Below are 56,601 nucleotides of genomic sequence, written 5' to 3'. Positions count from 1 at the left end.
GCGGGTGGGCTCAATGTGTGGGTGCCGGTGCGGGACGAGTCGGCGGTGGTCAACGGGCTGCGGACGCGCGGGTGGTGGGTGGCGGCCGGGGCGCGGTTCCGGATCGCGTCACCGACGGCTGTGCGGATCACTACGGCGACGCTGGAGGGGGCGGAGGGGCGGCGGTTGGCGGGGGACTTCGCGGACGTGCTGGGTGAGGCGGAGGCGACGTACGGGGGGTAGGGGTTTCTCCCCCACCCCGCCCCTTCCCGAAACTCTGACGAGACCGGGGGCTGCCGCCCCGAACCCCCGCGACGCGGCAGCTTCGCGCGGGCTGGGCAGGGCGCGGCAGCTTCGCGCCGCGGGGCGGGTGGGGCGGCTGGGGGCGCCAGCCTTCGCGCCGCCGGGGGTAGGTGGGGTGGGGGGGGAGCCGGAGGTTCGGGCCGCCGAGTGGGAGCCGGGAAGGCCTCGGGAAGTACTGGCTGCCCGGGGGTCAGTGCAGCGGGAGGCGGCAGCTTCGCGCCGCCGGGGGTGGAGTGGAGGGGGCCGGAGGTTCGGGCCGCCGAGGTGGGAGCCGGGAAGGCCTCGGGAAGTACTGGCTGCCGGGGGTCAGTGCAGCCGGGGGGCAGCTTCGCGCCGTCGGGGAGCTTGCGTGCGGGCGGGGCACGGCGGAGGGGTGCGGGAGTTTGGGTTGCCGGGGTACTGCGGGTGAATACGCGACAGCCCCACGCCGCCGGGGAGCGGGTGGGGCGCGGCAGGATTTCGCGGGCCTGGGGTGGGGGGTTCGCCTGCCCTGGTGGGTGGCGCGGGGCGGGCGGGTCAGTGCACGAGATGCCAGGTGTTGGAGTGGAGTGCGCTTCCTCGCCGGGGGCCGGAGTCCGGGCCCCCGGCCAGCGGGTGGTGGGGTTAGTTGTTGCGCTTTTGGGCCAGGGATTCGTAGAAGGGGAGGAGGTCCAGGTTGTCTACCGAGCCTGGGTTGACGGCCTTGGCGAGGGGGGTGCCCTGGAGGAGGCGTTTGATGGGGACTTCGATGCGCTTGCCCGTGAGGGTGTGGGGGACGGCGGGGATCTCGATGATCTCGTCCGGGACGTGGCGCGGGGAGAGTTCGGTGCGGATCGTCTGCTTGATGCGGGCGATCAGCGCCTCGTCCAGGGTCGCGCCGTCCGCGAGGTGGACGAAGAGCGGCATCCAGTAGCCGCCGTCCGGCTCCTCGAGGCCGATGACGAGGGACTCGCGGATCTCCGGGAGGCGTTCGACGGCCTCGTAGATGTCCGCGCTGCCCATCCGGACGCCCTGACGGTTCAGGGTGGAGTCGGAGCGGCCGTGGATGACGACCGAGCCGTGGTCGGTGATCGTGATCCAGTCGCCGTGGCGCCAGACGCCCGGGAACATCTCGAAGTAGCTGTCGCGGTAGCGGCTGCCGTCGGGGTCGTTCCAGAAGCGGATCGGCATGGACGGCATCGGGTTGGTGACGACCAGTTCGCCGACCTCGCCGATGAGCGGCTTGCCGGACGGATCCCAGGACTGGAGGTCCGTGCCGAGGCCGGCCGCCTGCAGTTCGCCGATGTGGACGGGGAGCGTGGGGACGGCTCCCGCGAAGCAGGAGCAGACGTCCGTGCCGCCGCTGACCGAGGCGATCCAGAGGTCGGCCCGTACCTCGTCGTGAAGCCATCGGAAGCCGTCGGGCGGGAGCGGGGAGCCCGTGGTCGCGACGCACTTGATCGCCGAGAGGTCGAAGTCCCTGCCCGGGTGGACGTCCGCCTTCGCGCAGGCCATGACGTACGCGGCGGAGGTCCCGTACAGGGTGGCCCCGGTGCGTTCGGCGACGCGCCACTGGGCGCCCGTGTCGGGGTAGCCGGGGCTGCCGTCGTAGAGGACGACCGTGGTGCCCGTGAGGAGGCCGGAGACGAGGAAGTTCCACATCATCCAGCCCGTGGAGGTGTACCAGAAGAACACGTCCTCGGGGCCCAGGTCGCAGTGGAGGCCGAGCTGCTTCAGGTGCTCGATCAGGATGCCGCCCTGCGACTGCACGATCGCCTTGGGCAGGCCCGTCGTGCCGGAGGAGTACAGGACCCAGAGGGGGTGCTCGAACGGCACCTGCTCGAAGATCGGTTCGGTGTCGGCCGCCGTGAGGGCCGACCACGCGAGCGCTCCCTCCGGGGGCTCCGTGCCCAGGACCGGGATGTGGACGACGGCGCGGAGGGTGGGGAGTTCGGCGCGGAGTTCGGCGACCGTGTCGCGGCGGTCGTGTTCCTTGCCGCCGTAGCGGTAGCCGTCCACGGTGAACAGGACGACGGGTTCGACCTGTTGGAAGCGGTCGAGGACGCTGCGCGCCCCGAAGTCGGGTGCGCAGGAGGTCCATACGGCGCCGACGGCGGCGGTGGCGAGGAGGGCGACGACGGCCTCGGGGATGTTGGGCAGGTAGCCGCTGACGCGGTCGCCGGGGCGCACGCCGAGCGCGCGGAGTTCGGCGGAGAGCGAGCCGACCTGGCGGCGCAGCTCGGCCCAGGTGATCGGACGCGGCTCATGTGTCTCGTCCACATGGAGCAGTGCCGTGTCATGGGGGCGCTCGGTGGCGGCGCGCAGGGCGTGCTCGGCGTAGTTGAGGGTGGCTCCCGGGAACCACTCGGCGCCGGGCATCGTACGGTCGCCGAGGACGCGCTCGTACGGGGTGGAGAAGCGGACGTCGAACCACTCGGCGACGGCCCGCCAGAACGACTCCAGGTCCTCGACCGACCAGCGGTGCAGGGCCGGGTATCCGCCCTCGGCCGGGGCTCCGTGGCGCTCGGCGGCCCAGGCCTGGAAGCGGGTGACCGCGGCGGCGGCGATGTGTGCCTCGTCCGGCTGCCAGAGCGGGTCGGTGTGGGCTGATGTCATGTGCGGTGGCTCCCTGGGCGTACACGGGGGTCTGCGTGTGTCCCGCGCACGTGCTGGGGTGTGCGCGTGACGCGGCTGACAGGGACGATGCCATGGGAGCGGCGTTCGCACCAGGGTTCCCCGCCCATGGTCGGGGTGCTGAATATGTGCTCCCACCACGGGTGAACGGCAGTTGAACGAACCCCTCCCGGCCTGTGCCGAATGGCAGGCTGAGCAGCATGGACGGTCGTGAGCTGGTGCGTTCGGTGAGGGTGTTCGGTTCGGTGCGGGGATTGCGGGCGGTGCGTTCGGCGTGGCGGCAGCGGCGGACGGATGCGTGGGGGTTGCCGCCGAGGGGTGCGGAGCGGGCGCGGGTGCCGGGTCCTGTGGGCGAGGCGGAGCCGCGGCCGGGCGGCGGGATCGTCCGGTTCGCCCGCTCGGAGCTGCGGATCAGTGTGTCGGCCGGGGGCACGGTGTTCTGGGGCTGGGACGGGGCCGAGCAGCTGCCGTCGTACGCGTTGGCCGGAGAGGCGCCGGAGCCGGATCCCCGGGCCCGGCTCGAGCCGGACACCGACGGCGGCTGGCGGGTGGTCTCCGAACGGGTGACGGTCGCGGTCTCCCGGCACGGGGCGGTGGAGATCCGTACACCCGGTGGGGTGGTCCTGCGCCGGGATCTGCCGCCGCGCTGGTGGGAGCCGGTCGCGGGCGGTCCGGCGCGGTGGGTGCAGCGCAGCGAGGTGCCCGCGGACGCGCGGTTCTTCGGGCTCGGCGGGCGGGCGTCGGGGCCGCGTCTGCGTGACGGCACGTACCGGCTGTGGAACACCGACCCCAAGGGGAGCTTCTCCCCCGGTGACGATCCGCTGTACATCACGATGCCGGTGCAGTTCGTCGTCGCGGACGCGGGGACCCATCTGGCGTTCCACGACAACTCCTGGGACGGGCAGGTCACCCTCGCGGAGGGTGAGGAGGGGGCGGGCTCGGGGCACGACCGGCCGGGGACCAGCGAGGTCCGGGTGGGCGGGGGGCCGCTGCGCTGCTGGGTGGTGGTCGGCACCCCCGCGCGCGTGCTCCATGGCTGGGCGGCCCTGACGGGGGCGCCGGCGCTGCCGCCGTCCTGGGCCCTGGGTCCGCAGCACGCGCGCTGGGGGTTCGGCAGCGAGCGGGAGGTACGGCGGGTGGTGGACGGCTACCGCGAGCGGGGCCTCCCGCTGTCCGTGCTCCATCTGGACATCGACCACTACGACGCCCACCAGGTGTTCACGGTGGACCGCGCGTCCTTCCCCGATCTGCCGGGGCTCGCGGCCGAGCTGCGGGAGCAGGGCGTACGGCTGGTGTCGATCGTCGACCCGGCGGTGAAGGCGGAGCCGGGGAACGCCGTGTACGACTCCGGGAGGGCGGCCGGGGCCTTCGTCCGCGACGGGCGGGGCAACGAGGTCCAGGGGGTGGTGTGGCCGGGCGAGTGCGCCTATCCGGACTTCACGGACCCGGCGGTACGGGAGTGGTGGGGCGGTCTGTACGAGGAGCGGCTCGCGCAGGGTTTCTCCGGGGTCTGGCACGACATGAACGAGCCGGTCTCCTTCTCCCCGTTCGGCGACCAGACGCTGCCGCGCTCGGCCCGGCACGCCCTCGAGGGGCGCGGCGGGGACCATCGCGAGGGGCACAACGTGTACGGCCTGGCGATGGCACGGGCCGGCTACGAGGGGCTGCGCCGCCTGCGGCCTGACGAACGGCCGTTCCTCTTCTCCCGCTCGGGGTGGGCGGGCATGCAGCGGTACGGAGGGACCTGGTCGGGCGATGTGTCGACGGGGTGGCCGGGGCTGCGGGCTTCCCTGTCGCTGGTCCTGGGGCTCGGGCTGTGCGGGGTGCCGTACTCGGGGCCCGACGTCGGCGGGTTCGACGGGAGTCCCTCGCCGGAGCTGTTCCTGCGCTGGTACCAGCTCGGGGCGTGGATGCCGCTGTTCCGTACGCACGCGGCGATCGACGCCGGGCGCCGCGAGCCGTGGGAGTTCGGCCCCGAGGTCCTGGAGCACGCGCGCGTGGCGATCGCCGAACGGGAGCGCATGCGGCCCTACTTCGTGACCCTCTCCCAACTCGCGCGGCTGACCGGGGCGCCGTACATCCGGCCGGTGTGGTGGGGCTCGCCGGAGGACCGGGCCCTGCGGGACTGCGACGACGCGTTCCTCGTGGGCGACGCGCTGCTCGTGGCCCCGGTGCTCACCCGGGGCACCGACCGGCGGGCGGTGCGGTTGCCGCGCGGGCGCTGGTACGACACCGCGACGGGGCAGGCGTACGACGGGCCGGGGCAGGTTCTGCTCGACGCGCCCTGGTCCCGTATCCCGGTGCTCGCGCGGGCGGGGGCGGTCGTTCCGGTCCGGGGTGAGGACGGGGGGCTCGAACTGGAGGTGTGGGCCCCGGCCGCCGGGCGGACCGGCGGTGGACTCGTCGTACGGGACACCGGTGACGGGTGGGAGTCCGGCGAGATCGAGCGGTACGCGTCGCGGCTCGTGGACGGCCGGGTGGTGGTCGAGCGGGTGACGGACGAGGGAGCGGTCGAGGTGGAGCTGCCGGTGCGGGTGCGCGGGGGTGGAGGGGCGGAGGGGTAGGGGGTGGTGGGTGGTGGGTCGCGGGTCGCGGGCGGCTGATCGGAGATCGGAGATCGGGGTCCGCGAGGGGAGATCGGATATTGGATGTTGGATGTTGGATGTTGGATCCAACATCCAACATCCGGGCTCCTTCCCTCAGGCGTACCTCCCCGCGAACCAGCGCCGTACCGCCTCCGTGTGGAGCGGGAAGGCCAGTTCCGTCGGGGCGCGGAGCAGGTGGTGGCCGGTGGTCTCGTCCGTCGGCGCGGAGGGCGGTAGTTCGTCCGCCGCGCGGGTGGGGAGGAGACCGAAGACGAGGATGTGCCCGCCCGGGGAGCTGAGCGCGTCGGCCAGCCGCACGTCCTCCGCCGCCGCCTCGATCCAGGTCTCCTCGCGCAGTTCGCGGACCACGGCGTCCCGCCAGTCCTCGGCGTGGTCGATGAAGCCGCCGGGGAGGGCGATGCCGCCCAGGGCGGGTTCGATCGTGCGCGTGATGACGACGAGTCCGGTGCCCTCCGCGTCCGTGACGGGGAGCAGGGCGATGGCGACGGGGAGCGGGTTGCGGTAGGCGACCGCGTCACAGGCGGCGCAGGTGCGGGGCCAGCCTGCCGGCTCGGGGTAACGGGTGCCGCAGCTGGAGCAGTAGGAGTCCTTCACGCCAGGACCGTACGCGATCACCCTTTCCCGTGCCCCGTGAACCTGATAGACGGTGGGCATGACGAGACTTGCTTCCGCATTACGTACGCTCGGTGTGCTCGCGGCCGCGGGCCTGCTGGCCGCCACCGCCGCCGTACCGTCCGCGCAGGCCGGACAGGCCGGGCCGGAGCCGAAGGCGCCGAAGGAGTTCGTGGCGCTGAGCTCCGTGGACCGGACGATCCTTCAGGAGATGCGCTACACCACGGTGCACAACTTCGTGGGCGAGCGCGTCGACGGCTACCGGCAGCCGCTCTGCATCCTGACGCGTCCGGCCGCCGAGGCGTTGCACCGCGCCCAGGTGAAGCTCCGCGCGCAGGGCTACACCCTGAAGGTCTACGACTGCTACCGGCCGCAGCGGGCGGTCGACCACTTCGTGCGCTGGGCGGAGGATCTGGCCGACGAGCGGATGAAGAAGGAGTTCTATCCCCTCGTCGACAAGTCGAGACTGTTCGAGGACGGTTACATCGCGGCGAAGTCGGGGCACAGCCGGGGCTCCACGCTCGATGTGACGATCGTACGGCTGCCGGCCGCGCCCACGCGCCCGTACGTGCCGGGCGAGCGGCTGGTGGAGTGTTCCGCCCCGCAGGCCGAGCGCTTCCCGGACAACTCCGTCGACATGGGTACGGGGTTCGACTGCTTCGACACGCTCTCGCACACCGACGACCCGCGGATCCAGGGTACTCAGCGGGCCAACCGGCAGCTCCTGAAGGACACGCTGGCCGCGCAGGGCTTCGTCAACCTGCCGGAGGAGTGGTGGCACTTCACCTTCAAGCCTGAGCCGTTCCCGAGCACCTTCTTCGACTTCCCTGTGGCGCGCCGGTCGGTGGCCGGGCACTGACACCCAGAGACGGTGACGGGCGGCCGGGACCACCCCCGTGGGCCCCGGCCGCCCGTTCCGTAGGTAGGGACGCGATAAAGGCCCGTACGGTTCTCAACGCGCGACATCCGTGCCAGACTTTCTGACGCTTCGTCAGATGAGCGGGATCTCGGGATCGGGGAGGCCGTCGTGACACGGACGCGCAGGCCGGTGGTGGCCGGATGGTTCACGGACGACGGCGGCGGTGACGAGCCCGGCCAGGAGGCCGGGTTCCGGCTCCTCGGCACCCGCTGCACGGCCTGCGCCTCGGTCTTCTTCCCCCGCGAGGACAGCTGGTGCCGCAACCCCGGCTGCCCGGGCGGCGGGACGCTCGTCGAGACGCCGCTCTCGCGCCGGGGCCGTGTGTGGTCGTACACCGACGGCCGCTACCGCCCGCCCGCGCCCTACGTCTCCGACCCGGACGCGCCCTGGGAGCCGTACACCCTCGTCGCCGTCGAGCTGGCGGCCGAGGCGATGGTGGTGCTCGGGCAGGCGGCGCCGGGGGTACGGACCGCAGACCTGGCCGTCGGCATGGAGGTCGAGGTGGTGCCGGGCGTCCTCAACGAGGACGCGGAGCACATCTGGACCACCTGGCACTGGCGGCCGGTGCACGCGCGCGTGGCGCGGGAGTCGGAGGAGCGGTCATGAACGACATCGCCGTCCTCGGTGCCGGGATGCATCCGTGGGGCAAGTGGGGCCGGAGCTTCGTCGAGTACGGGACGGCGGCGGCGCGGGCGGCCCTCGCGGACGCCGGCATCGGCTGGCGGGACGTCGGTTCGGTGGTCGGCGCGGACACGGTGCGGTGCGGGTACCCGGGCTATGTGGCGGGGGCGACGTTCGCCCAGGCGCTCGGCTGGCAGGGTGCGCGCGTCACCAGCGTCTACGCGGCCTGCGCCTCCGGCGCGCAGGCCGTCGGCACGGCGCGGGCCCAGATCCTGGCCGGCCTGGCGGACGTGGTCCTCGTCGTCGGCGCGGACTCGGCGCCCAAGGGCTTCTTCGCCCCGGCGGGCGGGGAGCGGCCCGACGACCCCGACTGGCTCCGGTTCCGGGTGCTCGGGGCGACCAACCCCGCGTACTTCGCGCTCTACGCCCGCCGCCGGATGGCGCTGTACGGGGACACGGTGGACGACTTCGCCCAGGTCAAGGTGAAGAACGCGGCCGCCGGTGCGCTCAACCCGATGGCCCGCTACCGCAAGGCGGTCGGCGCCGAGGAGGTCGCGGCCTCGGCCGTCGTCGCCGATCCGCTGCGGCTCCTCGACATCTGCGCGACCTCGGACGGGGGCGCGGCGCTGGTGCTCTCCAGCATGGAGTTCGCCCGCCGGCACGGGCACCCGGACCCGGTCCGTATCCGGGCGGTCTCGACCGTGACGCCGACGTACCCGAAGGCGGTCCTCGACCTGCCGGACATCGCGACCGACTCGGCCGTCGCCGTCTCCCCCGCCCCGCACACCTTCCGCGCGTCGATCGCCCGCGCCGCGTACGAGGAGGCGGGGCTGGGGCCCGAGGACCTGTCGCTCGCCGAGGTGTACGACCTGTCCACCGCGCTGGAACTGGAGTGGTACGAGGACATCGGTCTGTGCGGAGCCGGTGAGGGCGCCAAGCTGGTACGGGACGGGGTCACGGCCCTCGGCGGCCGTGTCCCGGTCAACACCAGCGGCGGCCTGGGGTCGTTCGGCGAGGCCGTACCCGCCCAGGCCATCGCCCAGGTCTGTGAGCTCACCTGGCAGCTGCGGGGCACGGCAGGTGACCGGCAGGTGCCGGGCGCCCGCGCCGGGATCACCGCGAACCAGGGGCTGTTCGGGCACGGTTCGGCCGTCGTGGCGGTGCGCTGAGCCGTCGTGGCGGTGCGCTGAGCCCGAGGGGCTCCGCAGCTGCCGTCAGGTGGCCACCGGCGCGCCCTGGTCCGCCAGGACGAGGGCGTGCTCGACGACGGCGACGAGGACGTTCTTCACCGACTCGCGGTCGCGCGCGTCGCACATCAGCAGCTCGACCTCCGGGTCGAGGTCGAGCGCGCCCCGGATGGTCTCGGTGGGGAACCGCCGGGCGCCCTCGAAGCAGTTGACCGCGACCGTGAACGGGATGCCACGCCGTTCGAAGTAGTCGATCGCCGCGAAGCTGTCCTCCAGGCGCCGGGTGTCCGCCAGGACGATCGCGCCGAGCGCGCCCTGCGCGAGCTCGTCCCAGAGGAACCAGAACCGGTCCTGGCCCGGCGTGCCGAAGAGATAGAGGACCAGGTCCTCGCGGAGCGTGATCCGGCCGAAGTCCATGGCGACCGTGGTCGTCGACTTGTTCTCCACCCCGTGCAGATCGTCCACGGGCCGGCCGGCCTCGCTGAGGATCTCCTCGGTGCGCAGGGGCCTGATCTCGCTGACGGCGCCGACCAGCGTCGTCTTGCCCACACCGAAACCGCCCGCGACCAGGATCTTGAGGGTCACCGGTTCGACTGGCGGCTTGGTGCGGCTAGAGCGCCCGAAGGCCATTGATCACCTCGCGGAGAATGCTCACGTCCGGCAGCTCGGCCGGCGGAACGGGGCGGGTCACATGGACGAGTTCGTCCTCGACGAGATCACCGACGAGGACCCGGACCACCCCGACGGGGATGTCGAGCCCGGCGGCGAGTTCGGCGATGGACTGGGGCGTGTCCGAGCAGCGTTCGACGATCTCCACGTGTTCCGGGGAGAGCGTCTGGTCCCGGCCGGGGTCGTCGGCGGCGGGTTCGGGCACCACCACGGCGATCAGGTCGAGACGGTGGCGGGTGGCGGCGCTGGTCCGGCCGCGGGTCATCGCGTACGGACGGACCACAGGCCCGGCCTCGTCGTCGAACCAGTGGTGGGCCGGCTGCGGAGCCTCCCACGGCCCCGTGTCATAGGTGCCGTCGGGAGCCACGCGCCCGGCCGTGCTCTCCGTCGTGCCGTCAGTCATGGTGTCCCCCCACTCATCCTCCGGCGGACAGCCCGGAGCGAGGCGCCGTCCCCAGGTGGATGCCGACCCGCTTGACCATCAACGTCATCTCGTACGCGACCTGCCCGACGTCCGAGTCGGCGTCCGCGAGCACGGCGAGGCAGCTGCCGTCGCCCGCCGCCGTGACGAAGAGGAACGCCTCCTCCAGTTCCACCACCGTCTGGCGGACCCGGCCCGCCTCGAAGTGGCGGCCGACGCCCTTGGCGAGGCTGTGGAAACCGGAGGCGACGGCGGCCAGGTGCTCGCCGTCCTCCCGGGTCAGGTCGGCGGAGGCGCCGGTGGGAAGGCCGTCGCCGGAGAGCACCAGTGCCTTGCGGATGGACCCGACCCGCTGGACCAGCTCGTCGAGGAGCCAGTTCAGCTCTCCGTTGCCGTTTCCGGAGGTGTGGGTTGCTGCGGCGTTCGGTGCGGTCATCGACCGTCCCCCTCGGGTGTCGTTCCTGGTGCTGTCGTCTCGGCGTTCTGCCGTCGTCCGCGCTGCCAGCCCCGTTGCATCGAAGCCATGCGGTCGCGTACTTCCTCGGCGTCGCGCTCGAAGTCCGTGGCGGCCGGGGCGGTGGAGCCCGTGGCGGACGTGGAGTCGGTGCGTTCGTCGTTCTCGCGCAGCTGGGGCGCGAGGCTCGCCTGCCGGACCCGGCGGGGCAGCCCGCCGAACGGCGCGGGGCCGTCGGGCGGTACGGGGACCAGCGTGGGCGGCATGCCCGGGGCGCCGGGGCCTGTGCGGGTGCCCGTGGGGGTGCTGTTGCCGCTGCTCGGCGTGACGGTGCCCTGTGTCTCGGAGTCCTGAGCCGCGGAGGTCGGGTGGGCGCGGCCCGGTTCGTCGACGCGGCGGCCCCGGTCCACGACGAGCGTGGGCGGTCGGCGCCGGGGCAGCGGTACGGGGCCGCGGTCCTGGGACCGGTCGGCCGACTGGTCCGGGGCCTGCTGATGCTGCTCGCCGTCAAGCGTGGGGGCGGGGGCGAGGCCGCGGCGGTGGCCCCGGGGCCGGAAGAGGCCGCCGCGCTCGCTCTCGGTGTCCTCCAGGTCCCCCGCTGAGGGGTTGAGCAACTCGTCGAAACCGGAGGTGCCCAGGGGCGCTTCGAGCTCGACGGGCCCGTCGAGCGGCACGCCGAGCCCACCGTCACGACCGCCGTCCCGACCGCCGCCGAGACCGCCGTCGAGCAGCGAGGACGCGCCGGAGCGGGTGGGTCCTGTGATCGGTGAGGCACCGCCCGGGACCTTGGTGAGCGCGGGGCGGCGCCCCGCCTTGTCGGTCCCCACACCGTTGGACCGCCCGTTCGGCCCGCGGTCCAGGGACTTCCGGTCCAGCCGGAAGCCGCTGCCCTCGGTCTCGGGGGCGTCGGTGAGCAGGGCGGCCGGGATGAAGACGACCGCGGTGGTCCCTCCGTACGGCGAGGGCTGCAGCGAGACCCGGACGTTCTGGCGCTGGGCGAGCCGGCTGACCACGAACAGGCCGAGGCGGTCGGTGTCGGAGAGCTCGAACTCGGGTGTCTCGGCGAGGCGGAGGTTGGCGTCGAGCAGGAGGTCGGGGTTCATGCCGAGCCCGCGGTCGTGGATCTCGAGCGTGAAGCCGTTCGCGACCCGTTCGCCGAGGACCTGCACGGCGGTGTGCGGGGGCGAGAACACCGTCGCGTTCTCGAGGAGTTCGGCGATGAGGTGGGTGAGGTCGGCGACGGCGGGGCCGCCGACGCCGAGCCGGGGCAGTCGGCGTACCTCGATCCGCTCGTAGTCCTCGACCTCGGCGACGGCCGCGCGGACCACGTCCATGAGCTGGACGGGCTTGCGCCACTGGCGGGAGGGCGCGGCGCCGGAGAGGATCACCAGGCCTTCGGCGTGGCGGCGCATGCGGGTGGTCATGTGGTCGAGCCGGAACAGGTCCGCGAGCTCCTCGGTGTCCTCGGTGCGCCGTTCCATGGTGTCGAGGAGGGTCAGCTGGCGGTGGAGGAGGACCTGGTTGCGGCGGGCGAGGTTGACGAAGACCTCGGAGACTCCGCGCCGGAGTTCGGCCTGCTTGACGGCTGCTTCGACGGCGGCCCGCTGGAGGGTGTTGAGGGCCTGACCGACCTGGCCGACCTCGTCGTCCTCGTACCGCAGGTGCGGCACCTCGGTCTCGACGTCGACGAGTTCTCCGGCGGCGAGGCGGCGCATCACGCTCGGCAGGCGTACGCCGGAGACCTCCTGGGCCTCCTTGCGGAGCCGCCGCAGGTCGCGGACGAGGTCGCGGCCGACGCGGACGGAGACGACGACGGAGACGAGCAGGGCGAGGAAGCCGAGGACGCCGGCGACTCCGGCCTTGAGCAGCACGCTGTAGGCGGCGGGTTGGACGCGGTCCTGGTAGCGGTCGCCCGCGGCGGTGTTCTCCCGCGCGAGGTCGTCGAGGACCGGGGTCGCCCGTTCCTCCCAGCGCGCCGCGGTGACGGCGCGCGGGTCCTTGGTCGGACCCGCGGCGATCAGGTCCTCCTCGGCGCTGCGCAGCGGCTCGGTGTCGGGGCTGCCCCAGTACCGCTCGAACCTCTCGCGCTCGACGGTGGGCAGGATCTCGAGGTTCACCTCGTACAGCAGCTTGCGCTGGGCGACGAGATCGGTGATCGCGCGGATCTCCTCGGCCGTGACGCGCTCGGACTTGAGCGCCGAGAGGACGAGGGCGTCCTCTCGGGAGAGCATCTCGCGGCCGCGGGTGACGCCGACGAGGGCGCGGCCCTGCTTGTCCATCTCCACGTTCTCGAGGGCGTGAAGGGTGGTGAGGAAGCTGTAACAGGGGTCGACCAGGCGGTTGTAGAACTCGAGCGCCTGGATCCGGCCGATGCTGCGGTTCTCCACGGAGCGGCGCAGCGCGTCCAGACCGTCGAGGGCCGTGAACAGCGAGTCCAGGCGCTGCGAGGCGACGGGTCGCATCTCGTCCCGTACGCCGGACTCGGCGGCGTTCCTTCGGACGAGGGCGATCTGACGGTCGGTGGCCTCGCGCTGCTTGCGCAGGGTGGTGAGGGCGTCGGAGGCGCGCGGGTCGGCGAGGTACACGAGCGACTCGCGGCGTTCCTTCTGGATGACGCGCGCGGTGTCCTCGATCGGGTAGCCGACCTTCTCCACGATGTAGCCCACGTCGAGAAGTTGATCCGCCTCGCGGCCGGTGAGCACGGTCGCGAAGCCCCAGAGGCCGGTGAGGGAGATGAGCGGTACGAGCAGCAACGCCACGATCTTCCGGCGGATGGACTTCCCGCGAAAGCGCATGGCCTCCCCCAGTTCGGCCGGCCTCCGCCCGGCGCGGAGATCCTCCTGTGCGACGCGCGGCGTCAACACACAGCGTCAACACAAGGCGTCAACCATCAGCTTCAACAATCGGCGGCGCGAGCCTACTACTGCATCACAGCCAACTCGAAGGCGCATCCAGGCGATTTTCAGCCTCTTGAGTGAGTGTTGATCAGGAGATGTCCCGCTATCCGAGGAGTTGGGAATCCGCAGTGTGGCGCAGGACACCTGGACAAACCTTGCTGTCGACCGTCGAGCGGATGGCTGGAAGTTTTCGTTCCGGTACGGGCGTGGGCGAAACCTTTTCTCCCTGCTGAGCGTCTTTGTGTACGGGGAGGGGTGTGTCCGAGTAAAGCCACTCAATGCGGGCAGCCACCCCTGAGGACGGTCAGCGGTGGGGAGTGACGACACGATGGAGTACGAGGCGCGGTCCGCGCGGCAGTTGTGGGTGGAGGACGAGAAGGGTCGGCGTCGAATGCCGGACCCGGTGCGTGCCGCCGCCGTACGGGCCGTGATGATCACGTCGGTGACATTGGTACAGGCCGTGGTGGCCTTCTTCTGCGCGGTCACGAATTCGTGGCTGGCGTTTCCGATGCTGCTGTCCACGGTGGGCAGCACGGTCGTGGCGACCTGGAGCGTGCTCGATGTGTGGGTGACGCGTCAGGTGTGGCGACAGCGGAACGGCGTGGTGTCCGAGCCGAGCAGTACGGCGCGGACGTCGCGGCGCGAGCGCCGTCGGGCGCAGAAGGCCGCGCGGGTCGCGGAAGGTGATCCGGGCGGCCATGAGGCCTCGGCCCTACGGCGCACGGACGCACCGGTGCTGTCCGAAGCGGCCTGAAGCGGCCTGAGGAAGTCTCAGGCGCCTTCGGACGGCCCTCGGACGGCTGAGGGCAAGCAGGAAGCGGCCTGAGGCAGGCGAGCGAATGGCGAACGGCCCGGTCCCCTGGGGGGCCGGGCCGTTCGCCGTCCTCACTGCTGGGCGGGCTGCTCCTCCGTCGAGCGGCGGAACATCCGGGTCGCGGTGATCTCGCCGTGCACGGCGCCGTCCTCGACGGTCGGCTGCGGAAGGCCGGGGCGCAGGTGCTCCTCCACGCTGATGTACTTCAGTCCTGCCCGCAGGTCCGCGTCGTTGCGCAACCGGATGACCAGCGGGAACTCCGCGAGCGCGGTCGTGTCGAACAGACCGGTCGTGTACAGCAGCTGGACGCCGAGGGCGTCCGAGACGGCCCGCTGAAGCTCCAGCAGGTACGTGGCGTTGGCGCGGCCGATCGGGTTGTCGAGGAAGAGCGTGCCCGCGTGGCGGTGCTTGTCGCGGCCCCGGTCGTTGGAGCGCAGCGCGGCCATCGTGCAGTAGAGGGCGATGGCGGCGGTGAGGAGCTGGCCGCCGGAGAAGACGTCGCCCATCTGTCCGACCGGTACGCGCTCGGCCCGCAGTACGGCGTCCGGCTTGAGGATCTCGACCGCGATGCCGCGCGGCTCGAGGGCGGCCTGAACACCCCGCAGGAGCAGGGACATGCCGTCGCGGCGGAGGTCGGAGTTCTTCCTGACGGCGGACCTGGTCGCCTCGTCGATGACCTCGCCGAGCCGCTCGGTCAGCGTGGCCTGGTCCGGCTCCTCGAAGCGGATGCGCAGGAACTCCTGCCCCGACCACTCCCCCAGCCCCTCGGGCAGCCGCGACAGCCGCTGTGCGGAGCGGAGCGTGGTCAGCGCGGACTCCACGAGGCCGCGGAGCCGGTCGACGATGGAGTCGCGGTTGCGCTCCAGCTGCTCCAGCTCGTCGGTGAGGACGCGGAGTCGGGGCGCGAAGGCCTCGGCCCACTTCGCGGCGTGCTCGGGGAGCGCGGCGGCGGGCAGTTCGCGGATCTGCTGACGGGCGGGGGTGCGGACCTGCTCGTAGCGGGTCGAGTTGGCGTGCCGGACGAGGATGTCGCTCGCCTCGCGGACGGCCGCGTCGGCCCCGGACAGGTCGGCGGCGCAGCCGCGCAGCGAGCGGCGGGCCTCGGCGGCGGTCTGCCGCGCCTCCTCCAGCGTGCCGGGGTACGGCTCCGGGCCGTCCTCCTCGTCCTCGGTGTGGTCGCGAAGCAGGTCGCGCAGGAGGGCCGCGGTCTCGTCGAAGCCGCCCGCGGCGTCCTCTGCGGCGCGGTGGGACCGCAGGAGGCTCGCGTGTGCGGTGCGGGCGGCTTCCAGGGCGTCGCTGCGGGCGGCGAGTTCGGTCGTCGCGGTACGGAGCAGGGTCTGCGCGTGCTCGGCGTCGGCGGGAACCAGCTCCTCGGGGAGCTCGGTGTGCGACGCGCCGTCGTCGGGGGCCAGGCGCTCGGACTCGCCGCGCAGTCGGCCGAGTTTCTCGCTCGCCTCGGTCGCGCGGCTCTCCAGCATCTGGACGAGGGACTCGGCGCGGGCGGCGGCGGCCTGGCGGGACGGGCCGTCGGCGCCGTCCGTGGACTCCAGGAGCTGTTCGGCGCGGACGCGGACCTTGTTGGTGAGGCGGTCCAGTTCGGCGAGCGCGGCGGACTCGTCGCTCTCTGCGCGGGCCTGTTCGGCGCGGAGGTCGGCGCCGACGCCGACCTTCTCGTACAGCTGGGACGCGGCGCGGTAGGCCTCCCGCAGGGTGGGGAGCGCGGTGCGCGGGGCGTCCGGGTCCTCCTCGGGGAGCTGGTCGGGGGCGCCTGCGATCTCGGCGCGCTCGGCGCGCAGGGCGCGGGCGGTGCGGTGGGCGTCGTCGGCGGCGCGCTGGGTGGCGCGACGGTCCTCGTCGGCGGCCCTGGCACGCTCCAGACAGGTCTGGGCGCGGGCCTCGGACTCGGTGGCGTCGTCGGCCAGTTCACGGAGCTTGGCCTGCCAGGCGGAGCGCTCGCGCAGCCGGAACGCCAGGCCGGCGAGGGCGTCGGCGACGCGGCGGGCCCGCTGGGCGGCCTCCTGCCGTTCGTCGCGTACACCGGCGGCGTCGGCGGCGGCCTCGTCGGCCTCCGCCCGTACCGTACGGGCCTCGGCGAGGGTGGCCGCGGCCGCCTCCGCGGTCTCGCGGGCGGTGGCGGCGACGGCGGCGAGCTCGGCGAGCATGCCGGGCGGGCAGTCGGCGCGCCAGGAGCCGATCCGGGCGGCGAGCGAGCGGTCGCCGGTGAGCCGGGCGGCGAGCGTACGGATCTCCTCGTCGCGCGCGGCGGCGCGGGCGCGCAGGGCGTGCCGCTCCTCGTCGGCGGCGTGCTCGTCGTGCATGGCCGGGTTCGGCGGCACGAGGAAGACGCCCGTGTCGTCACCGGACTCGGGGCTCGGCACGGGCGCCAGGAGCGCGGCGGCGGTGCCGACGGCGACGGTGGAGCGCGGCAGCAGGGCGGCCGTGCTGAGCACCTCGCGGGCGCGGGCGTACGAGACGGGGTCGGTGATCACGACACCGTCGACCAGCTCGGGGCGGGCGGCGAGGACGGCGGCGTGGTCGGCGGGGTCGACGGCCTGCGCGAGGTAGCGCCAGCCGGGGAGGGCCGGGATGCCCTGCTCGCCGAGGTACTCGACGGTGGCGAGCACGTCCGGGCCTGGCGGCAGCAGCCCGCCGTCGCCGAGGGCGCCGAGGATGCGGGAGTCGTCGGCGGCGGCGGTGCGCATGTCGAAGAGCTGGCGCTCGGCGGAGGCGATGGACTGGTCGAGCAGCCGCCGCAGTTCGTCGGCGTACCGGTCGAACTCGGTGACGGTGAGCGGGCCGTGGGGCCCTTCGGGGCTGGTGGTGCCGGTGGGGCCGGTCGTTCCGTCGGGGGCCGCGTCCGTGTCGGGGCCCGGCTCGGCGGGCTCGCCGGACGGCAGGCCCTTTCCTTCGGTCTCGCCCGCGCGCTGGCCCGGGAGCGGGGAGGGGGACTGCGGGGGCAGGCTGAGGAGTTCGGCGAGGCGTTCGTCGGTGGCGAGGGACTCCGCCGCGCGGCGCTCGGCGTCGTAGGCGTTCTCGGCCGCCTCGGCGGCGTCCGTGGCGCGGGCCGCGGCGAGTTCGGCGCGGGACTCGGCCGCGGCGGCCTCGCGGGCGCGGTCCGCCGCCGAGCGGGCGGCGTCGCGGGCCGCGTCCCACGCGGCGACCGTGGTCTTCTCGGCGTCGCTCGCGGCAAGGGCCGCGCGGGCCGGGTCGGCGTCGGGTTCCGAGTCGTCGAGCCAGCCCGCCCGTACCGCCTCCGCCGTCTCCTGCGCGACCTCGGCGAGGCGCTGGCGCAGGTGCCCTGCCTCGCTGCGGGCGCGCTGGGCCTCGGTCGCGGCGACGGTCGCGTCGCGGTGGGCGGTCTCGCCCGCCTCCTGGAGGGCGGCCGAGCGCTCCTCCTCCTCGGCGGCGTGGCGCTCGCCGTCCTCGGCGGCCGCGTGCAGCGCCCGTACGAGATCGGCGGCGGCCTTGGCTCGGGCGGCGAGCGCGGGGGCGGCGTCGCGCTCGGCCTCGCGGATCGCGGCGGCCACGCGCGCGGAGCGGTCGCTCGCGGCCCGGTGGCGGAGCACGGCCTCGGCGGCCTGCCAGGCGGAGTGCAGCGTGCGGGCCTCGATGAGCTCGCGCCGCTGGGAGGCGGCGCCCTTCTCGGCGACGGTCAGGGCCAGGGAGGCGTGCCGGAAGGCGAGTTCGGCCGCGATGAGGGAGCTGCGGCCGCGTGCGGTCTCGGCCTCGGAGACGGCGTGCGCGGCCGAGGTGACCTGCTGGGCGAGCTCGGCCGTACGGCCGCGTTCCTCGGTGGCGCGGGCGGCGAGGCGGCGGGCGAGCGTACGGGTGCGGCGCTCGGCCCCGGCGTGGACGTCACGCGCGCGTGCCCGGGTGTCGGCGGCCTCGACGATGCGGCCGAGGAGGTCGACGGAGCCTGCGGTGAAGTCCCGTTCGGCGGTGAGTTCGGCGCGGCGGCCGAGCTTGTTGCCGAAGCCGCTGACCAGGTCGGCGAGGCCGTCCGTGTCACGGGTGTCGGTGACGGCCCGCAGGAGCAGGTCGGTGAAGTCGGAGTCCTTCTTGACCGCGAAGAGGCCGGCGGCCTCGCCCTCGTCGGCGTTCATCTCCCGCTGGTAGCGGAAGAGTTCGGGGTCGAGTCCCAGGTCGCCGAGGTGTTCGTTCCAGCGGTCGTGGATCTCCTCCCAGTACACCTCCAGGTGCGGGTACGCCTTGCCCGCCTCCGTGAGGGCGTCACGGAAGCCCTTCATGGTGCGGCGGCGGCCCTGCGCGCCGGACGCGCCCTCGACGGGCGGGCGGACGGCCGTGGCCTCCGCGACGGGCAGGTTGTCCAGGCTGAGGCCCGGGCCGGGGCGGAAGGAGTACCAGGCCTCGGCGAACTTCCGGGGGTCGTTGGAGACCTGGCGTCCGCGCCACTCGCTGGCCTTGCCGACGACGACGAGCTCACCGGTGAGGGTGTGCTGCCACTCCAGGGCGACGTGGCCGCAGTCGTCGGCGAGCAGGAACTTGCGCAGCACGCCGGAGCTCGCGCCGCCGAGGGTGTTGCGGTGGCCGGGGAGCATGACCGAGAAGATCAGCTTGAGCAGGACGGACTTGCCGCCGCCGTTCTCCAGGAAGAGCACGCCCGCCGGGGCGGGGCGGCGCGGCGGGCCGACCGGCTCCTCCTCGAAGAACTCCGCCTGGGTGGGGGCGGGGTTGGGCACGGGCGCGCCGACTCCGCGCAAGTCCAGGACGGTGTCGGCGTAGCGCGCACCGGCGGGACCGATGGAGTAGAGGCGGACCCGGGACAACTCGTACATGGCGGCGGGGCTCTCAGTCGTCTTCTGAAGCTTCTGAAGTCTGGCGGTCGGGCGCGGTTACGCGTGGAAGGGCAGGCCGGCGTCGGCGGCGAGCTCCAGGTCGTCGCCCTCGGGCGGCGGGAGGAGCGTCGCGGTGCCGTCGCTGACGGGGACGACTCCGAGGTCGATGAGCTCGGCCATGGCGGCACTGCCGGCCATGTCGCGGACCTGGAGCTGGTAGCGCGCGGTGGTGCGGTACGCGCCGCCCGCGTCGTCGCCGGTGCGCTGGAGGAAGCCGGATTCGGTGAGGAAGGCGACGGCCTTGCCGACGATGCCGGTGGTGGAGCCCGCGAGGCGGCGGGCGTCCTTGGTGGCGCCGGTGGAGCTCCGGCGGGCGTAGATCCGCCAGGCGGCCTCCAGGCCGGGGGCGTCGGAGGCCGGGTCGGTGTTCTCGCCCTGCTCCTCCGCGCGCTCTTCGAGACGGCGGCAGGCCTGGCGTACGAAGGCGTCGACGCCGTTCACGGTGAGACGGCCGATGTAGCCGTCGTCGGCGAGGTCCTCGGGGCGGGGGAAGGCCATGGCGGCGACGGCGAGGTGGGCGAGGCCGTGCAGGAAGCGGTCGGCGGAGTCGGTGTTGGCGCGGCGGGCGTAGTCGCCCATGCGGACGGCGAAGACGGAGTCCTCACCGGCGGTGACGGCCATCCCCGCGCGCGGGGAGACCTCGAGGACGACGAGGCCGAGGCCGGTCGCGACGGCGTCGGCGAGCCGCGCGAAGGCGGGGTCCTCGCGGTAGCGCCGGAGGAGCTCGGTGTACTCGGCGTCGCGGGCGGGCAGCAGCTTGGGCTGCAGCCCGAACGACACGAGCCGCGCGGCGTCGGCCGCGTCGGCGGGGGTGACGGCGGGGGTGTGCGGGGGCTCCGGCTCGCTCCACGCGTCGGCGTGCTCGGCGTGGTGTTCGCTCACGGCTGGGGCTCCTCGGGAGGGGTGGTACGGGTCGTCGTGGGGGTCGTCGGTGCCGTCGGGGGCGTCGGTGGTGCGGTGGGTTCCGGGCGGGGCAGCGGGAGGCGGACCGGGGTCACCCGCACGGCGGGGTGCCGCGGGGCCTGCGCGGGCTCGGCCGGGCGCGTGACGGTCAGCCGCATGGCCCGCACGTACGGCGCGGGACTCCGCCGGACGGGCGCGGGCGGAGGCACGGGCACGACGCCCATGATCATGGAGGGCCGGGGCACCGCGGGGGCGGGCTCGGCGTCCTCGCGCGGGTCCTTGGCCGGAGCCGGGTCCGTGACCGGAGCCGGGGGCAGGTCCGGAGCCGGGGGCAGGTCCGGAGCGGGGGCCGCGTCCGTACGCCCGGGCGGCAGCACGGCCTCGGGCAGGGGCTCGGGAGTCGTGTGGGGGACCGCCTGGTCGGTGGTCATGAGGCCTCCGTGCGGTCCGCCGCCATGCCGAGCGCGTCCAGAAGCGCCGTACCGACTATCAGGTCGGCGCCGCCGAACTCCGGATCGTCGAGCCGCGTCCCGTCGTCCACCGCGAAGAGCAGGCGTTCCTCGCCCTGGCGGTACGCCGTGCCCACCGGGGGGCTCGCGGCGTGGACGGCGAGGAGGGCGACCAGGTACGGGAGGTCGGGGTCGCCGGGGTCGCGGAGGCGGGCCTCGGCGAGCAGGCCGGAGAGGCGGCGCGGGGCGTCGTGCTCCAGGTCGAGCAGCTCCTTCGCGCTCGCCAGCTGCTCCTCGCTGAAGCGGCTGTCGTCGGGCGTGGCGATCAGGTCCGGCTCGGGCATCTCCGCACCCAGGTGCTCGCGCTCGACGGGCGGGGTGAGGAGCATCTCGACGAGGTCGCCGACGCGCACGGACGCGGGGGTCCGCAGTCCGGTGCCCCGGGCGAAGAACGCGTCCGTGACCCTGGTCGCCTGCTCGACGGGGAGCGGCAGGATCGGCGCGACGAGCTGCCCGTACAGGTCTATCCCGGTGTACGAGGTCGGGGCGGCGAAGGCCTGCCGGTCCTGCTCGGCGCGGAAGAGCGGGCCCGCCTCCAGGAGGCGGGACTGGAGCTGGGTGTGCCGGCGGATGCAGTCCTTGACGATGTCGACGAGCTCGGCGGCGCGGCGCTTGTGCTCCTGGTCCTCGGCCTCGTCGCGGGCCTTGCGGATGTTGGTGAGGATCGCGTTCTCGTGGCGGTAGCGGTCGGCCACGTGGTCGAGGGCCTCGGCGATCATGTCCGGGACGGCCTGGAGCCAGTCCACCGCGCGCACGTTCCGGCGGGTCGCCTCCAGGGTCTTGCGGAGGGTCTCGGCGTACTGAACGGTGCGGTACCGCGCCTGCTCGGCGGCGAGCTGGGCGTCGGCGAGCCGGCCCCGGTTGATCAGGACCTCCAGCTTGACCTCGGCGGCGATCTGGGCGCTGGTGACGTCGGTGTCGAGGGCGCCGACGAGGACGTTGACCGCTTCGTCGGTCGTACGGAGGTAGACCCCGCCGCCGTAGCCGGGGACCTCTTCGATCAGCTTGAAGTCGTAGTCGCGGCGGGTGTAGACGCCGTCCGCGCCGAAGGTGCCGTAGACGGCGCGGAAGCCGCGGTCCACGCTGCCGACGTTGATCAGGTTCTCCAGGACCCAGCGGGCGACCCGCTCGTGCTCGGCGGCGGGGCGGGCGGGGGCCTGGGCGGCGACGCGGGGCAGCAGGCGGGCGACGATCTGCTCGTGGTCGGCGCCCGTGTCGAAGTCCATGTTGAGTGTGACGAGGTCGATGGCGGAGAGGGCGACCTCGGCCATGGCGTAGACCGAGTACTCACCGGCCAGGTTCGCCTTGCGCGTGTCCAGGTCGTGCAACGGGGCGGTGCACGCGAGCGCGCGGAGGCGCCGCGCGAGCCCTTCGTCGGCGGCCGGGCCCGGCGCGGGCCGCGGCCCCGCGCTGAGCTGGGGCGGAACGAAGTCCGTCGAGGCAGGCGAAGTCACGGTGCACAGATTAGGTCCTCGAACTGACAACGGTCGAAACGGCGCAGATACGACCCCGTCGGGCAGGAGATCGTGGTAGCGCGGGGCGCCCGCGCCGGGCGCCGGGCAGGGCGCGCGTGACGGCGCCCGGGCGCGGCACCCACCCGCTCGGACCACCGCCTTCCCAGCCCGTCAGGCGACCCGCTCAGGCCACCGTCCGCCCAGCCCCCTCAGGCGCCCCCTTAGGCCACCGCCCCCTCAGGCGTCCGCCCGCTCCGGTTCGTCGACCGCCTTCGCGTACACCTCGACGATCCGAGTGCGGGAGTCCTCGAGGTAGCGGGCCAGGAGGCGTTCCGCGCTCGCCCGCTCTCCGGTGCGCAAGGCTTCCAGAATCTCCCGGTTTCGTACGAGATAGGGCTCGTGCAGCCCGCGCGGGTCGTCCACGATGTGGAAGGCGAGGCGGAGTTCGGCGAGGACGCCCCGCATCAGCTCGTCGGTGCGGGCGCTGCCCGCCAGGGCGACCAGTTCGCGGTGGAAGTGGATGTTGGCGGTGGAGACGCCCTTCCAGTCCTCCGCGCGGGCCGCCGCCTCACCCTCCGCGACCGCCGCGACGAGGCCGTCCACGGCGAACGGCGGCTCCCCCAGGCCGTGGACGACGGCGCACTCGACGAGCCGGCGGGTGCGGTAGATGTCGTCGACGTCCTCGACGGCCAGGACCCGGACGAAGACGCCCCGGTTGAGCTCGTGGACGAGCAGCCGCTCATGGGTGAGGAGGCGGAACGCCTCGCGCAGGGTGTTGCGGGACACCTTGAGCGCGCCGCCGATGCCGTCCTCGGAGAGCCGGGTGCCGGGCGGGAAGAAGCCCTCGGCGATCCGGGTGCGCAGGATGTCCGCCACGCGTTCCGCCGTGCTGGTCCGCCCGAGCAGCGCCCGGTCGTCGGCGAGTTCGCCGAGTTCACCGATTCCGCCGATTCCGCCCACCGCGCCTCATCCCTCTCGTCGTACGCCGCCGAGTCAATCGCAGGTCCTTCCCGGAAACAAGAACGTGACGACACACCTCTTGTCGGATCGTTCAACAATCCCCTACCTTGACGACACCGCACGGTCCTTCAGTACGTCTCTCAGGCACGCTCCTCCCCCTCTGCGAGGTGCAGATGAGCACGACACAGACCCAGCAGCAGACCCAGGGCGAACAGCCCGACGACACGGGCGCGTTCGCCTGGCTGCGCGCCCTCGGGCCGCGCGGCCGCCGCGCCTTCGGCGGCGCGTTCGGCGGATACGCCCTGGATTCCTACGACTTCTTCACCCTGCCGCTCTCGATGGTGGCCATCGCCGCCTACTTCAGCCTCGACAAGGGCCAGACCGGCCTGCTGACCACGGTCACCCTGGTCGTCTCGGCGATCGGCGGCGCGCTCGCCGGCATCCTGGCCGACCGCATCGGCCGCGTGAAAGCGCTGATGATCACGGTCATCACCTACGCGCTCTTCACCGTCCTGTGCGGCTTCGCGCCCAACTACGAGACCCTGATGGTCTTCCGGGCCCTCCAGGGCCTCGGCTTCGGCGGCGAGTGGGCGGTCGGGGCGATCCTGGTCGCCGAGTACGCCTCCGCCAAGCACCGGGGCCGTACGCTCGGCGGCATCCAGAGCGCGTGGGCGGCCGGCTGGGCGCTCGCGGTGATCGTGTACACCCTGGTCTTCGCGTTCGTCGACGCCGACACCGCGTGGCGGGTCATGTTCTGGACGGGCGCCCTGCCCGCGCTCCTGGTCGTGTACGTCCGACGGAACGTCGAGGACGCCCCGCAGGCCGCCGAGATCCGGCGCGGCTCGGCCGAACGCGGTTCGTTCACGGCCATCTTCAAGCCGTCGCTGCTGCGCGTGACGCTCTTCGCGGTGCTGCTCTCGACCGGTGTGCAAGGCGGTTATTACACCCTCGCCACCTGGGTGCCCACCTTCCTGAAGACGGAGCGGGGGCTCACGGTCGTCGGCACCGGCGGCTATCTGGCGTTCCTGATCTCCGGGGCCTTCATCGGCTATCTGACCGGCGGATACCTCACGGACCGGCTCGGGAGGAAGAAGAACATCGCGCTCTTCGCCGCCCTGTCGGCGCTGTCCGTCCTCGCGTACACGAACATCCCGTCCGGGGCGAACACGCTCCTCCTCGTCCTCGGATTCCCGCTCGGCTTCTGCATGTCGGCCATCTTCAGCGGGTTCGGCTCCTTCCTCGCCGAGCTGTACCCGACGGCGGTACGGGGCACGGGTCAGGGCTTCACGTACAACACCGGGCGCGCGGTGGGCGCGGTCTTCCCGACGCTGGTGGGTTTCCTCGCCGAGAGCTGGGGCGTCGGCGGCGCGCTGGTCTTCGGCGCGATCGGCTACGGCCTCGCGGTCCTCGCGCTGCTCGGCCTGCCGGAGACCCGCGGAAAGGAACTCGTATGACGACCGCGGTCACCGATGTGCGCGAGTCCGATCACCGCGTCGCGGCCTGAGCCGCCCGCGCCGCGCCGCACCACCGCACCGCCCGCACCACCGCACCACCGCACCACCGCCCGTGACGGAAGGGAACGACCATGACCTGGGCCTCGATCGACCTCAACGCCGACCTCGGAGAGGGCTTCGGCCGGTGGACGCTCACGGACGACGAGGAGCTGCTCTCCGTCGTCACCAGCGCCAACGTGGCCTGCGGCTTCCATGCCGGGGACGCGGTCACCATGCGCCGCGTCTGCGAGCTGGCGGCCGCGAGAGGCGTGACGATCGGGGCCCAGGTCTCCTACCGGGACCTGGCCGGCTTCGGCCGGCGATCGATGGACGTGCCGGCGGAGGAGCTTGCGGCCGAGATCGCGTACCAGATCGGCGCGCTCGACGTCTTCGCACGGGCGGCCGGGGCGCGGGTCGCGTACGTCAAGCCGCACGGCGCGCTCTACAACCGGGTGGTCCGTGACGAGGTCCAGGCGGCGGCGGTCGTCGACGGGGTGCTGCTCGCGGGTGGTGCGCTGCCGGTGCTCGGGCTGCCCGGCTCGCGGCTCCACGAGGCGGCCGGGAAGGCGGGGCTGCCCGTGGTGGTCGAGGCGTTCGGCGACCGGGCGTACACGGCCGACGGTTCCCTGCTGCCACGGGGGCAGGAGGGGGCCGTCGTCACCGATCCGGCCGAGGTCGTCGAACGGTCGGTGTCCATGGCCCGGTTCGGGGTCGTCACCGCGCACTGCGGCCGGTCCGTCGCCGTGCGGGCGCGCTCGCTGTGCCTGCACGGCGACACCCCGGGCGCGGTCGGTCTCGCCCGGCGGGTGCGCGCGGAACTGGAGGCCACCGGTGTGCGGGTGGAGGCCTTCGCATGAAGGCTCGGCGGGTGTACCGGGTGGGCGAGCGGGCGCTGCTCGTCGAGCTGGGGAGCGGCACGGAGACGGAGGCGTTCCACGCCGAGCTGCTGCGGCGGCGCGCGGGCGGTGCCCTGGCGTCCGTACGGGAGATCGTGCCGGCGGCGCGGACGGTACTGCTCGACGGGGTGGACGCGCCGGACCTGTTGGCGGGGCAGCTGCGGGAGTGGACGATTCCGCCGCTCCACGCGCGCGTGGAGCGGGCGGTCGAGGTGCCGGTCCGCTACGACGGTCCCGATCTGGCCGAGGTCGCCGCGCTCTGGGGGGTGTCCGTGGAGACGGCGGTGCGGATCCACTCGGCCACCGAGTTCCGGGTGGCGTTCTGCGGGTTCGCGCCGGGGTTCGGCTATCTGACCGGGCTCGCCGAGCAGTACCAGGTGCCGCGCCGGGCGACTCCGCGTACGTCCGTCCCGGCCGGATCGGTCGCGCTCGCGGGGCCGTACACGGGGGTGTACCCGCGCTCCTCCCCCGGCGGCTGGCAGTTGATCGGCTCCACCGAGGTGGTGCTGTGGAACGCGGACCGCGAGCCCGCCGCTCTGCTCACGCCCGGCGCCCGGGTGCGCTTCGTGGTGGAAAGCCGGTGACCGATCGTGCTCTCGCGGTGGTTCGGGCCGGAGCGCTCACCACCGTGCAGGACCTGGGGCGGACCGGGTACGCGCACCTGGGCGTGCCCCGCTCCGGGGCGCTGGATCCGGGCGCCGCACGCCTGGTGAACCGTCTGGTGGGCAATCCGGAGGACGCGGCGGTCCTGGAGACCACGGTCAACGGGTGTGCGGTGCGGCCGCGTTGCCCGATCACCGTGGCCGTGGGCGGCGCGCCGTGCCCGGTCACCGTGGACGGCCGGCCGGTCGCCTGGGGCACGACGGTACGGGTGCCGGCGGGGGCGCTCCTCGACGTCGGCGCGGCCACCCGCGGCCTGCGCGCGTACGTCGGGTTCGGCGGCGGGCTCGTCGTCGAACCCGTCCTCGGCAGCCGCTCCACCGACCTGCTGTCCGGGCTCGGCCCGGCGCCCCTGGCGGACGGGGCCGTGCTGCCGCTGGGAGCGGAGTCGGCCCCACGGGGGTGGGTCGACGCTCCCCCCTGGCCGGGTCCGGCGGACGAACTCGTCCTCCGGGTCCGGCTGGGGCCGCGCCACGACCGGTTCACCCCGGCCGCGCTGCGCACCCTGGCCACGCGCGCGTACCGGGTCTCCCCGGCCACCAACCGGATCGGTCTGCGCACCGAGGGGCCGCCCCTCGAACGGGCGGTGACGGCCGAGCTCCCCAGTGAGGGCATGGTCCTGGGCGCGGTCCAGGTGCCCCCGGACGGGCGCCCGGTGGTCTTCCTCGCCGACCACCCCACGACCGGCGGCTATCCGGTGGTCGCGGTCGTACGGGAGGCGGACCTCGCGGCCGCGTCGCAGGCGGCGCCGGGGACGGTGGTGCGGTTCGTTCCGGTCCGCTGAGCGGCGAAGCCGCGTACGGGGCTGTCCTGATCCCCCGTCGAGGCAACGTGCCGCCGTCGTACCGCGTCCTCGTGGGCGTGATCGAACACCTCACCCCGTCCCTGCCCGAGGAAGAACCCGAAGAGCCGCTGCGGCCAGGCCCTTTGTGGCGCCACACGCTGTGGGTGGTCGGCATCACCGCCGGCGGTGTGGCCCTGGGGTGGACGACCGGCCTCTTCCCCATCGGCCTCGACCCGTACGGGCTGCCGTCCACCGCTCCGGGGTCGCCCTGGCCGTACCTGCTCTTCTGGACCGCTGTCGGCCTCGCGTTGGCGGCCGTTCTGCGCGCCACGGCCGCGCGGGTGCCGCTGTACGCCCCGGGGCGGATCGCCGGCGTGCTGACCCTCCTGGGCACGCGCCTCTCCCTGGGCTGGCGGCCGGAGACGCCCGTACTGATCGGGATGGCCGCGGCCGCCCTGGCGACGGTGGCCGTGTGGTGCGTCTTCGCGTTGCGCTCCACCGCCGTCCACCGACGCCGCGTGACGTCACGCACGGCGACGGGGCCCGCGGACGGAACCGCTTCTCCGGACGCGACCTAGGACTCGACCGGAGCGCAGCCGCCGCCCGGGCCGGGAGCGTCGGGGTCCCGGCCGTCGGTGGTGGCGGCAGGGGTGCCGTATCCGCCGCCGCCCGGTGTCCGCAGGACGAGGACGTCGTCCGGGGCGACCTCGGTGGTGTCGACCCCGCCGAGGTGCTCGACCGTGCCGTCGGCGCGTTCGACCAGGTTCTCGCCGAGCTCCCCCGGCTCCCCGCCCGCCATTCCGTACGGCGCGACGCGGCGGTGGCCGGTCAGCAGGGTCACGGTCATCGGTTCCAGGAAGCGGATCCGGCGTTCGACGCCGTCGCCGCCGTGCCACCGGCCGGTCCCGCCGCTGTCCTTCCGTACGGCGAAGGAGTCCACCCGGACCGGGTGGCGCCACTCCAGGATCTCCGGGTCGGTGAGCCGGGAGTTGGTCATGTGGGTCTGGACGGCGTCGGCCCCGTCGAAGCCCTCCCCCGCGCCTGAGCCGCTCGCGACCGTCTCGTAGTACTGCACGCGCGCGTTGCCGAAGGTCAGGTTGTTCATCGTGCCCGAGCCCTCCGCCTGGACGCCGAGGGCCGCGTAGAGGGCGCCGGTGACCGCCTGGGAGGTCTCCACGTTCCCGGCGACGGTCGCGGCCGGGTAGGTGGGCGCGAGCATCGAGCCGGGCGGCACGCGGACGTCCAGGGGCTCCAGACAGCCGCTGTTGAGGGGGATGTCGTCGTCGACGAGGGTCCGGAAGACGTACAGGACGGCGGCCATGACGACGGAGGTGGGGGCGTTGGCGTTGCCGGGCAGCTGCGGCGAGGTGCCGGTGAAGTCGAGGACGGCGGAGCGCCGTTCGCGGTCGACGCGGACCGCGACCTGGACGACCGCGCCGCCGTCCGTCTCGTAGCGGTACGAGCCGTCCCGGAGACCGGCCACGATCCGTCGTACGGACTCCTCGGCGTTGGCGCGGACGTGCCGCATGTAGGCGTGGACGACGTCCAGGCCGAACTGGCCGACCATGGCGCGCAGTTCCTCGATGCCCTTCTCGTTGGCGGCGATCTGGGCGCGGAGGTCGGCGAGGTTGGTGTCCGGGTCGCGGGAGGGGTGCCGGGCCCCGGTGAGCAGGTCCCGCGTCTCGTCCTCGCGCAGTCGACCGTCCCGTACGAGCAGCCAGTTGTCGAAGAGGACGCCCTCCTCGTGGACGGTCCGGCTGAAGGCGGGCATGGAGCCGGGGGTGATGCCGCCGATCTCGGCGTGGTGGCCGCGCGAGGCGACGAGGAAGAGCAGCTCACGGCCCGCCTCGTCGAAGACCGGGGTCACGACGGTGACGTCCGGCAGGTGGGTGCCCCCGTGGTACGGGTCGTTGATGGCGTAGACGTCGCCGGGCCGCAGGGAGTCGCCGCCGCGTCGCAGCACCTCTTTGATGGACTCGCCCATCGAGCCGAGGTGGACGGGGATGTGCGGGGCGTTGGCGATGAGGTTGCCCTCGGGGTCGAACAGGGCGCAGGAGAAGTCGAGTCGCTCCTTGATGTTGACGGAGTGGGCGGTGTTCTCCAGGCGTACGCCCATCTGCTCGGCGATCGCCATGAAGAGGTTGTTGAAGACCTCCAGGAGGACGGGGTCGACGTCCGTACCGACCGCCACGCGCGCGGGGCGGGGCGTGGCGCGGGTGAGGACGAGGTGTCCGCCGTCGCCTGCCTTCGCCTGCCAGCCGGGGTCCACGACGGTGGTGGCGTCGGCCTCGGCGAGGATGGCGGGTCCGGTGACGGTGTCGCCGGGGCGCAGGTCCTCCCGCCGGTACAGCGGGGTTTCGGCGGCCTGGTGACCGCTGTGCATCCGTACGGTCGCCCGGGGCGCGGGGTCCCGGTCCCCTTTCCCGGCGTTCCCGGCGTTCCCGGTGTCCCCTGCGCCCGCGTCGACGAGTACGGGACCGTGAGGTCCCGCGAGCCCCACGGCCTCCACGGAGACGGCCTCCACGACGAGTGGCCGGTCCATGGTGAAGGCGTACCGCGCGCGGTGGACCTCCTCGAAAGCCTCGCGCATCCGCTCGGCGTCGGCGAGGTCGACCTGAAGGCTCGCGTCCGTGCCGGCGTAGCGCAGGAGCACGCGCGCGTGGGTGGTGATCGCGGAGTCGGGCAGTCCGTCGGCGCGCAACTCATCCGTCGTCCGCTCGGCGAGTTCGGCGCACAGCTCCGTCACGCGCGCGTGCGTCCCCTCCGCGTCGAGCTCGGCCTCGACCGACTGCTCCCGCATGGCGGTGGCGTCGGCGAGCCCGATGCCGTACGCGGAGAGGACACCGGCCAGCGGCGGTACGAGGACGGTGTCGACGCCCAGGGCGTCGGCGACGGCGCAGGCGTGCTGGCCGCCGGCGCCGCCGAAGCTGGTGAGGGCGTACCGGGTGATGTCGTGGCCGCGCTGGACGGAGATCTTCTTGACGGCGTTGGCCATGTTGAGGACGGCGATCTCCAGGAAGCCGGCGGCGACCTCCTCGGGCGTGCGGCCGTCGGCGATCTCCCGGGCGAGGGCGGTGAACTTCTCCCGTACGACCGTGTCGTCGAGCGGCTGGTCGCCCTCCGGTCCGAACACGGCGGGGAAGTGGGCGGGCTGGACGCGACCGAGCATCACGTTGGCGTCGGTGACCGTCAACGGCCCGCCCCGGCCGTAGCAGGCGGGGCCGGGGACGGCGCCCGCGGAGTCGGGGCCGACGCGGTAGCGGCTGCCGTCGAAGTGGAGGACCGAGCCGCCGCCCGCCGCGACGGTGTGGATGTTCATCATCGGGGCGCGCATCCGGACGCCCGCGACCTGTGTACCGAGTTCACGCTCGAACTCGCCCGCGTAGTGCGACACATCGGTGGAAGTGCCGCCCATGTCGAAGCCGATGACCCGGTCGAACCCGGCCTGTCCCGAGGTGCGGGCCATGCCGACGACGCCGCCGGCCGGTCCGGACAGGACGGCGTCCTTGCCCCGGAAGTGGGCGGCCTCGCGCAGACCGCCGTTGGACTGCATGAACATGAGTCGGATACCGGCGAGTTCACGGGCCACCTCGTCGACGTACCGGCGCAGGATCGGGGAGAGGTAGGCGTCGACGACGGTGGTGTCGCCGCGGGGGACGAGTTTGATCAGCGGGCTGACCTCGTGGGAGCAGCTGACCTGGGTGAAGCCGAGCGCGCGGGCGAGGGCCGCGACCCGGCTCTCGTGGGCGGGGTTGCGGTAGCCGTGCATGAGGACGACGGCCGCGGAGCGGTAGCCGTCGCGGTGGGCGGCGCGCAGCGCCTGGGCGACGGCGTCCTCGTCGAGGGGGCGGACCGCCCGGCCCTGGGCGTCGACCCGTTCGGGGACCTCGACGACGCGTTCGTATACGGCCTCGGGGAGCACGATGTGGCGGTCGAAGAGCCGGGGCCGGTTCTGGTACGCGATCCGCAGCGCGTCCCGGAAGCCCTCGGTGACGACGAGGACCGTCGGTTCCCCGCGCCGCTCCAGGAGGGCGTTGGTGGCGACGGTCGTACCCATCTTGACGACGGCGACCCGGTCGGCGGGGACGGGATCGTCGGGACCGAGCCCGAGGAGGAGGCGGATCCCGGCGACGGCCGCGTCGCGGGGACGGGCGGGGTCGTGGGAGAGCAGTTTGCGGGTGACGAGCCGTCCGTCGGGCCGCCGGCCCACGATGTCGGTGAACGTGCCGCCTCGGTCGATCCAGAACTCCCAGCGCCCGGTCATTCCCCCATTGTGGCCACCGGAGCGTCCAGCGACACGGCCGCGAGGGCGGCCGCGAGGGCTTGTTCGGCCTTCCGGTCGAGCCGGGCGTCGGTGCCGCGCGCCCGGTGCCGCAGCTCGGCGCCCGCCAGGTGGAGCAGCTGGGGCAGCAGGTCGTGGCAGCGCCGCAGCACCCAGCCGGTGCCGGCGGTGGCGAGCCAGAGGACCGCTTCCGTACGGGTGGGCGGCGGCTGCTGGGGGTCGGGCGAGGGCGGTGTGCCGTGGGCGAGGTCCCGGGCGACCAGGAGGTCGTGGAAGCGCGCGGCGATCGCCCGGTGGCCGCGCTCGCCGGGATGGAGCCGGTCGGCGCTCCACAGGGTCCGGTCGTCGGTCCACGTGCTGTCGGCGAGGTGGAGGTGGACGGCGTCGTAGCGGGCGGAGAGCGCGTGGACCAGGGTGTTGACGGCTTTCTGGCGCCGGGCGAGCGGGCGGGCGAGCGGCGCGGGGAGGGCGAGCATCCGGCCGGGGTCGGGCAGGCAGGCGGTGAGGAGGACGGCCCCGCTCGACGTGAGGTCCGCACAGACGCGGTCCAGGCGGCGGGCGAGCTGTTCGATGTCGAAGGTGTGGCGGAGGGTGTCGTTCACGCCGACGACGACGGAGGCGAGGCCGGGCCGGAACGCCACCGCCTCGGGGGCCTGGCACTCGGCGACCTCCCGGCTCTGCGCCCCGCTGACCGCGAGGTTCCGGAACTCGATCCGCTGCCCGTGCCCGGCGAGGCCCTCGGCGAGCAGGGCCGCCCAGCCGCGCCAGGCGCCGTCGACCCGATCGCCGACGCCCTCGCTGAGGGAGTCCCCCAGTACGGCGAACCGCACCGGCGCGGGCGTCCGCGGATCGGCTCCGGGTTCCCGCCGGGGGGCGGGGATGGCGTCCACGAGCGCGTGGCCGGTCTCGGGTGTGGAGGCAGTGCCCGGATCGAGTATTGGATCCGATGTCCAGACCGCTGGATCCGATGTCCGAGCGTCTGGATCCAATGTCCGGCCGGTCGGATCCAATGTCCGGGCAGTTGGATCCGATATCCGAGCGGCGCCCGCTGCCGGGGCGGCCGAGCCGGCTGCGCTCTCCGGCTTCCCCAGGGACTCCGGGCTGTCCGCCGTCGGCGGGACCGTCGTGGTCATGTCCGCACCCCCTGCGGCGGAACGAGGATCGTGGCCGGGGCCGCGTCGTGGGCGTGGAGGAAGGCGGCGATCGAGCGGTCCCAGCCGAAGAGTTCGGCACGCGCGCGTGCCGCCGCGCGGCGGACCGGATCCGGGCGGTCGAGCAGGGTACGGACGGCGGCGGCGAAGTCGGCCGGGTCGTCCGTGGCGCAGGCGCCCGCGTCGCCGATGACCTCCGGGAGCGCCGAGGAGGCGCTGACCACGACCGGCGTGCCGCAGGCGAGGGCCTCAAGCGCCGAGAGACCGAAGGTCTCGGCGGGGCCGGGGGCCAGGCACAGGTCGGCGGAGGCCTGGAGGTCGGCCAGGGCCTCGCGGTCGGCCACGTGCCCCAGAAAGCGGACCGGGAGCCGTTCCTCCCGCGCCCGCCGCTCCAACGCGCCGCGCAGCGGCCCTTCACCGGCCACGACGAGCACGGCCCTGACCCCTTGGCCCCGGAGGTGGGCGAGGGCGTCGAGGGCCGTGCCCGGGCGCTTCTCCACGGAGAGCCGCGAGCACATCAGCAGCAGCACCCCCTCCCCGCCGGCGTGCTCGGCGCGCAGAGCGGCGCTGTGCCGCCCCGGGCGGCAGCGCGCCAGGTCCACGCCGAGCGGCGCGCGCAGGACGTTGCTCGCCCCGATCCGTACGAACTCCCGCTCCGCCCATTCCGTCGTGCAGACGATCCGCGAATACGCCCACGCGGTGCGGCGGTTGAGCCGGTCGGCGGCGCGGGAGGCGGCGGCCGCCGGTACGCCCCAGGTCCGCAGGACGCCGTCGGCGGTCTCGTGGGAGACCATCACCGAGGGCACCCGGGCGCGCCGCGCCCACTCGCCCGTCCAGCGCAGGGTCGTGCGGTCGGAGACCTCGATGCGGTCGGGGGCGAGTTCCTCCAGGATCCGGCGGACGCGGCGCCGGTCGGCGAGCACGCGGTAGCCGCCGGTGCCGGGCAGGACGGGCCCGGGCAGGGTGATGATCCGCCCCTGGTCGGTGACGCGGTCGCTCTCCACGTGGCCGGGGACGATGAGGACGGGCTCGTGCCTGGCGGCGAGGTAGCCGCGACCGAGCTGTTCGAGGGCGGTGCGCAGGCCCCCCGAGGTGGGGGTGACGAAGTTGGCGAGCCGGACGATGCGCAGCGGCCGGGCTGTCGCGGGGCCTCTCATGCCGCCACCGCCGTCCGCTCGCGCAGGACCTCCAGGTAGTGGCCGATCAGCTCGTCGCCGACGGCCTCCCAGGTCCGGCCCTCGACGGCCGTCCGGCCCGCACGGCCGTAGGCGGCGCGCAGAGCCGGTGCCTCCACGAGGGAGGCCACCGCGTCCCGTAGGGCGGTGGTGTCGTCCGGCGGGACGAGGAGACCGGTCCTGCGGTGGTCGACGAGATCGAGGGGCCCGCCGGCGGCGGGGGCGACGACCGGTACGCCGCTGGCCATCGCCTCCTGGACGGTCTGGCAGAAGGTCTCGTACGGGCCGGTGTGGGCGAAGACGTCGAGCGAGGCGAAGATCCTCGCCAGGTCGTCGCCCGTGCGGCGGCCGAGGAACAGGGCGCCGGGCAGCGCGGCGCGCAGGGCCGGTTCGCTGGGGCCGTCGCCGACGACCACGACCCGTATGCCGGGCAGGCCGCAGACGCCGGAGAGCAGTTCGACGTGCTTCTCGGGGGCGAGGCGGCCGATGTAGCCGACGAGGAATTCCCCGTTCGGGGCGAGTGCGCGGCGCAGCTCGTCGCCACGCAGCTCGGGACGGAAGCGGACGGTGTCGACGCCGCGCCGCCAGAGCCGGATACGGCCGATGCCGTGCGTCTCCAGGTCGCGGGCGGCGGCGGTGGACGGCGCGAGGGTCCGGTCGGCGGCGCCGTGGACGGCGCGCAGCCGGCGCCAGGCGGCGCCTTCGCCCGCGCCCATGTAGGTACGGGCGTATCCGGCGAGGTCGGTCTGGTAGACGGCCACGGCGGGCAGTCCGAGGCGGGTCGCGGCCGCCATCCCGCGCACCCCGAGCACGAAGGGGCCGGCGAGGTGGACGACGTCGGCCCGGTGCGCGGCGATGGCCGTGGCGAGGCGGCGGCTGGGGAGCGCGACGCGCACCTGGGGGTAGCCGGGGAGGGGCAGGGACGGGACGCGGACGACGGGGCAGGGGGCGTCGGCGTCCGGGGTGTCGGTTGCTCCGGCGACGGCCGGGGCGATGACGAGCGGGTCATGTCCGCGGCGGACGAGGTGGCGCGCGGTCTGTTGGGCGCAGTGCGCCACACCATTGACATCGGGTGGGAAGGATTCGGTGACGATGACGACACGCATACCCGTGTTGTCGTCGCGTCCGGCGTGTTCCCGCCGACGGGGATCTGGACGCGCGGGGAACGTCCCATGAGCGTTTGCCCCGACCACCGGCGACCCGGCGAACCGGCGTCCCACGCGGGCCCGACAGGGGGGTCGACGAGACCCCCGGCACCCGCCGCGAAACCGCACAGCGCCGGCACCCGGATCCCGGCATCCCCCGTAAACCGCACAGCCCCCGGCGCCCGCCACTCCCTCGGCGGGCGCCCGTGCCGTCCGTCAGGCGCGCCGGGTCAGACCTGGAGGTCCGGGCCTATGCGGTTGCGGACCGCTGTCTGTACCTCGGCCTCCTCGGCCGGGTCGGCGGCGAGGCGGCGCAGGCGGTCCGCGACGCGGACGTCGCCCGTCTCCGCGTGCAGGGCCGCGACCTCGCGCGTGGTCTCCTCGCAGTCCCAGAGGCACTCGACGGCGAAGCCCGTCGGAAAAGTCGGGTCGGTGGCGGCGAGGGCGCGGGCGGTCCTGCCGCGGAGCTGGGAGGAGGCGGTCTCGCGGTAGACGTGGCGCAGCACGGGCGCGGCACAGCCGATGCCGAGGCGTCCGGTGCCGTCGACCAGGGCGTAGAGGGCGGTGGCGTCGGGGCCTTCGGCCCGGACGGTCTCGCGGAGGGCGCCGAGGACGAGCAGGGAGTCCTGGGCCCCGCCGCGGCAGGCGAGGACGGCGCCCGCGGCGGCACCGAGGGCGTCGGGCCGGTGGACCCAGCCCCGGGCGCGGTCGACGGCGGGCTCGCCGCACATCCGCTCGAACGCGGCGACGGCGACCTCGGCGACCGTACGGGAGTCACTGCCGGCCGCGGCCTCGATCAGGTCGAGGACGGTGGGGTCCTGTGACTCGGCGAGGTAGTGCAGGGCGGCGCAGCGCGCCCCGTCGGGTCCGCTGCGGGCGGCCTCGACGATCTGCGGCCGGTCCTCAGGTCCCGCGACGGCGGTCAGGCAGCGCGCGGCGGGCCCGTGCAGCTCGGCGCCGCGCTCCAAACCCTCCTGGGCCCAGTCGAAGACCGCCTGGACGCTCCAGCCGGGGCGGGGCCCGCTGGGTCGCATCTGGCGCTGCCAGCGGTCGAAGGAGCCCCGTTCCTGGGCGGCCCTGACCCGGGCGCCCACGGCGTCCCGCTGGTCCTCGGCCCACAGTCGCCACGGCCGGGGCTCGAAGGCGTCCCGTACGGCGGTCGCGAGCTCGGCGTCGCCCTCCGCGCCGGCCGGGAAGCGGGCGAGGACGGGGAGCGCGAGCGAGCGCAGTCCGGTGTCGTCGTCGCGCAGCGCGAGCTCGTCGAGGGCCCACGCCCAGTTGGTGCCGGTCGCGGCGTACTGCCGGAGCAGCGTCAGGGCGTCCTGGCGTCCGTAGGAGGCGAGGTGGCCGAGGACGGCGAGCGCGAGCCCGGTCCGGTTGTCCTCGGTGTCGAGGTGGTCCTCGGCGCCGAAGAGGTGGGCCTCGATCTCCTCGAGCCCGCCGGCGAGGTCGAGGTAGAGCCGTGCGTAGTAGAGGGAGCGGTTCTCGACCTGCCAGTCGTGGCGGGGGTCGCTGAGAACGCAGTGGTTCAGGGCCGCGAGGGCCTCGGCACGTGGTGCGGCGAGCGCGTGCAGGGTGCCGTCGCCGCGGCCCCTCTGCAGCAGGCCGAGCAGGGTGCCGCTCGGCGCTATGACTGGATCGAACATGGAAGACGCCTCACATCAAGCTGTCGACACGACCGGGAAGTACCGGGTGAAGTACCGGGGACTGTTGATCGCTAAGCCGCGCAGCAACATGTAGGGCCGCCCGTCGTCCTTCGCTTGGTGTTGACCATCTTCCTCTGCCTCTCGTCGGTGGCCCCTTGCGGGCCCGACGTCATGATGACCCAGCCATTTCGCCACCGCGACCACATTTACGACACCGCTCTCACCTGGGGTTCAGTGCCCGTTCACCCAGATCTCACCCCGGATCTTCACCGGGGCGTCACTGGGTGCCGAACAGCTCCAGGAGTTCTGCCTTCCCAAACATCCGAGCAGTATCCACCGCAGACGGAGTCCCCGCTTCCGGATTTGCGCCGCCGGCGATCAGCGCGCGGACGACGGCGTCCTCGCCCTTGAAGACGGCACCCGCGAGCGGGGTCTGGCCGCGGTCGTTGGCGCGGTCCGCGTCGGCACCCCTGGCCAGCAGGGCGGCGACCGCGTCGGCGTGGCCGTGGTAGGCGGCGAGCATGACGAGGGAGTCGCCCCGGTCGTTGGTGAGGTTCGCCGGGACGCCCGCGTCGACGTAGGCGGCCAGCGCCTCGGCGTCCCCGGTGCGCGCCAGGTCGAAGACCTTGCTCGCCAGCTCGATGACCTCGGGGTCCGGAGTCTCGCTCATCCGACGTACCCGCCTTTCGTTCCTGGGAACCCTGAAACCGTGAATCTTGATCCGCGCACGGCAAGCGCAGCCGTACGAGTGAATCGACAGGGTACTGCCCGTCCGGGGACATGACGCGAGGCGTCCACGGCAAAGATCACCGCAGCTCAACCCCGGTTCAACCGCAGCTGAGCCCGGCTCAACCCCAACTGATCCTCAACCCCTCCCAGGCCCCCGCCATCCAGCCCACCCGGGCTCACGAAACACCGCCCGCGCTAGCGCGCTCCGCGCATTTCGCCACTCGGGCAAGCCCCCCGCGTCCGCCAGTCAAGTGAAATCGCCCGACTTTCACCCATATGCACCTTTAATCGCATAGATACTTGCTGTGAACCTGGAAGGACTCATGGTGACTGTCCCCTCAACCAGGAGAACCCCTCATGATCCTGTCCATCTCAGGTGTGGTCCTGCTCGGCATCATCTGCTTCCTGTTCTTCAAGAAGGACGGGATGAAGGCGTCCCACGCCCTCGTCAGTGCGCTGTTCGGCTTCTACCTCGCGGGCACCGCCATCGCCCCGAGCATCACCGCGGGCGGCCAGAGCCTCGCCAGCCTCTTGGGCGGGATCAAGTTCTGACCTCCGACAGTCCCTTCCACAACTCCAGGAGTACGACGTGGCCCGGCGACCACTCCCCCGCATTCTGACCAGCGGCAGCGACCGGATCGCTCGCAGTCGAGAGATCGCGCGCACGGCCGCCGACAGCGCCACCGATGTGCTCCATCCGCTGATCACCATCACGCGTGGTCTACGGAAGCTGGCCGCGACCGCGCGCGCCAAGTGGGCCGCGACCCCCAAGGAGCGGCGCGGTCCCACGCTGCTCCTGGTCGCGGCCTGCGTCCTCGTCGTCGCGCTCGTCCCGTACGGTCCGCTGCTCGCCCTCGTCTCGGTGATGGGCGCGGCCGCCTGGACGGGCCGTGAGCGCCCGGTCGTCAAGACCGGGCCCGACGACGCCGAGGTCGAGCGGCTCAAGGGCCTCTACGAGGCGCTGGTGCCGTACTTCTCCGTCCCCGAGGACCCGGCTCCCCTCTTCGCCCACGGCGGCGACTGGAGCGGCGCCTTCGGGGACTTCGCCTTCGACGACGACCGGCGCCTCACGCAACTGCGCATCCGCTACCCCGCGTATTTCACGGACGGCGAGGCGGCCTCCCGGGCCCGGATCGAACAGCTCCTGCACGCCAAGTCCGGGCGCGGCCGGGAGTACCTCTTCGACTGGGACGAGGAGGGCAACCAGCTCGTCATGAGCGTGCTGCCCGCCCTGCCCACCACGATCGCCGCCCAGCGGTTCGTCACCGTGCCGGGCGAGACGGTCCTCGGCTTCACCGACGCGGACGCCGTCCGGCGGACGGTGCCGGTCGTCGCCGCCGACGGGGAGGAGGACGCGCCCCCGGTGCTCTGGCGGACGGGCCCGCGCTCCACCGAGCCGCACCTGCTCGCGGTCGGCCAGCCCGGCAGCGGCACGACCTCGCTGCTGCGCTCCATCGCCCTGCAGACCCTGCCGTACGGCGATGTGCTGATCATCGAGGGCAGCGGCACCGGCGAGTACGCCTGTCTGACCGGCCGTGCGGGCGTCCTGGCCGTCGAGTGCGGTCTCACGGGCGCGCTGGCGAGCCTGGAGTGGGCGGCGCACGAGACCGAGCGGCGGCTGATCGCCGCGAACCGGGCCCGGCAGGCGGGCCGTCCCGCGCCCGACGACACCCGGCGCCCGCTGTGGATCCTCCTCGACCGGCCGAGCGTCCTCGGTCACCTGGCGGCGGCCGACGGGCGTCCCGACCCGCAGGACCTCCTCCAGGTGCCGCTGCGGCACGGCAGGGCCGCGCAGGTCACGGTGGTGGTGGCGGAGCAGTTCGACAGCGTGGACACGCTGAGCGAGACGGTACGGACGCACACCCGCGCCCGGGTCGTCCTCGGCCCCGCGTCCCCCGCCGCGATCGAGTCGGTCCTCGGTGTCGGACCGCACACGACACCGACTCCGGTCGTCCCGCCGGGGCGCGGGTACGCCCGCCTCGGTACGGGTCCCGTGCTGCGGCTGCAGGTGCCGGCGACGCCGGACCCGTACGACGACGCGACGAGCGAGGCGCATCGGCAGGCGGTTCTGGCGCTGCTGCCGGAGCGGCAGGACGGCACGTCGACGACGGTGCCCCCGGCCCCCGGCTCGGCCCCGGACCCGACCCCCGGCCCCACCCTGGACCTCGGCCCCACCCCGGTCCCCGCGGAGGGCTGACGCCGCTACATCGGGGCCCCCGCCAGCCGCGCGGGGGCCCCGTTTCGCTGTCTACGCCACGAACGCGCGCGGCTGTTCGTTGCCCGCGCCCGCGCCCGACTCCACCAGGCGGGCGGCGGCCGCGAGGCGGGCCGCCGCTTCCTCGGCGAGCGCGCCGCCGACGGTGAACGGCAGACGCACATACCCCTCGAAGGCGCCGTCGACGCCGAAGCGCGGACCCGAGGGCACCCGTACGCCCACCCTTTCGCCGACCTCCGCGATCCGCGAGCCCGAGAGCCCGCCCGTGCGGACCCAGAGGGTCAGTCCGCCCGCCGGGACGTCGAACTCCCACTCCGGCAGCTGCGCCCGCACCGCAGCCACCAGCGCGTCGCGGTTCTCGCGCGCCTGGGTGCGGCGGATGGCGACCGCCTGCTCCCAGCCGCCGGTCCGCAGCAGCCAGTTGACGCCGAGCTGTTCCAGGACCGGGGTCCCGAGGTCCGCGTAGGCGCGCGCGGCCACCAGCGAACGGATCACGTCGGGCGCGGCCCTGACCCAGCCGATCCGCATCCCCGCCCAGAACGCCTTGCTCGCCGAGCCGACGGTGAGCACCGTGGCGCCCGACGGGTCGAAGGAGCAGACCGGCGGAGGCATCGTCAGGCCGTCGTCCAGGTGCAGCTCGGACATGGTCTCGTCGACGACGAGCACCGTGCCGGCCGAGCGGGCCGCGTCCACCAGCTGCCGTCGCTGGTCCTCGTCGGCCAGGGCGCCGGTCGGGTTGTGGAAGTCGGCGACGACGTACGCGAGCCGGGGCGCCGCGTCCCGCAGGACCTGGCGCCAGCGGTTCAGGTCCCAGCCGGCGAGCCCCTCGGCCATCGCCACCGACACCAGCCGGGCGCCCGCCGCCCGCATGAGCTGGAGGATGTTGGCGTACGAGGGCGACTCGACGGCGATCCGCTCGCCCCGCCCCGCGAAGAGATGGCAGATGGCGTCCATCGCGCCCATGGCGCCGGTGGTGACCATGATCTGCTCGGGCATCGTCGGGATGCCCCGCTCGGTGTACCGGTCGGCGAGCATCTGCCGCAGCGCGGGCAGCCCCGCCGGGTAGTCCCCGTGCGTGTGGGCGTACGGCGGCAGCTCCTCGAGGGCGCCCTGCACGCTCCGCGTGAGCCACGGCTCCGGCGCGGGCAGCGCCGCGCAGCCGAGGTCGATCATCGAGCCGAGCGACTCCGGGGGCAGCGGTTCGAGCCCGCGCGCGGGCAGCGGGTTCCCCGCCGGTACGGCGGTCCAGCTGCCGGCCCCGCGCCGCGACTCCAGGAAGCCTTCGGCGCGCAGCGCCTCGTACGCGGCCGCCACCGTCGTACGGCTCACGGTGAGCGCCACCGCGAGCTCGCGCTCGGCGGGCAGCCGGGCCGCGACCGGCACCCGGCCCTCCAGGACGAGGAGGCGGATCCCGTCGGCCAGCGCGCGGTAGGCGGGCGGCTTGCGCCCGCCCTGCCCGGCCGGGCGGGGCTGCTGCGCCTGAAGCTGCCGGGCGAGCTGAGCCGGCCCGACGGCCGAGGTCCACTGAGCCATGGAATTCAGTCCACCTTCCTCGAATTGGCCATGGTTGGCATCCGATCCCCCGCCACAGAGTGTCATGAGTCAGTCCACCACCACTACACAGGGGGCACCACTTGTCCACCGCCTCCGGCCTCCGCGGCCGGCTCACCGCCCGCCACCTGCCCCGCCGGCTCGCGCAGCTGTACATCGGACTGGCGCTGTACGGGATCAGCTCGGCGCTCCTCGTGCGCGGCGGGCTCGGCCTTGAGCCGTGGGGCGTTCTCCACCAAGGCCTCGCCGAGAAGACCGGGCTGACCATCGGAGTCGTCTCGATCATCGTCGGGGCGGCCGTCCTGCTGCTGTGGATCCCCATCCGGCAGAAGCCCGGCCTCGGCACGGTCTCGAACGTCTTCGTCATCGGCGTCGCCATGGACGGGACCCTCGCCCTGGTCCCGGAGGTCGAGGCCCTCGCCGTACGGATCCCCCTTCTCGCCCTCGGCATCGTCCTCAACGGGGTGGCGACCGGGCTCTACATCGCCGCCCGCTTCGGCCCCGGCCCGCGCGACGGCCTGATGACCGGGCTGCACCGGCTGACCGGGCGTTCGATCCGGCTCGTGCGGACGGCGATCGAGATCGCGGTCGTCGCCACCGGCTTCCTGCTCGGCGGCTCGGTCGGCGTCGGCACGGTCCTGTACGCGCTGACCATCGGGCCCCTCGCGCAGTTCTTCCTGCGCCGGTTCGCCATCCCCGAGCAGGACACGAGCAGCACCGTCGTCGCCTCCGGGACACCGGAACAGGCGATACTGCGGCGGTGACTCGCGTACGCCACCCCTATCTGGACCACCCGTCCCCCATCCCCTTCGCCCATCGCGGCGGGGCGGCGGACGGCCTGGAGAACACCGCGGCCGCCTTCCGGCGGGCGGCGGAGGCCGGTTACCGGTACTTCGAGACCGATGTGCACACCACCGCGGACGGTGCCCTGGTCGCCTTCCACGACTCCACGCTCGACCGGGTGACCGATGCCACCGGCCGGATCCGGGACCTCCCCTGGGACGCCGTCCGTGAGGCGCGGGTGGGCGGCAAGGAGCCGCTCGCGCTCTTCGAGGAGCTGCTCGAGGAGTTCCCCGAGGCCCGCTGGAACGTGGACCTCAAGGCCGAGTCCTCGCTCGTCCCCCTGGTCGACCTGGTCCGCAGGACCGGGGCCTGGGACCGGGTCTGCGTCGGCTCCTTCACGGAGAGCCGGGTGGCCCGCGCCCAGCGCCTCGCGGGGCCGCGCCTCGCGACCTCGTACGGCGTCAAGGGCGTCCTCGGGCTGCGCCTGCGCTCGCTCGGCATCCCGGCCGCGATCCGCGCCGGCGCCGTCGCGGCGCAGGTCCCGGAGAGCCAGGGCGGCATCCCGGTCGTGGACCGCCGCTTCGTCCGCGAGGCCCACGCCCGGGGGCTTCAGGTCCATGTCTGGACGGTCAACGATCCGGAGCGGATGAACACTCTCCTGGACCTCGGGGTGGATGGCATCATGACCGATCATCTGGAGACGCTGCGCACAGTCCTGACCGAGCGGGGCGTGTGGGTCTGAGCGGCGTCCCGCCACGGGGACGAACGAGGGGGCCGCGGTCTTGACTGCCGACACCACCGAGCCGGAGCGGTCCGCCGCCGATCCCGCCGACCGCAGACGCGAGCAGCGCGGCTGGTACTTCTACGACTTCGCCTGCTCGGTCTACTCGACGAGCGTGATCACGGTCTTCCTCGGCCCCTATCTGACGTCCGTCGCCGAGGCGGCGGCGGACGCCGAGGGCTTCGTGCACCCGCTGGGCATCCCGGTGCGGGCGGGGTCCCTGTTCGCGTACGCGGTCTCGGCCTCGATCCTGGTGGCGGTGCTCGTGATGCCGCTGGTGGGCGCGGTGGCGGACCGTACGGGCCGGAAGAAGCCGCTGCTCGCCGTCTGCGCGTACATAGGCGCGACGGCGACCGGGGGCATGTTCTTCCTGAGCGGCGACCGGTACCTGCTCGGCGCGTTCCTGCTCATCGTGGCGAACGCCTCGCTGGCGGTCTCGATGGTGCTCTACAACGCGTACCTGCCGCAGATCGCCGAGCCGGACGAGCGGGACGCGGTCTCCTCGCGCGGCTGGGCGTTCGGCTACACCTCCGGGGCCCTCGTCCTCGTCCTCAACCTGGTCCTGTACTCGGGGCACGACTCCTTCGGGCTCTCCCAGGGCGAGGCGGTGCGGATCTGCCTGGCCTCGGCCGGACTGTGGTGGGGCGCCTTCACGCTCGTACCGCTGCGGCGGCTGCGCGACCGGCGTGTCGAGCCGCACGGCGAGGGCGCGGTCGGCGGTGGCTGGCGGCAGCTGATGGCGACGCTGCGGGACATGCGGCGCCACCCGCTGACGCTCTCGTTCCTGCTCGCGTACCTCGTCTACAACGACGGGGTGCAGACGGTGATCTCGCAGGCGTCGATCTACGGCTCCAAGGAGCTGGGGCTCGACCAGACGACGCTGATCACGGCGGTGCTGCTGGTCCAGGTGCTCGCGGTGGTGGGCGCGCTCGGCATGGGACGCCTCGCGCGTTCGTACGGTGCCAAGCGCACGATCCTGGGGTCGCTGGCGATCTGGACGCTGATCCTGGCCGCCGCGTACTTCCTGCCGGCCGGCGCGCCGGTGGCGTTCTTCTGTCTTGCGGCGGCGATCGGTCTGGTGCTCGGCGGGAGCCAGGCCCTGTCGCGTTCGCTGTTCTCACATCTGGTGCCGCGCGGCAAGGAGGCGGAGTACTTCTCGGCCTACGAGATGAGCGACCGGGGCCTGAGCTGGCTTGGCCCACTGGTGTTCGGTCTCGCGTATCAGCTGACCGGCAGCTATCGGGATGCCATCATCTCTCTGGTGATCTTCTTCGCGGCCGGTTTCATCCTGCTCGCGCGGGTTCCGGTACGGCGTGCCGTGGCCGAAGCGGGCAACCCGGTTCCGGAGCGGATTTAGACGCGGCAGTCAAAGGCCGGTAGTGTACGCCTTTGGCCTGCCAGGCGGACCGTTACTGCGTGCTGCTTTGGTGAAGACGCTGGGTGACATCTGCTGCCAGATGTGACAAACCGGGCACTGGTGGGTAGAACAAGGGGCGGCACGACGGGCGACGCATGACCCGGAACGGGAATCTTTACCGCCGACCGGACGTTGACCGGATGACGACGACAGCGACACCTGTCCTGTGGGCGACAAGCCCGGGAGGCACGATTCATGAGTGAGCGAGCTCTTCGCGGCACGCGCCTCGTGGTGACCAGCTACGAGACCGACCGCGGCATCGATCTGGCCCCGCGCCAGGCCGTGGAGTACGCATGCGAGAAGGGCCATCGTTTTGAGATGCCCTTCTCGGTGGAAGCGGAAATTCCGCCGGAGTGGGAGTGCAAGGTCTGCGGCAGCCAGGCACTCCTGGTGGACGGGGACGGCCCCGAGGAGAAGAAGGGCAAGCCGGCGCGTACGCACTGGGACATGCTGATGGAGCGGCGCACGCGCGAGGAGCTGGAGGAGGTCCTGGCCGAGAGGCTGGCGGTCCTTCGCTCCGGCGCCATGAACATCGCCGTGCATCCGCGAGACAGCCGCAAGTCCGCCTGACGGACGGCACGGCCGAAGCGACGCCGCGGGGCCCGGTACACATCACGTGTACCGGGCCCCGCGGCGTTTTCGCGTTCCTGTGTCGGCCACGGTCGGCCCGGTACGGGCTCGGCCCGTACCGGGCTCGGCCCGGCTCACCGCGCCGGGCCCTGGTCCCTACGGCGTCAGCGGCGGGCGGGGGGCCCGCGGGTCCTGGGGGCCCTGAGGGGCGTCCTCGCGGATGACCTCACCCTGGACGACCTTGCCGTCCGGGCGGTGCATGCGGGCCTGCTGGAAGGCGTCCTGGAGGCTGCCGGGAGGTGCCGCGGCCATCCGGCGCTCCGCGGCCTTGTCCGCGTACCGGCCGAGGACCGAGCGAACGGGCGGTACGAGCAGCAGCAGACCGGCCACGTCGGAGATCAGGCCGGGGATCATGAGCAGCAGACCGCCGAGCATCAGGAAGCCGTTGCGGTCGCGCGCGCCCGCCCGCTCGGTGGCGGTCGGCGGGACTCCGGTCTGCGCGGCGGCCTGGGCCTGCTGGAAGGTCTCGGTCAGGTTCTTGAAGGCACGGCGCCCGGCGCGCTTGATCACCACGGCGCCGAGGACGGCGCCGCCGACCAGCAGGCCGAAGACGGTCAGCCCGCCGGCCGCGCCCGCCACCACGATGAGCAGCCAGATCTCCAGGACCATCCAGGCGGCCAGGGCCAGCGGGAGGAACGTACGCGCGCGTGAGCGCTTGGGGGCGAGGGGAGGCGGTGCGCCGGTCGTCATGACCCCCAGTGTGCCTGGCGCCCCGCCGGAACGTCGTAAAGAACGGATCAGTCGCGACGAGCGCCCGGACCGGACCGACTTCGGTGCGTCTACTTGCGCCCGAGGAGCTTGCCGACCTTGTTCGCACGGGCCGTCAGACCCCAGCCGGTGACCCGCCACAGGGCCTCGACGACGATGTTGCGGCTCATCTTCGAGTCGCCGATCTCCCGCTCCACGAAGGTGATCGGGACCTCGACGACGTGGAAGCCGGCGGCGACGGCGCGCCGGGCCAGGTCGACCTGGAAGCAGTAGCCGGCCGAGGCCACGTCCTCCAGGCCCAGGCCCTCCAGGGTCTCCTTGCGGAAGGCCCGGTAGCCGCCGGTGACGTCGCGGATCGGCACGTCGAGCATGACGCGCGAGTAGAGGCTGCCGCCGCGGGAGATGAACTCGCGGGACTTCGGCCAGTTCACGATGCGGCCGCCGGGGACCCAGCGGGAGCCGAGCACGAGGTCGGCGCCCTTCAGGGCGGTCAGCAGCCGGGGCAGCTCCTCGGGCTGGTGCGAGCCGTCGGCGTCCATCTCGACGAGGACGCCGTAGCCGTGCTCGATGCCCCAGCGGAATCCGGCGAGGTAGGCGGCGCCCAGCCCCTCCTTGCCCTGGCGGTGCAGCACGTGGACGTGGTCGTCCTCGGCGGCGATCTCGTCGGCGAACTTGCCCGTGCCGTCGGGGCTGTTGTCGTCGGCGACGAGGATGTGCGCCTCCGGTACGGCCTCCCGTACGCGCGAGACGATCGGCTTGATGTTCTCCGCCTCGTTGTAGGTCGGAATGATCACCAAGGCTCTGCCGAGCGGGCCGTAACGCCTCTGGCCACCGTCGTTCACTACTGCCCCTTCGGATACATACGCGAACCCCCACCATAGCGAGCCCGCCTCTCGGCTCGGTCGCGGCGGGGCTCGTTGCGCGTCGGGGGCGCCTGTCGGGGACGCTCCTCGGGGACGCGCTCCGGGACAGCATGGACGCGGCACGCGTGGCGTGCGGATCGGGGCCCGGCGCCCTTCGGGCCGACCTGGAACCCGCTGGCTGCGGGTCGACCGAGAGCCGTTGTCTACTGGACGTCCGGGCCCCACCCGGGTCGCACCCTCCGCCGGAAAAAACCTTCCCTCGCCCCCGAGGCACGGGTGCTGAACCTGAGGTTTGAAACCGGTCGGACGTCCTGTGGTGGACGCGGGAGAACCTACCCGCCCCCGGCCGCACGCTGTCAACACTCGTTTGACCTGCGGAGATGATCGATACTGCCAGGTCAGTGGGGAGGATCCGCAGGTCGTCGACCGGCCGGTTGATCATCGATCGGCGGTACGAAATGTCCGGACGTCACTCGTTCGGCCGTACGAAGACCGTTTGTCCGAAGACCACCGTGCGCAGACAGACCGGCAGTTCGCGGCCGGGGGTCAGATCGGGCAGACCGGGCGTTCCGGAGCGCGGATCGGTCGACCAGCGGGCCACCCGGTCGTCGGGGGCCTGGACCACGAGTTCGTCGGTACGCCAGATCGCGTAGTCGGCCGGTGCGCCGGGGACGAGCGTGCCCGCGTCGTCGCGCCCGACGGCCCGCCAGCCGCCCCGCGTGTGGGCGGTGAAGGCGGCGCGGACGGAGATCCGGTGCTCGGGGGTGCGGTGGAAGGCGGCGGCCCTGACGGTGCCCCAGGGGTCCAGCGGGGTGACCGGGCTGTCCGAGCCGAAGGCCAGCGGCACACCGGCGCGGAGCAGCGCGGCGTACGGGTTGAGGGTGCGGGCCCGCTCGGCGCCGAGGCGCTCGACGTACATGCCGTCCTCGCCGCCCCAGGCCGCGTCGAAGGCGGGCTGGACGGAGGCGGTCAGACCGAGTTCGGCGAAGGCGGCGATCGTCTCGGGGGTGAGCATCTCGGCGTGCTCGACGCGGTGGCGGGCGGCGCGGATCCGGGCGAGGCCGAGCTTCTCGGAGGCGGCCCTGACGCCGTCGACCACGGCGGTGACGGCGGCGTCGCCGATGGCGTGGAAGCCGGCCTGGAGGCCCGCCTCGGTGGCGGCGACGACATGGGCGGCGATCGTGGCGGCGTCGAGGTGCGAGACGCCCGTGTGGGCGGCGTCGGCGTGGTCGGCGTACGCCTCGTGGAGGCAGGCGGTGTGGGAGCCGAGCGAGCCGTCGGCGAAGAGGTCGCCGGCCGCGCCGAGGGCGCCGAGCGCGCGGGCCCGTTCGACGTCGAGGTCGGCCCAGTAGCCGACGACGCGCGGACCGCGCTCGGTGCGGGCGAGGTCGAGGAGCCCGGTGAAGTCGTCCTCGGAGGAGATCTCGGGACCGCCGCACTCGTGGAGGGTGCCGATGCCTAGGGAGGCGGCGTGCAGGCGGGCGGCGCGCTGGGCCTCGGTGCGCTGCGCGGGCGAGAGGGCCGCGTAGGCGGCGGCGCGGACGGCGTGGTGGGCGTCGCCGGTCAGCGGCTCGCCGTCACGGAAGCCGGAGCGGTCACGGACGCCGGGGACCAGGTCCAGGAGCGCGGTGGTGACGACGGCCGAGTGGACGTCGATCCGGGTGAGGTAGAGCGGGCGGCCGCCGGTGAGCTCGTCCAGCTCCTCGCGGCGCGGGGCCCTGCGCTCGGGCCAGCGCGCGGCGTCCCAGCCGTGGCCGATGAGGATCCGGTCGGCGGGGCGGGCGGCGGCGTACGAGCGGATCAGCTCCGCCGCCTCGGCCAGCGAGGTGGCGGAGGACAGGTCGAGGCCGGTCAGCGCGAGGCCGGTCGCCGTGGTGTGCACATGGGCGTCGACGAACGCCGGGGTGACGAGCGCGCCTTCGAGGTCGACCACCTCGTCCACCCCGGAGGCGAAGGCGTCGGCGGCCCCCTCCGAGCCCACCCAGGCGACGTGTCCCCGCTCCACCACCATGGCGGTGGCGAAGGGGTCGGCGGGGCTGTGGACTTCTCCACCGCGCAGCAGGACGGTGCGGTGCTCGCTGTCGATCGGGGTCTCGCTCATGGTGACCAGGCTAGAGGCGCGCCGGGGCCCGGCCGAACGCCGGGCCCACGCCGGATCGGCCCCTAGGGAGTGTCCGGAAAGTATGGCCGTCCGCCCGAAGGGCGGGGCTCGCGGCGTCCGGTGCGTGCGATCGCAAGGCGCCGGGATGCTCTCGTAGCGGAGCTACGTGGGCATTTCGGCAACGCGGCGTGGGGGCACCTCCCGTGCCCGAAGGGCTACGGGGGAGTGCGTGCCGGGCGTCGCGAGCCAGGCCAGACTTTCCGGACGCGACCTAGCGCTAGACGCGCGGCGGTCTGGCTTCGTACGGGGTCGACAGGACGACCGTCGTGCGGCTGGAGACGCCCGCCTGGGAGCGGATCCGGGTGAGCAGGTGCTCCAGCTCCAGCGGGGTCGCGACGCGCACCTTGAGGATGTAGTTCTCCTCGCCCGCGACGCTGTGACAGGCCTCGATCTCCGGGATGTCCGCGAGCCGGTCCGGGGTGTCGTCCGGGGCGCTGGGGTCGAAGGGTTTGACCGAGATGAAGGCGGTCAGCGGAAGGCCGACGGCCTCCGGGTCGACGACGGCCGCGTAGCCGCGGATGACCCCACGCTGCTCCAGTCGGCGGACGCGCTGATGTACGGCCGAGGTGGACAGGCCCGTGGCCTTGCCCAGGTCGGTGTAGCTCATGCGCCCGTCCCTGACGAGCAATTCGACGATCTGACGATCCAGCTCCTCCATGCGGTCAACCTATTGCCCCGGGGGGCCTCCGGCACAGCGGGGGTACGTCGCCGTCCCGCCATCGGCCCGTCGCTATAGGCGACTATGGGCACCCTCGGGGCACCTGCGAGCAGCATGTGACCAACGCCACAGGTTTGTGGCAGGCTCGATCGAGAGCTCACGGTTATGCGGGCGGCCGTATGGGAATTGCTTGCTGTGGTCGAGGCCATACGTTCTTCGGTCGACCCACCCGAGGGGGAGATTCTCCATGCAGGAGCCTGTTGATTCGGTCGAGACGACCGACGAGCTCGACGCGTACGACACATTCGAGATGTACCGGGTGATCTGCCCGGACTGCGTCCAGCCGATCGCGCTGCTCGCGGACGAGGACACGCTGCCGGAGCACGCGCTGTGCCCGTCGCCCTGGAACCCGTTCGTGCTGACGGTCTGCCCCGGCACCGGCCGGGCCGCCTCGGAGGCGCGCCCCGCCGACGAGACGATGGACGTCCAGGAGCAGGACACCGCGCTGCTGCTGACGCTCCCCCAGGGTCTCGACTGGCGGACGCAGCCCTTCTCGCACGTCGGCGGTCCGGGCTCGCGTCCGATCAAGGTCCCGCAGATGCGGCGCGCGGCCTGACGGCCCTCGCCCCGGCGGCTCCTACCAGTAGCTTCCCCGCACCATCGCCGCGAGCGTGGCGTGGTGCAGGATCAGGCTGTCCGGATTGGTCGGCACCTCCACCTCTCCGAAGTGCGCCTGGCGGTACGCGACCCTGAGCATCACGATCGCGTGCCGCAGCGCCGCGTAGAGGGTGTGGAACTCCATGTCGCGCGGGGTGTGTCCGGTGAGGGCCGCGTACCGCCGCTCGACGGCGTCGCGGCGCAGGAATCCGGGCAGCCCGGGCTGGCCGAAGCTCACGGTCAGGTCCTGGAAGAAGCGGTGCAGATAGACGGTCCAGCCGAGGTCGACCTCGCGCGGGGCGAAGCCGGCCATCTCCCAGTCGAGGACGGCTGCCGGCTGGAACCCGTCATAGACGATGTTCCCGATGCGCGCGTCACCCCAGTTGAGGACGGCGGGTCCCTCGTCGGCGGGCCAGTGCGCCTCCAGCCAGTCGAAGGCCGACTCGATCAGCGGGGAGGGCGCGAGACCCTCCACGACCCAGGCGTAGTAGGCGCGTTGGGCGTCGACATGGCGTCGCAGCGGGCTTCCCGCCCCGTCGGGCAGTAGGAACTCCGCCTCCTTCGCGGGGAACTGGTCGTGCAGCCGGGCGAGTACGGAGACGGATTCGGCCTCCAGGCGGGCGCGTTCGGCGTCGGTGGCGGCGTGCAGCCAGTTCCCCTCGTACGTGTAGGGCATGACGTCCGGCGGGACGCGGCCCTCGGCGCGGGCCATCACGAAGAACGGGGCGCCGAGCGGCCCCGGGTCGCTCTCCAGCCAGAGGACGCGCGGGACGGGTATGTCGGTGTGCTCCCCGACCAGCCGCATGACCCGGTGCTGCCGCTCCATGTCGTAGACCGGGAAGATCGTGTACGCGGCGGGGTCGGCGGCAAGGCGCAGGGCGCAGCCCCGTACAGGGGCGTCGGGGTGGTCGATGTCGAAGAGCAGGGTCTCGCTGGACATGCCGTTGGACCCGGGCACGGCGAGCCCGGTGACCCGGGCGCCGGGGAGCCGGGGGTCGAGCCAGTCGGCGAGCCGGCGGCCCAGCTCCTCGGGGTCGCGGGTGCTGGTGCGCGGACGGGGGGCGGTGGCCATGAGCACTCCTTTTCCTGCGGCTCGGTTCGCCGGCGGTCAGTCGGCCGTGGAGGTGTAGTCGGCGAAACCGCTCGGGTCGTGGCGGCCGAAGGAGCCGTGCTCGAAGATCCCGTAGCCGGTGCGGCCTTCGAGGGTGAAGCGGGCCGCGTGGTCGGTGACGCCGAAGGCGGCCATGGGGTGGGCGGCCGGGTCGGAGAGGTCGTAGACCCTGCGGTCGGTCCACTCGCGGCCCTGCCAGGTGCCGTGCTGCCAGTCCGTGGCGGGCGGGTAGCCCGCGCCGACGGCGAGCGGGGAGGAGGCGAGGATCTGGACCTCGACCTCCAGGGGCTTCCCTGCCGGGTCGGCGAGATGGACGACGGCCCGTTCGGGGTGGCGGGTGCCGGGGCGGTACGTGATGTCGGTGCGGGGCCAGCCGAGTTGGGCGTCGCGCTGCCCGTTCCGTACCAGCAGGGCTTCGTTGAGGGTGCGGTAACCGTCGGCGTCCTCCTGCGCGATGACCATGAGGAAGCGGTCCTCGAAGCGCATGGGTATCCAGAGCCAGTGGAAGCCCTCGGGCCGGAACTCGTCGGCGCGGCCGGGCTCCTCGCCGGGGATCGGACGTACGCCCCAGCTGCGGTCGCGGGTGCCGGTCCACTCCCCCGCCGTGACGGCGAACTCCTCGCCGCCCGCGCGGACGGTGCCCGTGCAGTGGCCTGCCTGGACGAAGCGGCGGCCCTCCAGGGTCAGCCGGTCACCGCGGCGCTGGGTGTGGTGCGGCTCCCAGACGGGCGGGAAGTCGCCGGTCCAGGTGAGGTCGAAGGAGAGTCCGTCCGGGTCCGCCGGGTCGGGGTCGCAGTGCAGCGTGAGCGTCTTGAGCGGTTCGTCCACGGTGATCCGGAGCGGGCCGACGGCGAGGTTCATCCGGTCGTCGCCGAGGGCGTCGGAGGCGCGGACGGCGTGCAGTCGGTCGCCGGTGCGGAGGGTCGCGTAGGCGTCCACGACGCCGGTGTTGGGATAGACACCGAGGCCGGCGATGAGCAGGGCGCGGCCCTGGTGGTCGAAGACGTGGAAGATGCACCGGTCGTACACGTTGCGGTCGCCGCTGACGTGGTGCTTCATCGAGAGCGGCGCCTGGTGCACGGGGTACTCGTCGAGCGGGACGGGCCGGTCGTCTGACACGTGTGACCTCCTGGTCGACAACGGGATCTGACGGTAAGTCAGAAAGCCTGCCGGGGGCCAGAGTCGTGCGCGCCCGGATCCGACGCGCGCCTCGGGGACGGGTGGGCTCCGATCGGACGCGCACGTCGTGGGGCCGATGGGCCCCGACCCCACGGCGTACCCCGGGTAGCCGTCGAACGCCTCCTCGAATCCTCCCGGCGGTGACCCCGGCCGGGCGGGGGCGTTGGGACAGGCATGACCACGCTCTACACGGCCCCCATCGGCAGTGGGCGGCGGCGCCTCGCCGAACCCCGCTTTGAAGAATCGGTTCCGCAGCCACCGGCTCCGGCACCCCCTTCGGACCCGCCCATCTACAAGGCGCTGATCATCCAGTGGGCCAGCCACGGCCGGACCCTGCCGGGCCGTGCCGACCAGGAGTGGAGCCGGCTGACCGCCGCCCCCGTCTGGGCGGACCGGACGGTGCGCGTGAGCGGCGTCAGCGGGACCCTGGTCAGCGGGACTCTGGTCCGACAAGGTGGCGCGCGATGACCATCCGCTGGATCTGATTCGTCCCCTCGACGATCTGCAGCACCTTCGCCTCGCGCATGTACCGCTCGACGGGGAAGTCCGCCGTGTAGCCGTAGCCGCCGAGCACCTGGACCGCGTCCGTGGTGACCTGCATCGCCGCGTCCGAGCAGAAGAGCTTCGCCATCGCCGCCTGCCGCCCGAAGGGGTGCCCCTCGTCGCGCAGGCGCGCCGCCTCCAGGTACAGCGCGCGGCCCGCCTCGATCCGGGTGGCCATGTCCGCGAGCAGGAAGCGGAGCCCCTGGAAGTCGGCGATCGGCCGGCCGAACTGTCGCCGCTCGCGGGCGTACGCCACGGCGACGTCAAGGGCTGCCTGGGCGACCCCCACCGCGCACGCCGCGATCCCGAGCCGCCCGGAGTCCAGGGCGGAGAGCGCGATCGCGAACCCCTGCCCCTCCTCGCCGATCCGACGCGCGTCGGGGACCCGCACCCCGTCGAAGTGGAGCTGGGCCGTCGGCGAGCCCTTCATCCCCATCTTCCGCTCGGGCGGAGCCGCGCTCAGCCCCTCCGCGTCCCCGGGGACCAGGAACGCCGTGATCCCCTTCGGTCCCTCGCCACCCGTGCGGGCCATGACCGTACAGAAGTCGGCGATCCCGCCGTGCGTGATCCACGCCTTGGTGCCGGTGAGCACCCACCCCTCGCCGTCCCTTTCCGCCTTCGTCCGCAGCGAGGCCGCGTCGGAACCGGAGGTCGGTTCGGAGAGGCAGTACGCGCCGAGGAGGCCGCCGCCGAGCATGCCGGGGAGATGCTCCGCCCGCTGCTCGTCCGTACCGAAGTTCGCGAGCGCGTGGCAGGAGAGCGAGTGGACGCTGACGCCGAGCCCGACGGTGAGGCGGGCGGCCGCGAGCTCTTCGAGGACCTGGAGGTACACGGCGTAGGGCTGGTCGCCGCCGCCGTACGCGGAGTCGTACGGGAGGCCGAGCAGGCCGGAGGCGGAGAGCAGGGAGAACAGCTCGCGCGGGAAGTGGCCGGACGCCTCCTCCTCGGCCGCGCGGGGCGCGATCTCCCGCTCGACGATCTCCCGGACCAGGGCGAGCAGCTCCCGGGCCTCCTCGGTCGGCAGCCTGCGTTCCACTCCCTGCGGGGCGCGGTCGGGCATGGCGGCGCACTCCTCCCTCTCGGGCGCTGCGGCCGCGCGCGCGGATCACGCGCGTCACGCCGGCGCCGGCGGTGGTCACTGCTGCGCCGATGCTGCCCCCGGCGGTTCGCGCGAGGGGGCGCCCGGCGCCCGTGGCGCGGGGAGTATGCCCGTTCGGCGGCGCCCGATCACACGCGGCGGCGCCCGGGGAGTCCGACCCGACGAAGCGGGGTCACATCAGGCCGGCCTGCGTGACGAACATGGCGAGGACGACGACGAGGGTCCAGCCGAGGACGTGTTCGAGGATCTTCGGCCCGTCGTCCTTGGGGCCCCCGGTGCGGGCACGGGAGCGGGCGGCGGAGTGGGTGGTGGCGGTCATGGCGACCACAGTGCCAGCCGGGTGCGGCCCCGGGGTAGAGACGTCGGTCACGCCCCCGGGGCCGCACGTCCCGCCTCAGCGGACGCCGACGGCCGCCAAGGCCTTGCGCTGCGCGGCCGTCGGGTGGTCGGGGAAGTAGAGGTAGCAGACCCCTCCTGTGCCGGAGACCACTGCGCCGCTGGCGTTGTACCGCTTCGTACGGAGCCAGATGTTCTCCCACTCGCGCCGTGGGTAGACCCGGCGGACGGCCTCGTTGCTGGGTGAGGCGGGGTCGTTGGCGATCACGTCGCCGTTCTCGGTGAAGCCGACGACGGTCATCAGATGGCCGGAGGTGCCGTAGCCGGCGCCGGTCAGCTCCTCCTTGCGGAAGGACTGTGACGTTATGGCCGGAATGCCCGCCCGGATCAGGGTCTCCAGGTCCGTGAGCGAGCGCAGCCGGGTCACCACCGCGTTCATGGCGGGGTAGGTGGCGGCGTAGGCGGCGTTGAAGGGCCAGTTGCCGCACCCCTCGTACTGGTGGTCGTAGGTGAAGCGGGCCGCGTGGCAGACCTGGGGGTCGACGAAGTCGGGGTTCACCCAGGCGAGCTCCTCGGCGCTCGGGCGGCGCCCCCAGAACTCGACGATCATCTGCGAGGAGGTCGGGCTGCACCAGGCCTCGCCGCCGTTGTCGTACTCCGGATACTGGCCGACATGGGTGTTCTGCGAGTAGCGCGGCACCGCCAGCTCGCGGGCGACGCGGGGCGTCGAGGCGGGCACGGTGAAGCGGTCGGGGATGTCGGAGGCCATCGCGCCGAGCCGCCACACGGTGGGCGTGAGCCGGGTGCCGGGGGTCCGGTGGAGGGTGAGCCGCAGCTGGTACGCGGCCAGCCGGAGGCCGCTCGCGGGGTCGTCCACGGCGAAGGTGTCGGTCCAGATCGAGCTCCTGCCGTCGCTCTGGTCGTCGACCGAGGTACGCCGGATGTCGCCGTCGCCGGACGCCCAGCGGCCCATCACGTACCAGGGGGTGGTGGTGGCGTCGCCGTACGTGCCGCGCAGCTCGATCTGGATCCAGGTGCCGGGCGGGGTCGCCGCGTTCCAGGAGGCGATCACCTCGGTGGCCGGGACGGTGGAGGTGTGGACCGGGGAGGTCCAGGTCGCGTACTCCCAGGTGGAGGTCGTGCCGGTGTGCGGGTCGGAGTAGTCGGTGACCCCGGCGGGCCTGCCGATCACCAGGCCGGGGCGGTGTCCCGCGACGGGCCGGGTGCCGGCACGGTCGCCGGACCACCAGTCGATCCAGGAGACCCAGGAGCGGTTGTCGACGAGCGCGGGTTCCGACGCGTGGCCGCGGTCGTCCGCGACGGCGGCCGGCGCGGTGGATGCCACGGCCGTGCCCGCGACGGCGGCGAGGGCGGCGGCGAGGACGGTTCTGCGCGGAGCGGAGTCGGTCATGAGCGGTGACGCCTCCAGTCGTGAGCGACGGATCGAGCGACAGATCGAGCAAACGGATCGAGCAGGGCGCCCTCGCGGCCGGCGCCGACCCGGGTGCGACGGACAGCGGCCAGCGGACGGCGGACGCGGCGACGGCGACTGCGACCGGCGAGGACGGACGACGAAGGGTGGAGAGCGTGGACCACTATCGCGGCTCCCGGAGCGCTTCGGCCAGCGATTCGGCACGCGTCGCCCGACCAATATTGGTCTCCACCACTGGCATCGCCACGCCGCTGACCTGCGGCGCCTCCGCGCGGAATCGTTACGCTTGCCCCATGACCGACGGGACCGACCTCGACCGCGCCGCCGCCGCGCTGCGCGCGCTTCCGCCCTCCTGCGGGCCGGTCCGGCTGATCGCGGTCGACGGTCACGCGGGCTCGGGCAAGTCGACCTTCGCCGGGCGGCTCGCCACCCGCCTCGACGCGCCGGTCCTCCACCTCGACGACCTCGCCAGCCACGAGGAGCTCTTCGAGTGGACCGAGCGGATGCGGGACCAGGTGATCCTGCCCCTCTCCCGGGGCGAGGTCGCGCGCTATCACCCGTACGACTGGAATCTGCGGACCTTCGGGGCGGCCCGGGAGCTGCCCCCGGCTCCGGTCGTCCTGATCGAGGGCGTCGGCGCGGGCCGGCGGGCGCTGCGCCCGTTCCTCGCTGCGCTGCTCTGGATGGAACGGGGCCCCGAGGAGTCCTGGACGCGCGGTCGGCACCGGGACGGACCTGCGCAGTCGGAATTCTGGGACGGCTGGACGGTGGCGGAGACTCGCCATTTCTCCGGGGACCCTTCGCGGCCCTTCGCGGACACCCTGGTACGGGAGTGTCCAGGGGGCTACGCATGGCTTCGTGGGCCCTCGGTGACAGCGGGCCCGAACCAGATCATCACCGAGCGTGACAGCTCTCGCGCACGCAAATGAGTAGTCGAAAGTCGACTTCCGCAAGTGCCTCAACTCCGCTTGACCCAAGGGGCGTACAGGTCTTACGTTCTCAATGTGCGGCTTTCCGAAGCCGCCGCAGACACGAAGCCCCCGGTTGTTCCCCCGTGATCGGGGGCTTCGTTCTGCCCTGATCATCCCTTTCTCCGAGCCGTCGACGACCTTGATGCTTACCCAGGGTTATGGCTACCGGATCATGCGCTTCTCCTTAGTAGCGCCCCCTCTGCGCAGGTACGATGCCCTTCGGTGGGGTCAATTCCCGTCCACGAGAAGGCGGTTCTGTACGGCTTCCGGCGGGCACCCGCCTGCCGGGACAGCAACGGGGGCACGTTTTGTGGGGGACCCGATGGACATCGGCACGCAGGGCGGACCGGCCCCGGCCGAGCTCGCCTGGCTGCGGGGAGTCGACGCCTACACGATGGGCGCCTATCCGCAGGCGGAGGAAGAGTTCCGAACGGCGGTACGGATCGACCCCGGCATGGCGGACGCCTGGCTCGGGCTGCACGCGCTGCGGGTGGACACCACCACGGCGCTGCTGCGCATGTACCGCAACCGCGACCGGTTCGGCGAACAGCGCGCACGCCACCGCCGGACCCTGAACTCCTGGTACTGGCTCGGCTGGTGGGTCCAGCCGGTCCTGGAGACCCCGCGCGATCTGCTCCTCGCGCACGCCTCGCACTGGCTCGACGGCCGCCATGTGCCCGAGCTGGACCGGGCGTTGGCCGGTCTGCCGCCGGTCGACACCGATCCGCAGGTCCGCTTCCTGCACGCCTGCCGGTCCTATCTCGTCAAGGACTGGGACCAGTTGGTCCG

48 protein-coding genes (2 of these 48 only partly in view) are annotated in these 56,601 nt (G+C 73.3%); 21 read left to right on the top strand and 27 right to left on the bottom strand.

What is annotated here, in order from left to right:
- A protein-coding gene (locus ACGFYP_RS30270) for an aminotransferase class I/II-fold pyridoxal phosphate-dependent enzyme (protein ID WP_393500223.1) crosses the window boundary here: on the top strand, positions 1-222 show its 3' end. It extends 1,128 nt beyond the left edge of the window; only the last 222 of its 1,350 coding nucleotides appear in the window; its start codon lies off the left edge, out of view; the stop codon is at positions 220-222.
- A 663-nt stretch (positions 223-885) separates the two neighbouring features.
- Here ACGFYP_RS30270 and ACGFYP_RS30265 read toward each other — a convergent pair.
- Positions 886-2,856 carry an acetoacetate--CoA ligase gene (locus ACGFYP_RS30265; RefSeq protein ID WP_393500220.1) on the bottom strand — a complete coding sequence of 657 codons (1,971 nt, stop codon included), beginning with the start codon at positions 2,854-2,856 and terminating at the stop codon, positions 886-888.
- A gap of 218 nt (positions 2,857-3,074) precedes the next feature.
- On the opposite strand from ACGFYP_RS30265, the gene ACGFYP_RS30260 reads away from it, so the two are divergent.
- The gene (locus ACGFYP_RS30260) at positions 3,075-5,438 is read left to right on the top strand and encodes a TIM-barrel domain-containing protein (RefSeq protein WP_393500217.1); all 2,364 of its coding nucleotides are present in this window, start codon (positions 3,075-3,077) and stop codon (positions 5,436-5,438) included.
- A gap of 135 nt (positions 5,439-5,573) precedes the next feature.
- Here the strand turns inward: ACGFYP_RS30260 and ACGFYP_RS30255 are convergent, their stop codons facing one another.
- The gene (locus ACGFYP_RS30255; RefSeq protein ID WP_393500214.1) at positions 5,574-6,134 is read right to left on the bottom strand and encodes an NUDIX domain-containing protein; all 561 of its coding nucleotides are present in this window, start codon (positions 6,132-6,134) and stop codon (positions 5,574-5,576) included.
- Between ACGFYP_RS30255 and ACGFYP_RS30250 the strand changes: the two genes are divergently transcribed.
- From ACGFYP_RS30250 to ACGFYP_RS30240, 3 genes are all read left to right on the top strand, one after another.
- Positions 6,133-6,951 carry a M15 family metallopeptidase gene (locus ACGFYP_RS30250; RefSeq protein ID WP_393500211.1) on the top strand — a complete coding sequence of 273 codons (819 nt, stop codon included), beginning with the start codon at positions 6,133-6,135 and terminating at the stop codon, positions 6,949-6,951. The genes ACGFYP_RS30255 and ACGFYP_RS30250 overlap by 2 nt on opposite strands.
- Before the next feature lie 168 nt (positions 6,952-7,119).
- Positions 7,120-7,617 (top strand): Zn-ribbon domain-containing OB-fold protein, encoded by a 498-nt coding sequence (locus tag ACGFYP_RS30245; protein ID WP_393500208.1) that lies wholly within the window; start codon positions 7,120-7,122, stop codon positions 7,615-7,617.
- Positions 7,614-8,801 carry a lipid-transfer protein gene (locus tag ACGFYP_RS30240; protein WP_361969964.1) on the top strand — a complete coding sequence of 396 codons (1,188 nt, stop codon included), beginning with the start codon at positions 7,614-7,616 and terminating at the stop codon, positions 8,799-8,801. The genes ACGFYP_RS30245 and ACGFYP_RS30240 overlap by 4 nt, the downstream gene beginning before the upstream one ends.
- A 45-nt stretch (positions 8,802-8,846) precedes the next feature.
- On the opposite strand, the gene ACGFYP_RS30235 is transcribed toward ACGFYP_RS30240, so the two are convergent.
- From ACGFYP_RS30235 to ACGFYP_RS30220, 4 genes are read right to left on the bottom strand one after another with little or no spacing between them, the layout of a single operon-like run.
- A complete protein-coding gene (locus ACGFYP_RS30235; protein WP_361969967.1) occupies positions 8,847-9,449 on the bottom strand; it encodes an ATP/GTP-binding protein in 603 nt (200 codons plus the stop codon).
- Positions 9,430-9,891 (bottom strand): DUF742 domain-containing protein, encoded by a 462-nt coding sequence (locus ACGFYP_RS30230; protein ID WP_393500204.1) that lies wholly within the window; start codon positions 9,889-9,891, stop codon positions 9,430-9,432. The genes ACGFYP_RS30235 and ACGFYP_RS30230 overlap by 20 nt, the downstream gene beginning before the upstream one ends.
- A gap of 13 nt (positions 9,892-9,904) precedes the next feature.
- A complete protein-coding gene (locus ACGFYP_RS30225; RefSeq protein WP_361969973.1) occupies positions 9,905-10,345 on the bottom strand; it encodes a roadblock/LC7 domain-containing protein in 441 nt (146 codons plus the stop codon).
- Positions 10,342-13,158 carry a nitrate- and nitrite sensing domain-containing protein gene (locus ACGFYP_RS30220; RefSeq protein WP_393500200.1) on the bottom strand — a complete coding sequence of 939 codons (2,817 nt, stop codon included), beginning with the start codon at positions 13,156-13,158 and terminating at the stop codon, positions 10,342-10,344. The genes ACGFYP_RS30225 and ACGFYP_RS30220 overlap by 4 nt, the downstream gene beginning before the upstream one ends.
- 430 nt (positions 13,159-13,588) lie before the next feature.
- Between ACGFYP_RS30220 and ACGFYP_RS30215 the strand changes: the two genes are divergently transcribed.
- Complete coding sequence (locus tag ACGFYP_RS30215; RefSeq protein WP_361969979.1) at positions 13,589-14,014, top strand: hypothetical protein; 426 nt, start codon at positions 13,589-13,591, stop codon at positions 14,012-14,014.
- Between the two features lie 131 nt (positions 14,015-14,145).
- On the opposite strand, the gene ACGFYP_RS30210 is transcribed toward ACGFYP_RS30215, so the two are convergent.
- From ACGFYP_RS30210 to ACGFYP_RS30190, 5 genes are all read right to left on the bottom strand, one after another.
- Entirely contained in the window at positions 14,146-18,870 is a 4,725-nt protein-coding gene (locus tag ACGFYP_RS30210; RefSeq protein ID WP_393500196.1) for a hypothetical protein, read from the bottom strand.
- Between the two features lie 57 nt (positions 18,871-18,927).
- On the bottom strand, positions 18,928-19,812 hold the full coding sequence (locus tag ACGFYP_RS30205) for a hypothetical protein (protein WP_393500193.1): 885 nt from the start codon (positions 19,810-19,812) through the stop codon (positions 18,928-18,930).
- Entirely contained in the window at positions 19,809-20,264 is a 456-nt protein-coding gene (locus tag ACGFYP_RS30200) for a hypothetical protein (RefSeq protein WP_393500190.1), read from the bottom strand. The genes ACGFYP_RS30205 and ACGFYP_RS30200 overlap by 4 nt, the downstream gene beginning before the upstream one ends.
- Positions 20,261-21,796: a hypothetical protein gene (locus ACGFYP_RS30195; protein ID WP_393500187.1), complete on the bottom strand. Its 1,536-nt coding sequence runs from the start codon at positions 21,794-21,796 to the stop codon at positions 20,261-20,263. Before ACGFYP_RS30195 ends, ACGFYP_RS30200 begins: the two co-directional genes overlap by 4 nt.
- Positions 21,797-22,033: 237 nt before the next feature.
- Entirely contained in the window at positions 22,034-22,756 is a 723-nt protein-coding gene (locus ACGFYP_RS30190; RefSeq protein ID WP_393500184.1) for a GntR family transcriptional regulator, read from the bottom strand.
- Positions 22,757-22,929: 173 nt separating this feature from the next.
- On the opposite strand from ACGFYP_RS30190, the gene ACGFYP_RS30185 reads away from it, so the two are divergent.
- From ACGFYP_RS30185 to ACGFYP_RS30165, 5 genes are all read left to right on the top strand, one after another.
- Entirely contained in the window at positions 22,930-24,210 is a 1,281-nt protein-coding gene (locus ACGFYP_RS30185; protein WP_393500181.1) for an MFS transporter, read from the top strand.
- A gap of 131 nt (positions 24,211-24,341) precedes the next feature.
- On the top strand, positions 24,342-25,106 hold the full coding sequence (locus ACGFYP_RS30180) for a LamB/YcsF family protein (protein WP_393500178.1): 765 nt from the start codon (positions 24,342-24,344) through the stop codon (positions 25,104-25,106).
- The gene (gene pxpB / locus ACGFYP_RS30175; protein ID WP_393500175.1) at positions 25,103-25,729 is read left to right on the top strand and encodes a 5-oxoprolinase subunit PxpB; all 627 of its coding nucleotides are present in this window, start codon (positions 25,103-25,105) and stop codon (positions 25,727-25,729) included. Before ACGFYP_RS30180 ends, pxpB begins: the two co-directional genes overlap by 4 nt.
- The gene (locus ACGFYP_RS30170; protein WP_393500172.1) at positions 25,726-26,589 is read left to right on the top strand and encodes a biotin-dependent carboxyltransferase family protein; all 864 of its coding nucleotides are present in this window, start codon (positions 25,726-25,728) and stop codon (positions 26,587-26,589) included. Before pxpB ends, ACGFYP_RS30170 begins: the two co-directional genes overlap by 4 nt.
- Positions 26,590-26,660: 71 nt before the next feature.
- Positions 26,661-27,167, top strand: a complete 507-nt coding sequence (locus ACGFYP_RS30165) for a hypothetical protein (RefSeq protein WP_393500169.1) — start codon at positions 26,661-26,663, stop codon at positions 27,165-27,167.
- On the opposite strand, the gene ACGFYP_RS30160 is transcribed toward ACGFYP_RS30165, so the two are convergent.
- From ACGFYP_RS30160 to ACGFYP_RS30135, 6 genes are all read right to left on the bottom strand, one after another.
- Entirely contained in the window at positions 27,164-30,853 is a 3,690-nt protein-coding gene (locus ACGFYP_RS30160) for a hydantoinase B/oxoprolinase family protein (protein WP_393500165.1), read from the bottom strand. The genes ACGFYP_RS30165 and ACGFYP_RS30160 overlap by 4 nt on opposite strands.
- Positions 30,850-31,701 (bottom strand): SGNH/GDSL hydrolase family protein, encoded by an 852-nt coding sequence (locus tag ACGFYP_RS30155; protein ID WP_393500162.1) that lies wholly within the window; start codon positions 31,699-31,701, stop codon positions 30,850-30,852. The genes ACGFYP_RS30160 and ACGFYP_RS30155 overlap by 4 nt, the downstream gene beginning before the upstream one ends.
- A gap of 299 nt (positions 31,702-32,000) precedes the next feature.
- The gene (locus tag ACGFYP_RS30150) at positions 32,001-33,179 is read right to left on the bottom strand and encodes a glycosyltransferase (RefSeq protein WP_393500159.1); all 1,179 of its coding nucleotides are present in this window, start codon (positions 33,177-33,179) and stop codon (positions 32,001-32,003) included.
- Positions 33,176-34,303, bottom strand: a complete 1,128-nt coding sequence (locus ACGFYP_RS30145; protein WP_393500156.1) for a glycosyltransferase family 4 protein — start codon at positions 34,301-34,303, stop codon at positions 33,176-33,178. The genes ACGFYP_RS30150 and ACGFYP_RS30145 overlap by 4 nt, the downstream gene beginning before the upstream one ends.
- 269 nt (positions 34,304-34,572) lie before the next feature.
- The gene (locus ACGFYP_RS30140) at positions 34,573-35,988 is read right to left on the bottom strand and encodes a HEAT repeat domain-containing protein (RefSeq protein ID WP_393500153.1); all 1,416 of its coding nucleotides are present in this window, start codon (positions 35,986-35,988) and stop codon (positions 34,573-34,575) included.
- A gap of 277 nt (positions 35,989-36,265) precedes the next feature.
- Positions 36,266-36,658, bottom strand: a complete 393-nt coding sequence (locus tag ACGFYP_RS30135) for an ankyrin repeat domain-containing protein (protein ID WP_393500149.1) — start codon at positions 36,656-36,658, stop codon at positions 36,266-36,268.
- Between the two features lie 416 nt (positions 36,659-37,074).
- Here ACGFYP_RS30135 and ACGFYP_RS30130 point away from each other — a divergent pair, with 416 nt between their 5' ends.
- Positions 37,075-37,269 (top strand): hypothetical protein, encoded by a 195-nt coding sequence (locus tag ACGFYP_RS30130; RefSeq protein WP_046907412.1) that lies wholly within the window; start codon positions 37,075-37,077, stop codon positions 37,267-37,269.
- A gap of 37 nt (positions 37,270-37,306) precedes the next feature.
- Positions 37,307-38,914, top strand: coding sequence for a hypothetical protein (locus tag ACGFYP_RS30125; protein ID WP_393500145.1), 1,608 nt, complete (start codon positions 37,307-37,309; stop codon positions 38,912-38,914).
- Between the two features lie 51 nt (positions 38,915-38,965).
- On the opposite strand, the gene ACGFYP_RS30120 is transcribed toward ACGFYP_RS30125, so the two are convergent.
- Positions 38,966-40,465, bottom strand: coding sequence for a PLP-dependent aminotransferase family protein (locus tag ACGFYP_RS30120; protein WP_393500142.1), 1,500 nt, complete (start codon positions 40,463-40,465; stop codon positions 38,966-38,968).
- Positions 40,466-40,566: 101 nt separating this feature from the next.
- On the opposite strand from ACGFYP_RS30120, the gene ACGFYP_RS30115 reads away from it, so the two are divergent.
- From ACGFYP_RS30115 to ACGFYP_RS30100, 4 genes are all read left to right on the top strand, one after another.
- The gene (locus ACGFYP_RS30115; protein WP_361968115.1) at positions 40,567-41,247 is read left to right on the top strand and encodes a hypothetical protein; all 681 of its coding nucleotides are present in this window, start codon (positions 40,567-40,569) and stop codon (positions 41,245-41,247) included.
- Positions 41,244-42,008: a glycerophosphodiester phosphodiesterase family protein gene (locus ACGFYP_RS30110; protein ID WP_361968113.1), complete on the top strand. Its 765-nt coding sequence runs from the start codon at positions 41,244-41,246 to the stop codon at positions 42,006-42,008. Before ACGFYP_RS30115 ends, ACGFYP_RS30110 begins: the two co-directional genes overlap by 4 nt.
- Positions 42,009-42,048: 40 nt before the next feature.
- The gene (locus ACGFYP_RS30105) at positions 42,049-43,404 is read left to right on the top strand and encodes an MFS transporter (protein ID WP_393500137.1); all 1,356 of its coding nucleotides are present in this window, start codon (positions 42,049-42,051) and stop codon (positions 43,402-43,404) included.
- Between the two features lie 255 nt (positions 43,405-43,659).
- Entirely contained in the window at positions 43,660-44,034 is a 375-nt protein-coding gene (locus ACGFYP_RS30100) for an RNA polymerase-binding protein RbpA (protein ID WP_026278069.1), read from the top strand.
- 156 nt (positions 44,035-44,190) lie between these two features.
- Here the strand turns inward: ACGFYP_RS30100 and fxsA are convergent, their stop codons facing one another.
- The 4 genes from fxsA to ACGFYP_RS30080 all read right to left on the bottom strand — a co-directional run bounded on the left by fxsA (position 44,191) and on the right by ACGFYP_RS30080 (position 48,484).
- Positions 44,191-44,784 (bottom strand): FxsA family membrane protein, encoded by a 594-nt coding sequence (gene fxsA, locus ACGFYP_RS30095; RefSeq protein ID WP_393500133.1) that lies wholly within the window; start codon positions 44,782-44,784, stop codon positions 44,191-44,193.
- An 89-nt stretch (positions 44,785-44,873) separates the two neighbouring features.
- Positions 44,874-45,644, bottom strand: a complete 771-nt coding sequence (locus ACGFYP_RS30090; RefSeq protein ID WP_361968107.1) for a polyprenol monophosphomannose synthase — start codon at positions 45,642-45,644, stop codon at positions 44,874-44,876.
- 490 nt (positions 45,645-46,134) lie between these two features.
- A complete protein-coding gene (locus ACGFYP_RS30085) occupies positions 46,135-47,766 on the bottom strand; it encodes an amidohydrolase (RefSeq protein ID WP_393500128.1) in 1,632 nt (543 codons plus the stop codon).
- A gap of 277 nt (positions 47,767-48,043) precedes the next feature.
- Complete coding sequence (locus ACGFYP_RS30080; RefSeq protein WP_361968103.1) at positions 48,044-48,484, bottom strand: Lrp/AsnC family transcriptional regulator; 441 nt, start codon at positions 48,482-48,484, stop codon at positions 48,044-48,046.
- Positions 48,485-48,731: 247 nt separating this feature from the next.
- Between ACGFYP_RS30080 and ACGFYP_RS30075 the strand changes: the two genes are divergently transcribed.
- The gene (locus ACGFYP_RS30075; RefSeq protein WP_361968101.1) at positions 48,732-49,100 is read left to right on the top strand and encodes a hypothetical protein; all 369 of its coding nucleotides are present in this window, start codon (positions 48,732-48,734) and stop codon (positions 49,098-49,100) included.
- Positions 49,101-49,121: 21 nt separating this feature from the next.
- Here the strand turns inward: ACGFYP_RS30075 and ACGFYP_RS30070 are convergent, their stop codons facing one another.
- On the bottom strand, positions 49,122-50,213 hold the full coding sequence (locus tag ACGFYP_RS30070) for a phosphotransferase family protein (RefSeq protein ID WP_393500123.1): 1,092 nt from the start codon (positions 50,211-50,213) through the stop codon (positions 49,122-49,124).
- A 36-nt stretch (positions 50,214-50,249) separates the two neighbouring features.
- Positions 50,250-51,371: a hypothetical protein gene (locus ACGFYP_RS30065; RefSeq protein WP_393500120.1), complete on the bottom strand. Its 1,122-nt coding sequence runs from the start codon at positions 51,369-51,371 to the stop codon at positions 50,250-50,252.
- A 234-nt stretch (positions 51,372-51,605) separates the two neighbouring features.
- Between ACGFYP_RS30065 and ACGFYP_RS30060 the strand changes: the two genes are divergently transcribed.
- Positions 51,606-51,899: a hypothetical protein gene (locus ACGFYP_RS30060; RefSeq protein WP_361968095.1), complete on the top strand. Its 294-nt coding sequence runs from the start codon at positions 51,606-51,608 to the stop codon at positions 51,897-51,899.
- Here ACGFYP_RS30060 and ACGFYP_RS30055 read toward each other — a convergent pair.
- The 3 genes from ACGFYP_RS30055 to ACGFYP_RS30045 form a co-directional block, all read right to left on the bottom strand.
- Positions 51,862-53,034, bottom strand: a complete 1,173-nt coding sequence (locus tag ACGFYP_RS30055; protein ID WP_393500116.1) for an acyl-CoA dehydrogenase family protein — start codon at positions 53,032-53,034, stop codon at positions 51,862-51,864. The two genes, ACGFYP_RS30060 and ACGFYP_RS30055, sit on opposite strands and share 38 nt — an antisense overlap.
- Before the next feature lie 211 nt (positions 53,035-53,245).
- Positions 53,246-53,392: an SCO1431 family membrane protein gene (locus ACGFYP_RS30050; protein ID WP_329122953.1), complete on the bottom strand. Its 147-nt coding sequence runs from the start codon at positions 53,390-53,392 to the stop codon at positions 53,246-53,248.
- Between the two features lie 75 nt (positions 53,393-53,467).
- The gene (locus ACGFYP_RS30045) at positions 53,468-54,820 is read right to left on the bottom strand and encodes a peptidase C39 family protein (RefSeq protein WP_393500111.1); all 1,353 of its coding nucleotides are present in this window, start codon (positions 54,818-54,820) and stop codon (positions 53,468-53,470) included.
- Positions 54,821-55,134: 314 nt separating this feature from the next.
- On the opposite strand from ACGFYP_RS30045, the gene ACGFYP_RS30040 reads away from it, so the two are divergent.
- Complete coding sequence (locus ACGFYP_RS30040) at positions 55,135-55,770, top strand: uridine kinase (protein WP_393500108.1); 636 nt, start codon at positions 55,135-55,137, stop codon at positions 55,768-55,770.
- A gap of 364 nt (positions 55,771-56,134) precedes the next feature.
- A protein-coding gene (locus tag ACGFYP_RS30035; RefSeq protein WP_393500105.1) for an AAA family ATPase crosses the window boundary here: on the top strand, positions 56,135-56,601 show its start. Its footprint extends 1,420 nt past the window's final position; only the first 467 of its 1,887 coding nucleotides appear in the window; it begins with the start codon at positions 56,135-56,137; its stop codon lies beyond the right edge, outside the window.

The sequence above is a fragment of the Streptomyces sp. NPDC048370 genome, from assembly GCF_043200825.1.
Taxonomy (GTDB): domain Bacteria; phylum Actinomycetota; class Actinomycetes; order Streptomycetales; family Streptomycetaceae; genus Streptomyces.
Note: the sequence above shows the minus strand (reverse complement) of the source record. Positions and strands in the feature narration are given on the sequence as shown.

Coding starts and splice junctions, on each gene's coding strand:
- ACGFYP_RS30265 (WP_393500220.1), bottom strand. CDS start 2,856: ATGACATCAGCCCACACCGACCCGCTCTGGCAGCCGGACGAGGCACAC.
- ACGFYP_RS30260 (WP_393500217.1), top strand. CDS start 3,075: ATGGACGGTCGTGAGCTGGTGCGTTCGGTGAGGGTGTTCGGTTCGGTG.
- ACGFYP_RS30250 (WP_393500211.1), top strand. CDS start 6,133: ATGACGAGACTTGCTTCCGCATTACGTACGCTCGGTGTGCTCGCGGCC.
- ACGFYP_RS30255 (WP_393500214.1), bottom strand. CDS start 6,134: ATGCCCACCGTCTATCAGGTTCACGGGGCACGGGAAAGGGTGATCGCG.
- ACGFYP_RS30240 (WP_361969964.1), top strand. CDS start 7,614: ATGAACGACATCGCCGTCCTCGGTGCCGGGATGCATCCGTGGGGCAAG.
- ACGFYP_RS30235 (WP_361969967.1), bottom strand. CDS start 9,449: ATGGCCTTCGGGCGCTCTAGCCGCACCAAGCCGCCAGTCGAACCGGTG.
- ACGFYP_RS30230 (WP_393500204.1), bottom strand. CDS start 9,891: ATGACTGACGGCACGACGGAGAGCACGGCCGGGCGCGTGGCTCCCGAC.
- ACGFYP_RS30225 (WP_361969973.1), bottom strand. CDS start 10,345: ATGACCGCACCGAACGCCGCAGCAACCCACACCTCCGGAAACGGCAAC.
- ACGFYP_RS30220 (WP_393500200.1), bottom strand. CDS start 13,158: ATGCGCTTTCGCGGGAAGTCCATCCGCCGGAAGATCGTGGCGTTGCTG.
- ACGFYP_RS30215 (WP_361969979.1), top strand. CDS start 13,589: ATGGAGTACGAGGCGCGGTCCGCGCGGCAGTTGTGGGTGGAGGACGAG.
- ACGFYP_RS30210 (WP_393500196.1), bottom strand. CDS start 18,870: ATGTACGAGTTGTCCCGGGTCCGCCTCTACTCCATCGGTCCCGCCGGT.
- ACGFYP_RS30200 (WP_393500190.1), bottom strand. CDS start 20,264: ATGACCACCGACCAGGCGGTCCCCCACACGACTCCCGAGCCCCTGCCC.
- ACGFYP_RS30185 (WP_393500181.1), top strand. CDS start 22,930: ATGAGCACGACACAGACCCAGCAGCAGACCCAGGGCGAACAGCCCGAC.
- ACGFYP_RS30180 (WP_393500178.1), top strand. CDS start 24,342: ATGACCTGGGCCTCGATCGACCTCAACGCCGACCTCGGAGAGGGCTTC.
- pxpB (WP_393500175.1), top strand. CDS start 25,103: ATGAAGGCTCGGCGGGTGTACCGGGTGGGCGAGCGGGCGCTGCTCGTC.
- ACGFYP_RS30160 (WP_393500165.1), bottom strand. CDS start 30,853: ATGACCGGGCGCTGGGAGTTCTGGATCGACCGAGGCGGCACGTTCACC.
- ACGFYP_RS30150 (WP_393500159.1), bottom strand. CDS start 33,179: ATGAGAGGCCCCGCGACAGCCCGGCCGCTGCGCATCGTCCGGCTCGCC.
- ACGFYP_RS30145 (WP_393500156.1), bottom strand. CDS start 34,303: ATGCGTGTCGTCATCGTCACCGAATCCTTCCCACCCGATGTCAATGGT.
- ACGFYP_RS30140 (WP_393500153.1), bottom strand. CDS start 35,988: ATGTTCGATCCAGTCATAGCGCCGAGCGGCACCCTGCTCGGCCTGCTG.
- ACGFYP_RS30135 (WP_393500149.1), bottom strand. CDS start 36,658: ATGAGCGAGACTCCGGACCCCGAGGTCATCGAGCTGGCGAGCAAGGTC.
- ACGFYP_RS30130 (WP_046907412.1), top strand. CDS start 37,075: ATGATCCTGTCCATCTCAGGTGTGGTCCTGCTCGGCATCATCTGCTTC.
- ACGFYP_RS30120 (WP_393500142.1), bottom strand. CDS start 40,465: ATGGCTCAGTGGACCTCGGCCGTCGGGCCGGCTCAGCTCGCCCGGCAG.
- ACGFYP_RS30100 (WP_026278069.1), top strand. CDS start 43,660: ATGAGTGAGCGAGCTCTTCGCGGCACGCGCCTCGTGGTGACCAGCTAC.
- fxsA (WP_393500133.1), bottom strand. CDS start 44,784: ATGACGACCGGCGCACCGCCTCCCCTCGCCCCCAAGCGCTCACGCGCG.
- ACGFYP_RS30085 (WP_393500128.1), bottom strand. CDS start 47,766: ATGAGCGAGACCCCGATCGACAGCGAGCACCGCACCGTCCTGCTGCGC.
- ACGFYP_RS30080 (WP_361968103.1), bottom strand. CDS start 48,484: ATGGAGGAGCTGGATCGTCAGATCGTCGAATTGCTCGTCAGGGACGGG.
- ACGFYP_RS30075 (WP_361968101.1), top strand. CDS start 48,732: ATGCAGGAGCCTGTTGATTCGGTCGAGACGACCGACGAGCTCGACGCG.
- ACGFYP_RS30070 (WP_393500123.1), bottom strand. CDS start 50,213: ATGGCCACCGCCCCCCGTCCGCGCACCAGCACCCGCGACCCCGAGGAG.
- ACGFYP_RS30060 (WP_361968095.1), top strand. CDS start 51,606: ATGACCACGCTCTACACGGCCCCCATCGGCAGTGGGCGGCGGCGCCTC.
- ACGFYP_RS30055 (WP_393500116.1), bottom strand. CDS start 53,034: ATGCCCGACCGCGCCCCGCAGGGAGTGGAACGCAGGCTGCCGACCGAG.
- ACGFYP_RS30050 (WP_329122953.1), bottom strand. CDS start 53,392: ATGACCGCCACCACCCACTCCGCCGCCCGCTCCCGTGCCCGCACCGGG.
- ACGFYP_RS30045 (WP_393500111.1), bottom strand. CDS start 54,820: ATGACCGACTCCGCTCCGCGCAGAACCGTCCTCGCCGCCGCCCTCGCC.
- ACGFYP_RS30040 (WP_393500108.1), top strand. CDS start 55,135: ATGACCGACGGGACCGACCTCGACCGCGCCGCCGCCGCGCTGCGCGCG.